The organism is Metabacillus indicus LMG 22858, from assembly GCF_000708755.2.
Classification (GTDB): Bacteria; Bacillota; Bacilli; order Bacillales; family Bacillaceae; genus Bacillus_P; species Bacillus_P indicus.
Window position 1 is genome coordinate 913,542 of record NZ_JGVU02000002.1, and the last position, 56,314, is coordinate 969,855.

A 56,314-nucleotide genomic window follows, 5' to 3' on the forward strand; every position below is an offset into this window, starting at 1 on the left:
CAACTTGATTAACAATTAAATAGATCTGTTTGCCTTTATGTATCATTTCGTGGACAAATGCCACATTTTCTTCGGATTGAACGTGATTGTAATCTGTCACATAAAACACTAAATCTGCTAGATGCAGAGCGGATTCGGTCGCCATGCGGTGAGCGGCATCCGTGGAATCAATTCCAGGCGTGTCCATGATCACAACGTTTTCCTGAAGAGACGAATACTCATCTTTTATCTCGATTTTTAAGACCTCATTGCCCTGCCTGCAATAGTCCTTCACTTGCTGAATGGAGTAGGAACCCTTCAGCTTGATCAGGTTTCCTTTCGTGTCATGCAGAATGACAGATTTTTCACCCTTTTGAAGCAGCACGACATTTGCACTTGTCGGAATCGGGCTTGTCGGCAGTACCTCTTCACCGATCAGCATGTTGATCATCGTTGATTTCCCTGCTGAGAAATGGCCTGTAAAAGCAATGTGCTTCGTATTTTTTTGAATTTTATAGAACAGCTCGATCAATTTATCGGCTGTTTCAGGTTCATCCTGTATTTTATTCCATACAGCAGCCGTTCTGGGAAGCAGATGCTGTTTTAACGTTTTCGTACTCATTCCCTAAACCCCTTTGTCTGGCGTATATTGCTATTTTACTTGATTTTTTGCCTTTTTCCCATCCTATTATGAGAATCTTTAAATAGTTACGCCGTAAAATGAAACTTTTTCCAGATAAAAACGTAAAAAAGACAAACTTTTATTAAAAATATGGTTGAAAAATTACAATAAATACGTAAAATAATCAATGATAACAGATGGCCGCACGGCCGGAAGGTGGGTATTTTCTTGTTACTTGGAAAAGTACTGTGCAAATTTGGAGTAGGATCTGCCAAAATTGATCTTGTCCTGAAAAAAGATACATACCGCATTGGCGATATGATTAAAGGTGAATACGTTATAAAAGGCGGATTTGCTGAACAGCGCCTGAAGAGGGTAGAGTCGGATCTCGTGCAGACGCATTCAGTGAATGACACGGAAAGGGTTATCAACACAAGAACCATTCTTTCTTCCGCTGTCATTTCAGCACAGGAAGAAAAAACGATGAATTTTTGTTTTGAGCTCCCTCCTTCCCTGCTGCCGACAGACAGCCACATTTCCTATAAATTTATTACCCGTCTAATCTTTACTGACGGCATCAGCAGCGTTGACCACGATGAAGTCATTATTCAGCCAAGCTGAACCTTTTAAAATCAGAAAATGCAGTCCGGATGCGGACTGCATTTTTTCAATGTCACGAAAATAGAATAACAAATTAATCCTCGTCCAGCTCCAGCGCCTAGATCCTCTGTCAGAACAAATCCGTCAAAAAAGGCGGGAACCGGACTTTTCCGCCGGATTCTTATCTGCCTATCGGATCTGAGCAAGGCGCTTCCGCTTTTGATCTTTAAAACTCCTTTGATGAGAACGGCAGAAAGAATTTAACTCCGCGCCTGTTAAAAGGAAGAATTTTCATATCTGCAATCAGATGACTCGCATACCCTGCAGTACCTGCGTAAAAAGCTCCCTGAAGCCCTGTTGCCTGTTCAAATTGTGAGGCTATAACTGCGAAAAACAAAAGCCCGGCAATACTGTGCGTATAGCTTCTGTGAGGGACAAAAGAAGCTATGATCATATAGATGCCAAGCAGAATGACCCATGTTTCCTGCAGGGAAAAACCTCCTGCGGCAATTCCCGCCCCTGTCATCGTCAGCATATGCCTCTGCCTGATAAAAGCAGACAACACAATGATCGCTGCTCCTGCTCCCATGCCAGTCCAGATTTCATTTCCCTTTCCTTGAAAAAAACTGTACATAATCATTAGAAATCCCGCGATCTGTGCGACACTGCGGATAAAATGATGTGAAAATGTCAGTCTGTTTCTCAGCTTGCCGTCAATATCAGCATCAGGCATTAAGGCTGTGAGTCCTCCGAGCGCAGATAAAATGAGCGTCGCTTCCAGATCCGCCCCGACTGCACTCGCTGCGCCGAAACCTGCTGCCGCTCCTATCGCCATATGTGATGTTCCATCCATGCTGTACTTTCTCTCCTTTAATGTTCATCCCTACATTCTAATACAAAAAAGCCCTGCTGAGAGGACTTATGGGGAAAATCATTCTTTTAGCTTACACAAACGCATATTTACAGGTTCTTTCTAACGGCTGCATACCGAATTTGCAGGGTAATAAACGTCATAGCTGCTGGAACAGTCAGAGCAAGTGATGCTGGAAAGATAAACCGCTGGAGGATGACCGACTCCTGCATTAAAAAGACAGACGCAATAGTGAGCAGTATGAGGAAACAGGCAATCGATCCAAACCAGTTTTTCATCACGGCATATTTTTCTGCTTTAGATTCATCCTCTGTATGAATAGGCGGAGTTCCCTCTTCTGCTGAAAAAACATGGACGCTTCCATTTGATGTAACAGGCTCCCAGCCCGCAGCCCTGAAAACGTCATAATACTCTTCAGCTCCATCCCCCTTTACATTCTGATAGTCAAGGCTGTAAATCAGATGTCGAGGATTGGATTTTTTAAGCGTATAGCCCATGAAGGAGAATTTTTCAAGCACCCAACCCTTTTGGGCCATTTTACTGAGTTTTTTCATTTCCCGTTCTTCTGCAAAAGCCAGACCTGCCGAAGGCATATATCTTCTTTTCGCCATTGATCAGACCTCCTTATTTTTCTTAAAAGCATCCATTCCATGTGCAGCCATCCTCTGTCTGCGGCCTATCTCGAGCTCCAGGAGTTTTCGGCCCTTTTCCGTTGCTTTGTAAACTTTCCGTCTGTCGTCCTGACTGGCAGAAAGGGAAATCATTTCAGCGTCAAGCAGTTTTTTGGTCAGTGTATAAAGTGTAGCAGGGCCTATTATAAACTCTCCGCCTGTCAGTTCTTCTATATGTTTCATAATGAGATACCCGTGCTTTTCTTCAAGCAAAGATAAAACAATGTAATAAGCGGGGTCTGTAAGCTGTTCCATTTCCATCATCGCATTTCTCGGCAATGTATCACCTCTTTATATCATGTATCAATATATCGTTTAATGATACATCTATTAATAATATAATAATGGCATATCCTGTTTGCTGTCAATCTTTTCTAATAAAAAAAAAAGAATCCCCGGCTGGAGATTCTTTTTATCATTAGAATGTATGAGCAAGGTCTTTCGCGCGTGCGATTCCGTCTTCTTTGATTTGCTGAGCTTTGTCAGGCATTGCTGCATGTCCTTCAATGAACAGGCCTTCGAATGAAGGAACACCGAAGAACTGCATCATGATGCCGAGGTAGCGGTGCCCCATTTCCATTTCAGCAGCAGGGCCTGTTGAGTAGATGCCTCCGCGCGCCTGAATGTGAAGAGCTTTTTTGTCTGTCAGCAATCCGACAGGTCCCTGCTCTGTATATTTAAACGTTTTGCCTGCAACAGCGACAGAGTCAAGATACGCTTTCATAACAGGAGGGAAAGAGAAGTTCCAAAGAGGTGTGACGAAAACATATTTGTCAGCTGAAATGAATTGTTCGCTCAGCTCAGACAGGCGTCCGACCTTTGCTTTTTCTTCCGCTGAAAGTTCTTCAAAGCCTTTTCCGGTCTGCAGTTTTCCCCAGCCGCTGAAAACATCTGCATCGATATGCGGGATGTTTTCTTTATAAAGATCAATGTGAACAACCTCATCGCCTGAATTTGCTTTTTTGTACTCATCTAGAAATGCTTTTCCTGCAGCCATACTGAAAGAGGCTGTATCGTCGTGCGGATGCGCAGTGATGTATAAAACTTTTGACATGGTAGTCACCTTTCCTTTTTTAAAAGTTTGATCCCGTTTTATTATTGATTAAATCCACGTGATTAAAACAATAATTTAAGAATCTTTAAATTGAATATCTTCAATTCGAGATAATAATATCGAATCCGGCGAATTTTGTCAAACAAAAAGCTTACAGAAATATTATCAGCCGCATTCTCTCATACTAAAGACAGAAAGGATGGAGAGAAGTGACAGAATTTCCGATTATCCATACAAATTTCTGGGATGCGGTCATTGCCGTTCCTGCCGTTATCATATTGACTCAAATCGCGAAGCTGCTCTTTAAGATTCCCCCGCATTTTGTCCCTACTGCCGCAGGATTTACCGGTTTGCTGATCGGCATTTTCATCAGCCATCCCAACCATTTTTCAACAGGGCTGTTTATGGGTTGTTTTTACGGAAGTGCTGCTGTCGGGGCATATTCCTCTCTTAAAACTTCGCTGAAAGCTTATCGCAGGTATGAAAAAAAGACATAAAAAAAACTGCCGAATCAGGCAGCATGAGGTTAAGAAGCAGTATTCACTTTTTTTAATATGTAGCCCATCAGTGTGCTGTAGGCCAAAACCGTTCCTAATACGAGTGTCATTTCCATCGTCTCACACAACCTTTTCACTGAGAATGATTATTACCTTCACTCTACCACGAATGAAAATCATTTTCAACAGGGATTTATGTGCATGGATTAAAATGATGGTGTTCATTCGTTCTATTTGCGGCATCTATGCTTAAATTATGCCCAATTGAACCTGTTATTCCTCCCCTTTTCGGGGGACAAATCTCTTTTTCCATGAAAACGTTTCGTCGTAATCGGCCGTATGTTCTGCAAGGGCTCTTTCTTCAGCTGGAATTCTGATCGACAGAATGACTGCATTAAGCAGGGTAAATGTCACAGCCGTAGCATATGCCTGAAAAAGGATCGGCAGAAACAGGATTTCAACGGCAACAACAAGGTAATTCGGATGCCTCATATATTTGTACGGTCCTTTTGCCACAACTTCGAGATTAGGGACAATGATAATTTTTGTATTCCAGTATGGCCCGAGACTGAACACAGCCCAATAACGGATGATCTGCGTGAAAACAATAATCGGCAAAATGACCATCCAAAGCGGGGAAAGCTGTTTATCAAAAAGCAGCACTTCCAGAAGAAATGAGAGCAAAAACAGGCTGTGGAGCGCTACAATCCACGGATAATGCCTTTTGCCGTGTTCTTGCCCGCCAAGGTTCAGCAACCGTTTTTCGTTTCGTTTTGCCAGCACAAGCTCACTCAGCCGCTGAAGGATAATAATCGTCAGAAAAAAGGCGAATATCATGAAACCCGCTCCCATTCCGCAAGAAGAAGTTCTGCGCAAAACCCCGGACCGAGTGCTGCAATTATGCCCAGATCTCCAGGGTTTGTGCGTCCGTTTGTCATGTACTCGTCAATCACATACATTACCGTTGCAGACGACATATTTCCGTGCTGTCTTAAAACATTCTTAGATACGGACAGCTGCTCCTCGGTGAACCCGAGACTTGCCTGATACGCATCAAGCACTTTCTTTCCTCCGGGATGGGCAAGGAAATGCTGAATGCTTCCGAGTGAAACCCCCTCATCAGCAAGGTAATCCTCCACCGTACCCTTCAGCCAGTTTCTGATAATAGCTGGTATGTCTCTTGAAAAAATAACATAGAATCCGTTGTTTTTAATTTCCCAGCCCATCACATCTTCCGAATCTCTCATAAACACCGAGCGTGTCGAACGTGTTTTAGGAAGGACAGAAAGAGCGGATAAATGAGCAAGATCAGCGTTTTCTCCGGCAAGAAGAGTACATGCAACCCCGTCTGCAAACAGGGAGGTGCCGATAAAATTGCTTTTGGAAAGGTCGTCATGCTGAAAGGTCAGGCTGCAGAGTTCGACACAGACAACAATGACTTTCGCGTCCGGATAAGCCTTGCAGTAGTCATGAGCCCTCGACAGGCCTGATGCGCCGCCTGCACACCCGAGTCCCCAGATGGGCATTCGTTTCACTGACTCTTTGAACGGGAGATTGTTGATGATTTTGGCATCAATGCTCGGAGTAGAAATCCCGGTGCTCGAGACAAAGAAAATCGCGTCAATTTCTTCGCATCCGATCTCTCTGTTTAAATAGACCCGGTTTTGCAGGCAGCTGATAATCGCCTCCGTTCCAAGGGCCACAGCCGCCTCAATGTATGTATTGTTTTTTTCCTCAAAGGTGTGCTGAGTCCTGTACCAGCTGATGTCTTTAACAAATTGCCGGGATTCTATGTCGCCATTTTTAAAAGCAGGCAGAAGCCGGTTAATATCTTTAAACGTTCCTTCAAAGAGTTCTTTTGCAAATTCTACAGTCGCGTCCTGCTGCATCCTGTTTTCCGGTATGCTCTTGCCGACTGATAAAAGATAGGCCATCCCATCCACCTCATTTTATTCTTATAACGGTTACTTTTTCCAAATAAAGGAGGTTTTATGTAATGACCGGCAAAAAAAAAGCTCTTCCCTGATCAGGGAAAAGCAACGTTTTAAAGGAGTTGTTGTTGTGCTCTTTTATTATATCGCGAAAAACGGGTTTGAACAGACATGTTTGAATGGAAATTTTTAAAAGAAGTACGCCATATGAATTTCATCGTCGTATTTCCCGTTCAGAATTGCCTGTTCACGCTGTACTCCCTCAATTGCAAAGCCGTATTTTTCATAAAGCTTTACCGCTACTTCATTGGAAGCAAAAACCGTCAGGCAAAGCTTATGGAGGTTGTTCTTTCTGCACCAGTCAAGTGTTGCACTCATGACCTCCTTGCCGATGCCGAGGCCCTGCGCAGAATCTGTAAGCCACGTCCGGAACAGGCCGGTATGTCTTTTCATTAGAAGCTCTCCCCGCAGAACTCTTGCGATGCCGACAACCTTCCCCTGCATTTCAACACCGAGATAAAAGTTATCTTTTTCTTTTAATTCTTTAATAAATGCTTTTTCTTCTTGGAGGGAACGCGGGCTTTCTTTTTGTATGTACGTCCCCGAATCAATGATGCTCTGTACAGATTCAATTATGTCTGCCGCATCCTCTTCCCTTACAGGCCTCAGCGTAATCTGTTCTCCATTTTTTGCAGTAAAAACCGTTTTGTCATCTTGAGTAATCATTGAAGTTCAGCTCCTTGACGTTAGTATATCTCTGCGCTCAAGAAGTAACACATTATACAGGCTGTTTCACGATTTTTCAAATGACAAGTACTCCCCGTCCGCGCAAATACGCTTCTACATCTACAAATGAGTCTGCTTCAATATAGGCAATTCCCTTTTTTTCAAGCAGACCGCACAGCGCGTCCTTTGCGAAGGTTACATCTGCAAAGGCTGCAGGATGGGAATCAGGTTCGCTGTCTCCGTAAAAGTAAACCGCATCATAGGTTTCTTTCAGTTTCTGAATGACTTTTGATTTATCAATTCCATATCGCTCTGAATAGCTCCAGTCATTTTTATCAATTTCCAGATGAATGTTTTTGCTTTTAAAATGGCCTTTATTTGAGATGATCTCGACGTTTTCTGCGCCAAGCGCGTCAAAAATGTGCTTAATATAATAATCTGTTCCTGCACTGAGGATATAAAAATCACCGCCGTTTTTTTGGACACGTTCAATAAAAGGGCCGATATAATTGTCCAGCGGCAATGTCAGAATGGTTTTAATCAGTTCTTCCTCTTCAAGGTGAATAGAGGTGAATATTCGGCTTAAAAAGTCAATATCCAGCATCTCCCCCCGCTTCCACTGCTTGAACAGCGCTTCTCCTTCAGGGAAAAGTTCCTCAATAACAAGGTGATAAAAATCTTTCTTGGAGATCGTCCCGTCAAAATCAGATACGAATGCCCATGGTTTCATTGTAAGTCCTCCATTGATTTAATTTTTTCATCTGGAAATATATAGGTTTCTCTCTTCATATCATGTAGTAATTGCTTTTAACTACTCACATCAAAGGAGAGACACATGAAGAAATTATTCGTTATTTTCACCGCCGCGCTATTTATCTTTTTCGGCGCAGGCATCAGCAAAACAGAGGCAGCAGGCAGTGACTTTATTATTATTAACAAGTCCAAAAATCAGCTGGCCTTTTATAAGAACAGCAAGCTCAGCAGCGTGTTTAAAGTGGCAACCGGCAAAAAGCCATCCTACACCCCTGAAGGAACCTTTAAAGTGGTCAGCAAAATTGTAAACAGACCATACTACAAGCTTGGCATTCCCGGCGGCGACTCGCGCAACCCTCTTGGAAACCGCTGGCTTGGCATCAACGCAAGAGGCACATGGGGCACAACTTATGCCATACACGGGAACAACAATCCAAGCTCCATCGGGCAGTACATCAGCAACGGATGCATCAGGATGTATGATAATGAAGTGGAATGGCTGTACAGCCAGGTTAAAATGAATACACCTGTTATCATAACATCTTCCGGCAGTTCGTTTGATGCCATTGCCTCCTCAAAAGGATATAAGGTGAGCGGCAGCAAAGCAGTATCTTCTAAACCATCCGGATTTACGGGACAAAATCTGAAAAAAGGCAGCCGGGGAAGCGAAGTCAAACATCTCCAGCAGCTTCTTACCTCCAAAGGGTTCGACACGCGCGGCATTGATGGAATCTTCGGAACCAATACCGATAAAGCAGTGAGATCTTTCCAAAAGAGCAAAAAGCTTTCAGCAGACGGCATAGTCGGTCCGGCTACAAGAAAAGCCCTCAGTATGTATTAAGAAAAGCCATACCCTGAAGATATTCGGGTATGGCTTTTCTATTGGATCTTATTTTACATCAGAAGAATTAAGATGCGTGTTTTTCGTTCAGACGTACAGCTTCGCTTTTTTCTTCTTTTCGAACAACGTTGAACACAATATTCAGCAGAATGGCTGTCAGGCTCCCCGCCACAATGCCGTTGTTGGTCAGGATTTTAACAGACTCGGGAAGAGCGGCGAACATATCAGGCACGGCAGTCACACCAAGTCCCATTCCTACAGAGCACGCGATAATAAGCAAATTTTCTTGTGAAGCAAACTCAACCCTGCTCAGCATCTTGATGCCGTATGCAATAACCATCCCAAACATGGCGATCATGGCTCCGCCGAGAACGGCTTCAGGAATAATGGTTGTGAAGGCTGCAATTTTAGGAACTAGTCCAAGCACCATGAGCATTCCTGCTGCTGTATAGATGACATTCCTTGATTTAACGCCAGAAAGAGAAATCAATCCTACATTTTGAGAATATGCCGTATATGGGAAAGCATTAAAGATTGCCCCAAGCAAGTAAGCAACTCCTTCTGCACGGTACCCTTTCGCAAGATCCTCTTTTGTGATGTTCTTTTTCGTAAGATCCCCAAGCGCATAGTAAACCCCGGTTGACTCTACCAAACTGACGATAGCGACGAGGATCATTGTCAAAATCGGAGCAATCTCAAACGTCGGCGTTCCAAAGTAAAACGGCTTGCCGATCTGAAACCATCCCGCTTCAGAGACAGGCTGCAGGTCCACCTTTCCCATAAGCGCAGCCGCAGCTGTTCCCGCAATCAGCCCAATCAGGATGGAAACGGCGCGGATGAAGCCGGTGAAAAATCTGTAAAGCAGAATAATAAACAGCAGAACACCAAAAGCAAGCGCAAGATTGGAAGGAGATCCAAAATCAGCGGCCCCCTGTCCGCCCGCCATATTATTCATGGCAACCGGAATCAGCGTGATTCCGATAATCGTCACGACAGATCCTGTTACAACAGGCGGGAAAAATACAGCCAGCTTCCCAAACACTGTTGAAATCAGAATGACGAAAATTCCTGAAGCTAAAATCGAACCATAGACAGAAGATATACCGTACTCCGTCCCAATGGCGATCATTGGACCAACTGCTGTAAACGTGCATCCGAGCACAACCGGAAGACCAATTCCGAAAAACTTGTTTTTCCACACCTGCAGAAGTGTAGCAAGACCGCACATGAAAATATCAATGGAAACAAGATAAGTCAGCTGTTCAGGCGTTAATCCAAGGGCTCCGCCTACAATCAGAGGCACGATAATCGCACCTGCATACATGGCAAGAACGTGCTGAATGCCGAGTGAGAACACTTTAAAGGAATTGTTATTCATCGGACTGCCTCCGTTTTGTCAAGAAATTGCACGGCGCCGTTTTCAAGAGACTCGATTCGTGCAAGAGATTCCACGCGAAAGCCTTTTTCACGAAGCAATTTCCCGCCGTCCTGAAACGATTTTTCAATAACGATGCCTATTCCCGCAATTTCTGCTCCGGACTGCTTCACAATCTCGGCAAGTCCAAGAGCTGCCTGTCCATTTGCCAGAAAATCGTCAATAATGAGCACACGGTCTGTTTCATTCAGATGTTCGCCTGATACAGCGATCGTGTTTTCTTCCTGCTTCGTAAATGAATAAACAGCTGCTGTGAGAAGCTTGCCCTTTAACGTAAGAGAGCTGCGCTTTCTTGCAAAAACGACCGGCGCGTTCAGCTCAAGCCCTGTCATCACCGACGGCGCAATCCCTGACGATTCCAGGGTAAGAATTTTCGTAATGCCTTCGTTTTTAAACCTTCCTGCAAACTCTTTTCCTACTTCTCTCATTAAAAATGGATCAATTTGATGATTTAAAAAGGAATCTACTTTCAGTACCTGATCAGAAAGCACCTTTCCTTCAAGTTTAATTTTTTCCTGCAGCATGATCATCCTATTTCCCTCCAGCTATAAAAAAACGGCATCGTCTCATAGAGTGAGACAATGCCGTTTAGAAGATAGCTTAAAAGAAGCAGGCTGCAAAACAAAGCACTGCTCACTCATAGTCAGATGATTAACGGTCATCCGGTAGAAACTTGCAGGCCATATCCCCGCGATTATATGAGTGTGCACGTTTTATTAGAATAGTAGCATTATAACAGGGTTTATTCGTTATGGGAAGAGTATTCTGCACAAAAAAGCGAATAATGGCATGTAATTTAATTCGAATTATTCGTTATTTCTGAAAAAACCAAAAGAGACCGCACGAGAACACGTGCGGCCTTTGCTTATTATTTTGCCGGCTGAAGCTGATAAAGTTTCGAGTACTTCGTCTCGAGATGATCGATTAAATACTTGGCATTCAGGCCTTCTCCAGTTACATCATGAAGGATCTCAAGCGGCTGCTTCATTTTTCCGTGCTGATGGATCTTTTCTGTCAGCCAGTTTTTAATCGTGCCGAACTCTCCGTTTTCAACAAGCTGATCAAAGTCAGGCAAGTCTTTCATCATCGCCTGTTTAAATTGCGCGGCGTACATATAGCCAAGTGCATAAGAAGGGAAATAGCCGAACATGCCACCGGACCAGTGAACGTCCTGAAGCACGCCTTCTGCGTCATTCGATGGCGTTACGCCAAGGTACTCTGTATATTTTTCATTCCAGATGCGCGGAAGATCCTCTACTTCGATCTCATCATTAAATAAGCCCTTCTCAATTTCATAGCGGATCATGATGTGAAGCGGATACGTCAGTTCATCTGCCTCGATGCGGATAAGAGACGGCTTGGATTCGTTGACTGCGCGGTAGAAATCCTGGAGCGCTACATCATCAAACTGCCCGTCTGCATAGTTCTTGAGCGAATCGTAGTAGCGGTTCCAGAATCCAGGATTTTTGCCGATGAATTTCTCATAGAAAAGAGACTGCGACTCATGAATTCCCATGGATGTTCCGTCGCACAGCAGGGTTCCTTCAAGCTTTTCTGAAATGTTCTGCTCATAAAGCGCGTGACCGCATTCGTGGATTGTGCCGAAAAGCGCTGTACGGAAGTCATTTTCAGCATATTTCGTAGTAACACGCACATCCCCGCGGTTAAGACTGATCGCAAATGGATGGACCGTTTCATCCAGGCGGCCTGCTTCAAAATCGTAGCCGAGCTCTTTCAGGAAGAACTCTGAGATCTGGCGCTGCTTGTCTTTTGAAATCGGCTCATACAAAAAGTGAGTTTCCGGCTGGTTCTGTGACTCTGTAATGCTTTTGACAAGAGGCACGATCCGGCTTCTCAGTTCGCCGAATACCCGGTCAAGCACTTCAACGGTTACACCCGGCTCATACTGGTCAAGGAACGTATCATATTTGTTTTCTTTGTAGCCCCAGTACTCAAGAAACTTTTTGTTGGTGTCAACGAGCTTCTTTAAGTACGGTGCAAACAGGCTGAAATCCGATTTTTCCTTCGCTTCTTCCCACACGGACTCTGCTTTTGACTGCAGAATGACATATTCTTTGTATTCTTCCTGCGGGATCACTTTGCTTAGTTTGTATTCTTTCTCACTTTCAAGTGCTGCTTTGAATGTGATTTCAGAAACCTCATCCTTCGCGCTCAGAATCTGATCAATATATGACTTCATTTCATCAGATGTCTGCATTTGGAACACTTCAGTAGATAAAATGCCAATTGCCTGCGAACGCTGTTCAATCGCTTTTTTCGGTGCTCCTGTGCGCAGATCCCAGAACATGAGCGAAATGGCTTCATTATAGCTTTTCATTTTTTGCAGGTACTCTAAAAATGACGTCTCAACGGATTGAATAGTCAATCTGATCACCCCTTCTTTAGGTATGTAAAATAGTAGTAATTTTCTAACATTTTTAGATTAAAGGAGAGAAAAGGTTTTTGTCAATGATTTTATAAACTGACGGGTCGGTTTTATTTTTGTTTGCGGATGTGTGATTCTGACAATTGCTTACCCTCCTACATCGTTTCTCGGTTTCCGAGGGTACGATTACAGCGCTTGCTTACCCTCCCAAATCGTTTCTCGGTTTCCGAGGGTACGATTCGCCCACTTGCTTACCCTCCCAAATCGTTTTTCAGTTTCCGAGGGCACGATTCGCGCTCTTGCTTACCCTCTCAAATCGTTTCTCGGTTTCCGAGGGTACGATTACGGCGCTTGCTTACCCTCCCAATTCGTTTCTCGGTTTCCGAGGGTACGATTCGCGCGCTTGCTTACCCTCTCAAATCGTTTCTCGGTTTTCGGGGGTACGATTCATTATGCCGAAAAAAAGAGCGAAGGGACCTCTCCCCTCGCTCTTACACTTACCGTTCTTCAGCTGTCACAGGCAATATGGATTTAACTTCTTCAAGCACGTTCAGATCCTGCTTTGTGGAGAGGTAAATGGAAATCTCCCCGCTGTCAGTGCTGGTTCTGATCAGGCGGCCAATGCCCTGTTTCAGTCTCAGCATCATATACGGCATATCCACATCAGCAAACGGATCGGCTGAGCTGCTCCGTTTTGATTCAAACACCGGGTCATTTGGAGGGAACGGCAGTGACCAGATGATCACGTTCGACAGGGATGCCCCAGGAATGTCAAGTCCTTCCCACAGATGCACGGCACATAATACGGATGTCTCGTTATTCTGGAACTCAGAAACAAGCTTGCTTATTTCCTGGTCTCCTTCAAATAAGAAGCGATAATCAGCTTTATGGGCTGATGCATAACGTTTAAACACGTCAAGTTCATCTTTTGTGTTAAACAGGATGAGCGCACGGCCTCCTGATTGTTCAATTCTTTTCAATGTTTCCGCACATTTCACTTCATTGAGGGAAACAGATGCTGATACGTCGAGCAGTGAAATCTTCATGTTTTCTTCATAATCAAACGGTGACTCAACGTTCAATGACAAATAGTCTTTGATTCCAAGACTGCCCGCGATAAAATCGAACGATCCATGATTGGACAGTGTCGCAGATGAGAAGATATACGGCTTTTTCTGAGAAAATACTTTCTCTCTCAGCACTTCTTCCACTGTTCTTGGCATGATGATCAGGGAGAAATCCTGCTCTCCGTTTTCAATCCAGTGGATCGCGCCTTTTTGTTTATTAAAAAGGGAAATGGAAAATTCCATGCTGTCCAAATATTCCTCGACAATCTTTAGCTCGTAGGAATCAATGGTATACATTTCCCCTTCAAATACTAGGGCCTCGCCAATTTCAGCCAGCATCCTGTGCAGCTCAATCCCCTGTTTCCGCAGCGTATCGTTCATCACTATCCGTGAGCGGTGTGAGCCTTTTACTTCTTCTGATGCTTCAAGCAGGCTGTCGAAAAATTCCTCGTTGATGACAAGCGTGTCTTCAACTAAATGAGCAAATTCTTCCCTGATGTCATTCTGAAGCAGTCTTTCAAGCAAGATGGCAAGCGTGCTGCTTTTCACTCTGTAGGTAAGGGCTTTTTGGGCTGCATATTCAAGAAGATGCCCTTCATCGAAGACGACTGAGCTGTGTTCAGGCAGCAATGGAAGCTGTCCTTCCCGCTTTCTTGAGTCGTATGTCCAGATATGCTCCATGTAGAAATCATGAGAACAGACGATCAGGTCGGTTGCTTTGCGGTAATGCTCGCGTGAAAGCGTGAGGCCGCAGCGGTGCCTTTGGTCACATGACAGACAGTCCTGGAACGAGTCATAATTCACATGACTCCACTCTTCATCTGTCAGGTTGGGATATTCTTTACGGTCTCCGTAATGATAGAAAGACTGCATACCTGCTTTTTCATGGACAAAGCCTGGAAGCGACTCAAATAAATCAAGATACAGATCATCACCCGTCCGCTGAATCGTCTGATCCAGTTTTTTCAGGCACAGATACTGATCCTGGGATTTTCCGAGTCTTACATCAATGGTTAAATCCAGATGCTTTCTCAGCTTTGCAATATCCCCTTCATTTTTAACAAGCTGTTCAATCAATGTTTCATCCGCACATGCAATAACAGCAGGTTTTCCGGTGTAGCGTGCATAGCTGATCGCATAAAGCAGATACACCAGTGTTTTTCCCGTTCCAACTCCAGCTTCTGCGAACATGACACTCTTTTCGCGGAATGCCCGTTCAAGCTGAAACGCCATAAAAATTTGTTCATCTCTAAGTTCAAAGCCTTTTTCAGGCAAAATATCGTAAAATACATCTCCGATCCAATTGTTCAGCCCTTCATAGAAGGTTTCATTTTTGGAAACAGCAAATGGCAGACGTGACGTCGGCATGTATTAGATCCCCCGCAATCATTTATACTCAAACAACTATTTTCTCATTTGTCGATCGGTTCGTCAACTGCTTCTGAGCTGAATATGACCCTGAATTCAGGAGCCATGAAAAAAGACAGGCTTTCATCATATGAAAGCCTATCTCAGCGGTCGTAAAGCGTATCAATCATTACCTTTTGGTCAATCGCAGAAGCATGTGCCACTGCTTTTAGAAAATCGGCTCTCGCACTGCCGAGCGATGCTTGAGCAGCTGCTTCATGGCCATTCTCAATGAGAGACAAATAAGTTGATGACAGCGCTTTGGATATTAGATTAAAATCATTGTTTTCGCCCAGAATCACTCACTCCTTGAAAAGAAATCAATACTGTTTCTAGTGTATTCAAGGAGAGATGCTTCTATACCTGTTTTCTGTCTCTTGGCGGGCGTTTACCCCAGTACTGATAATAATCCGTTTCAATAAATCCGTTAAAGAGCTTGCGTTTTTTTGTTGCCTGCCTGCCGTAAAAATCTTCAAATCCTTTATGGGAAGTCAGCATATAAACAGACCACGTCTCAAGAGGCAGCAGAGCGCGTCCCATTCCTTTGTACAGCTGCTCAACTTCTTCTTTTTCTCCAAGTCTTTCCCCGTATGGAGGGTTTCCAACGATTACGCCATACTCTTTTCGGGTTGTGAAATCGCTGACCTGCATTTGCTTGAATTGAATGATGCCGCCAAGGCCTGCTTCATCCGCATTTTCCTCCGCAATAGAGATCATGCGGTGGTCAATGTCATGTCCTGAAATATCAAGCTCGAGATCATAATTCGCCAGGTCTTCAGCTTCTGTGCGTGCTTGGTTCCAATGGTTTTTTCCGATAATATCCCATTGTTCGGAAACGAATTCCCGGTTAAACCCGGGGGCAATGTTCTGTCCGATTAGTGCCGCTTCAATTGGGATTGTACCCGATCCGCAGAAAGGATCTACAAATGGACGGTCAGGCGTCCAGTTTGTAAGCATGACTAGAGCAGCAGCCAGTGTTTCCTTAAGAGGCGCCCCTCCCTGGTCAAGCCTGAAGCCGCGCTTGTGAAGCCCTGCGCCGCTTGTATCAATCGTCAAGGTCGCTACATCTTTTAAGAGGGCAATTTCCACTTTATAAAGCGGACCTGATTCCTCGTACCACTCTGAAGTAATCTTATACTGCTGCTTCAGTTTTTCGGCAATTGCCTTTTTCACGATACGCTGACAGTCAGGTACACTGTAGAGCTTTGATTTTACCGATTTTCCCGTGACAGGAAATTCTGCCTGGCGTGGAATAATTGCTCCCCAGTCAAGGGCCTTTGTTTTTTCAAACAGATCGTCAAAAGAGTAGGCTTTAAATTCGCCCACTTTCAGCTTTACGCGGTCAGCTGTGCGAAGCCATAAATTCAGACGGGGAATGTCCTTTGGATCCGCCTCAAATGTCACTTTGCCGTTATCGGTCGTGCATTCATATCCAAGATCCCGCACTTCTTTGGCAACAAGCGCCTCAAGTCCCATGGCAGCTGTTGCGATTAATGTCACCTTACTCATTGCATCACCTTCTAAATCAGACTGCAGGACAGGCCTGCAGATCATTTTTAATTTCATTTTATTTTGCACATAGTGCACGCAGCTCAAACTTCCCGTGACGGTCTGCCGGCTGTGGTTTTTGCTATGTTCAGTTATATGAGCTGGGTAATTCCGCTTTTCTCATTGTCCAGCTGCGCCTCCTAGTCCTTCTGTCAGAACAAAATCCCCCAAAAAGTCAAAACCGGACTTTTCGGGTGATTTCTTTTCTGCCTGTCGGAGCTGAACGGGCGACTCCACTTTTCTTTATGTAAATGAAAAGCTCTCATCACATATGAAGAGAGCCTGTTTTAAACATGTTAAGTTTACCTGAAATAACGTTCTGTAAGCCATGTTTTGTCCCTTTGTACTGCAAACGGCCGGTATCACCTCGTACTCCGGTGGTAATCATCTATCTACGGAAGCTTAAAGCTTCCGGCCTTCTCCGTGTTCAGTTCCTAAGAGAAGGTGCCCCTACCTATATTTGGGTTTCTCGCTCGAGGGGTTTACCGCGTTCCACTCCTCAGGTTTCCCTGAGGACTACGTCACTGTGGCACTTTCAAGGTAGCAGAGCCATATCCGAAGACTTAGGCCCCTTCCCTGCCGTCAGCCGGATCACCCGGCTGCCCTAGCTTATGACTTCGCTAGGCACGAACACTACGGGCATCTCAGCACCGTGCGAGCATGGACTTTCCTCTACAGCCCTAAAGACTGCAGCGATTACCTGAACGTTATTATTTTTTAAGAGCAAATACTAGTATAGTTAATTACAGAAAAGATTGCAAGAGCAAATAGTGGAAATCAATCGTAAAGCTTGCTTCCGAAAACATGCTTTTCAAGGTTTGACAAACGTTTCAGAATATCAAAGTTCGTTGTGTTTGTCTGTACAGGCTGAACCTGCTTTCGGTTGAACGAGTCTTCAAGCTGTTTTGTCAGACGCAGGTTTTCCTGCTGAAGCTCTTCGATTTCCTGATGAAACGTTTCATAGTCCTTGATGATCAAATCAAGAAACTTATCCACGTCTTCCTGTTTGTAGCCGCGCATTCCCTGTTTAAATTCTTTTTCTAAGATTTCTTTCGCCGTTAATTTAATTTTATCGGAAAGCATCTCTTTCACCTCGTCACACTGAAATCATCTTTTCATATTTTTTCATAATCCTGATGCCGTTGTCAATTTTCTTCCGTTATTCGCCTGTCCAAAAATGATCCTTGCTTTGCTCTTCTTCCACAATGAGCTGCAGATCTGCAAAAGAAATTGTCATAATGGTATATTCGCCGGACTCAGCCTTTTTTCTGGCGGTCTCGAGCAAATATTTTGGAGACCCAGGGTTTTCTTCGTCATAAACCAGCAGGAGTCCTTCACTTTTTGAAACAAAAAATTCATTTTTCAGCCTGAACTGATTTGGATTATCATATTTTCTTTTTGTGATGCTGTCAACAAAGTCGGCTGATGACATAATGTATTCATAATATTCTTTATTGTCTTCATTCCATTTTTCTTCCTGCTCCAAAAATGGAGTCAGAATGCCGAGCTTTAGTTCATCATACTCTACCTGCAAATCAAAGACAACCTCTGCAGCCCAGAGCTCTATTCCGAGCTGGCCGCTGATGAGCACCCACTCGAGTCCTTCTTCTGCAAGCGGCCGCAGGGAATTTTCAATGGCTTTTTTTATATAGGCGACTCCCGGATCATCATTTTTAAAGATGCCGAGTTCAAAAGGTTTGTATCCGGATACGGTCAGGACCTTCATTATGTATGTCTCCCTTCAAAGAAGATAGGAGCTGACAATTGCATCAGCTCCTAAGGTGAGGTATTAACGGCCGTAAGGACTCATAGGAGGTCTTCCGCCGCCGCAGTTAAATTGTTGGTTTGATACAGAGTTTACCATAGAATTTGTTTGAGGGAAAAAATGCTTGTGCTGAATGTTCTGGTGGTTAACGACAGTTGTGTGAGTCGGGTGGATATGAGGAACAACTGTTGTAGAGAAAGTATGCTGCACGCAGCATTTTGTCGGATGAACAATCGGCGGACACATTTTGACAGGTCCCATCGGCATCATCGGCATTTGTGCACCTGCCACCATATTTGGAGCTGGCATGTTTGGTCCCATTTGTGCACCTGCCACCATATTTGGAGCTGGCATGTTCATTTGAGCTCCGCCTACCATATTCGGCATGTTCGGTCCCATCTGAGCGCCGCCCACCATATTAGGAGGCATGTTGTTATTTGGCATCATGTTTGTTTGTCTCCTTTCCTTCATTTCTTATCTGTCTTACAGTGATAGTCTATGAAGCAAGGAGTGTACATGTACTGATGCAATAACCTATTTTTTACAAGAATGCATAGAAACTGTCTTTGAAGTTTGAAAAGATGAAGACTGTTGCAAATAAAACGATGAAAAACAAGTAGAAGATGCCTTTGTACATGATCGTGCTCACCCCGGTTATTAATGTTTACAGTCCTTAATTTTACACGCATCTTCACCGTTCTACAATTACTTGAATGCCCATCTTATAAATTTCACAATATCGACAAATTTTACGCGAAAAAGAGCGGATTTTGCGGTTCCCCGGGGAATAATCACCCCATTTTATTCCCCAGCCTCTTCATTCTTTTTAAAAGCTCTGCTTTCTCTTTTTCTGAATCGGTTTTCAGTGCCTGATCCTTTTCCTTTACCGCAAGATAAGCGGATGTGGCAAATGAAAGGGCCTTTTTTGAATCTTTCTCCTTGTGTTCATAATACTTCGCCGCTTCCACTGATGCCTTTATCTTATATTTCAAGCTGCCCGCTTTTGCGCAAGAGAGGAAAATCGGCAGTGCTTCGTCCATCCTGTTGTTCTTTTTCAGCTGCATCGCCATCTCAAATTTCGCTTCATATTCCCTCTCTGAGCCTGATTCTGCTGCAGCTTTAAATGTGTCGAAGGCTGCCGCCTTTTCACCTGCTGAAAGCAGCCAGCGTGCGACTTCATATTGCTCGATGCCGGTTGCTTCGACAGAGGGAAACAAAATTCTGTGTGTGAGATGCGTGTAGAGAGTGATGAGTGAAAGGATATCAACTTCATTATGTGTCAGCACACCGCTGATGTGATCTGGATCCTGGGACTGTACATAGCTGAAATACAGCATGGGGGCAAGATAGCCCGGAACATCATGCTCCCTCACGATTCCAAGAATCTCCTTCTCCACATGACTCAATTTAACTGATTCAAGCCTTGTTTTCCAAAGCCTTCTGGCCGCATGGAAAAGATCGAAATGGCCGAAGGAAGGAAGCTTCGGCACCTGATCTTTAATCAGCGTATGCCGCGTTTTCACCTGAGGCCAGTCAAAGGCTTTACCGTTATAAGTGACAAGGGTTTTCGTATTGACCCGGCTCAGAAAACTTTGATAAAGCGCTACTTCATTTCCGGGTTTCGGCAGAAAATGCTGAACAACTTTCACTTTATCGTCAAATACCTGCGCATGACCAAGCAGAAAAATCGTATTTCCCGCTCCTCCCCCAAGACCTGTCGTTTCTGTGTCAAAGAAAAAGAGATCGTGCGATTGATGCTCTTTGGAAGAAAGCGGATGAAGGCTGTCTCTCTCATTCCACAGGGAAACCGCTCTATGAAATTCACCTAGCTGATAGAGGCCGTGCTGAAAAGAAAGATCATATGTCCTTTCCCTTACAAGACAGTACTCACCATCGAACCAGAATGGTTTGGCGTCAAGTTCTTCCCACTTTGAAAGGTGCGGAACATTTTCTTCCGGCTCCCTTTTGACAGTCTCTGTTTTCTCTTCCAGCGACATATGTGATTTTAATCGGTTTAGCTTTCCTTTTAACGACAAGAATCTTCGGCTCCTTTAAGACCGTTTATTAAGTAAAGGGTATCCTTCTTCTGATGGTCGGATCCTTCCAGGCCAGTGCACGACGGACAGCCTGTTTCACAGGGGCATCCGCTGATCATGGCATACGTTTCAGAGAGCACGATTTCCATTGTTTCAAAGACTTTCCCTGCAAGACCGACTCCGCCGGGATATTTATCATAGAGAAAAACGGTAGGCTGGTCGTTATGCGTCGCCTTCATTTGCGGAACAACGCTTATATCTGACGGGTCACACATGACGCTGATCGGAACAATATGCTTTAAGGCATGCGAAAGACCGAGAAGGGCTTCTTCGAGCCTGTCTTTCTTCAGCATTCCGGCAAGTCCATCCGAAAGGCTGATCCACGCAGCATTCGTGTGCAATTCTTCTTCAGGAAGGTGAATCGGGCCTGATCCGATATTCTCATGCGTGTCAAACTTGATCTTTTTAAAAATGGTCGCCATCGCCTGAACCGTTACATCCCCGTAGCCAAGATGGTGGCTATCTCCCGCTCTCGTTTTGTCTTCTTCAAGCACTTTCAGCTGCACGGCAAGATTTGCATCTGTAAAATAATCAACATCCACTTCTCTTACAAAGGCTTTTTTCTCTTCCCAGTCGAGCATCTCCACCTGATACTGAATGCCCTGATGAAGGTAGATCGCTTCATCATGAAGCAGGGTCATGGCGCTGAATCTGTCCATCTCCCCGATGACTTTGACATTTGCAATATCCGACTGGTCAATGATGATGACATTTTCCTGTGAAGCCGATCTCAGACTGATGTTATGGGCCGGGAAAGAATCGTTCATCCAGTGATATTTGTCTCTGTTAAAATATAGAACTTTCTCCTCTGCCAGGAATTCGAGAATTTCCTCGATATCCATTTGCCCGAATGATTCATCTTTTTTGAATGGCAGTTCAAACGCAGCACATTTGATATGATCCACAAGAACAATGAGATTGTCCGGATTAATGATGGCCGTTTCCGGATTCTGCCTGAAAAAATAATCCGGGTGCTGAATGATGTACTGATCAATTGGAGTCGATCCCGCCACCATCACAATCAGGGCTTCCCCGCTTCTTCTTCCGGCCCGGCCAGCCTGCTGCCAGGCACTCGCGATCGTTCCCGGATAGCCTGTCATAATGCACACCTGCAGCTGCCCGATATCAACTCCGAGTTCAAGGGCGTTTGTGCTGACAACGCCGAGAATCTCCCCGTTCCTCAGCCCTTTTTCAATTTCGCGCCTTTGTTTTGGCAGATAACCTCCCCTGTAGCCGCGTATCGTCTTCTTTCCAAGCTCCCCCTTGATCAGCTCCTGCAAGTACGTCAAGATAATTTCAACACGCACCCTGCTCCTTGCAAAAACGATTGTCTGAATTTTATTTTTCAGGAGCTCTGATGCTATCTTTCTGACTTCAAGTGTAGCGCTTTTCCGGATATTCAGCGGCTTGTTGACGATTGGGGGATTGTAAAAAAGAAAGTGTTTTTTCCCCGAGGGTGCCCCGTTATCATCAACGAGCACCACGTCTTCTCCAAGCAGCTCTTCAGCAAGCTCCTTAGGATTGGCAATCGTTGCTGATGTGCAGATAAAGACCGGATCGCTTCCGTAAAAACGGCATATGCGTTTTAGCCTGCGGATCACATTGGCAACATGGCTGCCGAATATTCCCCTGTAAATATGAAGTTCATCAATGATGATATACTTCAAGTTTTCAAAAAGGGAAACCCATTTTGTATGATGGGGCAAAATCGCCGAGTGAAGCATATCAGGATTTGTCATGACAATGTGACCCGCCTTGCGGATGACATTCCTGATTGTCGGAGCGGTGTCTCCATCATAGGTGTAGGAGTTGATTGGAACGCCAAGTTCTGTAATCAGCTCATTTAATTCGCTCTTCTGGTCCTGTGCGAGTGCTTTGGTAGGAAATAAATAAAGGGCCCTGCTGCTTTCATCTTGAACAATCTGCTGCAAAACCGGGAGATTGTAGCAGAGCGTTTTCCCTGAAGCAGTCGGTGTGACGGCAACAAAGCTTTTTCTGCTGCGTGCAAGCTTATAAGCCGTTGCCTGATGGGTATAAAGAGACTCTATGCCTCTTGCTGCAAGCGCCTCTCTTAACCTGCTGTCAACAGAAGACGGCATTTCGGCTGTTCTTGCTTCTTTTGGTTCTATCGTATGAGCATGGACAATCTGCTCTTTAAATTCTTCATCGCGTTTTAAAAAATCAATAATCTCTGACAGTGACTGCTTTCTTCGCACCCTGATCACCTCTTTCTCCATTTTAACAGAATAGATGTTCGTTTTTAAGCAAAACAGACGATAACATAAAAAAAGCAGGCGCGATGCCTGCTCCGTTCTGCACTTATTTAACCTTGATGTCAAACACTTTATCTTTTCCGCCGTTCACCTGTCCGACAGGAGCTTTCTGAACACTATCCACAATATCGCCATTTGTAATGATGATTGGAGTGATCGTGCTTGCTGCTTTTTCTTTGATCAGATCAAGATCAAACGAAATCAGTTTATCTCCCGGCTTGACGCTGTCTCCTTCTTTGACAAACGCTTCAAATCCTTCTCCGTTCATAGCCACCGTTTCAAGGCCGATGTGAAGAAGAATCTCCATGCCCGTCTGGCTTCTGATGCCGATCGCATGCTTTGTGTGGAAGAGCTGAATGATCTCTCCCTCAACAGGTGACACCAGGATCCCTTCTGAAGGTTCAATCGCCATTCCATCGCCCATCATTTTCTGGGAGAAAACAGGATCAGGAACTTCTTCTAATTGCAAAAGCTTTCCTGTTAATGGTGCAAATACTGTTTCTTCTGTCTGTTTTTCCGTTTTTTTACTGCCGAATAGTTTTTTAAGCATGGCTCTGCTCCTTTTCTGCATTGAATTCTACTTTAGAAATACCCCTGTCTCCCTGAAATTAAACGCTTCTCACTTCACCCGTCCCTTTATAATTATCATCATTTAACCATAAAACGCCTGAATCAAGCAACCAATTTACAGCGCCATGCATATTTTAGCCTAAAAGATGCTTTATCCCCATTTAAAAGGAGACACGGCAGATGAGTGAAAAAAATCACAACCCGTTATATGAACTTGCGGAGCAGTTCTTCGGTGACAGCTCATTTAAACAGAACGTACTGGAGTTTGAGAAAGTATTTCAGGAGCAGATGAATACGGCTTATATGAAAGTATCCTCATGGGAAGAGGATAATCGCTATTTTGTAAAAGCAGAGCTTCCCGGATTGAAAAAAGAGCAGATCAAAATTGAATTTCATGACCTTTGCCTCTCCCTGACCGTCAGCCACAAGGAAGAATTAAATCTCAGCCATATAAATGGATCTGCTTACTCGCAGACGAGAAAACAAATGACAAAAACCATTCTATTGCCTAAGGCGCCGAAGATGGACGAAGTGGATGCCGCTTTTCAAAACGGCTGCCTGCTCATATCCTTTCCGCTCAGCTGACCAGATTTTAACACAATAAAATCCCCCCTGCTTATGAAAACTACTAGCAGGAGGTGCTTTTATGAAGGAACATGAAAAAAGGATCAGCGCAGAGCCGTCGGGGTCTCCGATGCTTGTTATAAAAACAAATCTGGATGAAGGTGCGGCCTCGGAAAATCCATACGCATCCGGCAGTGATCCGGGAAAAGTGAAAGAATTCTTTGAGGATCCGTCCTGATGGAACAGTCACTGTCATATTTAAGAGAAGCCCTTTCCAATTATCTGGAGGAGCATGAAACCAGCAGGCACATTTATTTCAAACTCTCCAGGGAATCCTTTACAGATGAAAAGCAATTCATCAGGATGCTTTCTGAAAAAGAGCAGATGTTCTTAAATAAAATGCTCCCGTATGAAATAAAGCATGCGATGGGCGAGCAGGACTATGTCAGGATGAATCAGCTGAATGACGTTTATGAGGAGCTGCTGTAATGAAAAAAGATGCGGGACTCCAACCCTTCAGCACGACAAATGCAGAGGAAGTTAAAAGATTGAATGCCGCTTCAGGCTTGTCCTATTCTGAAGTTAAAAAAAGGCTGGCGGAAAGATTAAATGAAAAGAAGTAAACACAGGCAAAGACGCATAAGGTTATGCGTCTTTGTTTTTGCCGTCCGCGTTTCGTTCGAAAACAGATTGTTTATACGCCTGATGAGTGGTGATGGCCGCTCCTGCCGCGATAAAACCGTTGGCAATGCTGCTGACTGAAAAACCCAGTGTGAAAATACTTGCGATAATGCCGGCTCCGAGGAGAATCCAAACAATCATCCAGTCCTGCACATTAGGAGTCCGCTTTAAAGCATACCCTAAGATCATGAGGGCCGGAACGACAATCACGAGCTGGGGGTGAACATTAATCTGATCAAACAGACTTGAGAGCGCTGCAGAAACCATGCTTATCCACCTCATTTATAGCTTAATACAGCTTATACTTTAAACATGGATGTGACCCCTTTTACAAGAGAACTCACCTGATTAACGGCTCCCATCATCTGCCCTGCCGTATCCATTACTTTGTTGAAATCCATCTGACCATCCGGCTTTTTAAACTGGGACATCACTGTAGAAATGCCTCCCTGCTGATTTTTCGCTGCAGGTACCGGTTTTGGGTATGGATTTGCATACATTGCTTGCGGCATCATATTCTGCTGGGGCTGCTGCATCATAAACCCCTGTGTCTGATAGCCGTATGGCGGCATCTGGGACTGCTGATAGAAGGCTTGATTTTGCTGCACTTGCTGATAGGTATGCTGATTTTGAGGCAAATATGCCGGATTTTCATATGGTGCATAGCCTTCATATGGATAGTAATAGCTGATTCTCTCTTCTTTCTTTTTTCTGCGGTTTTTAAATGAACTCATTTCTTGAGAATACATAACAGATCTCCTTTCAGCATAATGGGCTATTTCATACATATGCAAAAGAAAAGACTGCCGTGCGTGTCTAAAAGAAATTGTCAACTCTTGTCGGAAGTTTAAATTATTTGAAAAATCGAGATAAAAATTTCCCGTGATACCATTAAAGCAAGGGAATGGGAGGAGATACACGATGAATCTGCAGAGCATACAATCCGCTTTTTTAGAAACAAAGAAGTATGAACCGACCAGCATCAGCGAATTAATGAATTTTATCAAAACGCTTTATATCAAGGGTGAGATGACCATCAGCGAATACAGGACGGCTGTCATGTACCTTGAAGCCTCAGAACTTGAAAAGATAAGCAACTGATGACTGAGAGGGGATTCCCTCTCTTTTTTTTTGTTATTTTCCATACATAACAGCACGCAATCGGAAACATATTATGAAGGATTCACCATTTCATTTATGGAGGTCATTATGATGGGAAGAGGCAACCATTTCAACCATAAGAAAAAAGGACAGGATCTAACATTGTCAAAAAAGGGACAGCCTGCCGCTGCTAAACATTCAAAAGATGTTGAATATGCAATTGAACCTGTCGCAAGCGAAGGAGACCGCGCTGTCACATTCCAGGAAGCGCGTGAAATAGACGAATAAACGTCATGAAGGGTGTCCGATATACTTCGGACACCCTTTTCATTGAGGAAAATTCTTCACCTTGAGGTCTTTAAGCAAAATAAAAAGCCCCTCATTGTAAGGAGCTGTGTGCCTCCAGCCGGTCCATAACAGTTTCAATCGTATAGTCAATGGACTGTTTCATGTTCTTAAAACGTATCGCTTTGGAATCTTTGTAAAACGACTGAAGCACAAGCTGCTCAAAATTTTCTTCAGCTGAATCAATTTGAGCCGGAAACAAATATTTTGGTTTTGCTTCATCTCTCCATGCAAGAACGTCTCTTTTCCACTCGCTCATTACTTTCATCGCATCCTCAAATGCTGGCTTTACTTCGTGAAAAAAATCAACGTCTTCTTTCTTTTTGCTGTCGTTCTCAAAACGGCGGACACATTCGTCCGTTATATATAGAAGCTTTTCGGAATTTTCAAGAATTTTCGCTTTCATGCTGCAACCCCTCTCTGGGGTATCTTACCAAACATAAGCATGAAAAGCCAGATTCCTGCTAATAACTGAGCCGGTAGCTTGGTTTAACCCGTGATACGGAATCTTCCCTGTTTTCTTCTCCATTTGCCTGTAATACCGATTCTTCCGTCCTCTTTATGCTGCGCTGAAGGTCCTCTTCGCTCTGCAGAATGGTTTCCGATACTCTCTTTTGTATGGCAAGTTCTAATTTCGTCATCTCTTCATCGAGTTCCATTAAAAGTCTTTCCACAACCATTTTCGGCACGAGGTGTTCCATCCTAACTCCTCCTTTCAATCTACTCGTACTATTCGCGGGCCAAAACGCTCCTCCCTTCACGGATGACAAAACTAGTTCGCTTTCGGCAAAGAAAGAAGAAATGATTGGATATTACTGTTTTTTCGACATCTCCCCCCGACATGCTGCATGAAATCGATTCCCATGCAAACACTACACTCAGGAGGTGTCTAACATGGCAAAAGAAAACAAAAAGAACACACAAAAACAGCAGCAGCAAGCCCCGTCAAAAAATGACCTCGACAAAAAGCTGGGTGGGCCGAATCGCCCTTCTACGTAAAAGAAAACACACAGAGGCTAGGACGTAACTAATTTAACCATAAAAAACCGGACTAGTTTATAGCAGCTAGTTCGGTTTTTTATGTTAATGGACTAAAATTGATTGTCAATTGTAGGAGTCATTCCCCTTAGTGACGCCACTTTTTCCAGTGATGGATCCTCATTTGTGGTGTCATTCGGCTTAGTGACGCCACTTTTTCCGGTGATGGTGCTCATTTGTGGCGTCATTCAACTTAGTGACGCCACTTTTTCCGGTGATGGTGCTCATTTGTGGCGTCACTCGCCGTAGTCCCTGCCACTTTTAAAAGAAATGGATCCTCGATTATATCATCATTCATAGGTGTAACTGCATTCTTCCAGATTTTTTATCGAACCTCTTTACACTATGATTTGTTCCAGCCTCCTCATATCTTTTTTCTCTTCGCCTGAACATACTCATTAGCAATGGCCAGAGCGTGCAGCTGATTTTCCTTTTTTATAAGCCAGTCTGTCAAATCGATTGTTTCTGGCACCGGTATCGGTCTGTACCACCTGTCAAGCGGCTGGCCATGAAACCATTTTCGTTTCTTTTCGTCTAATTGATGGGAAACAAAAGGAAAGGCCGTTCTTAAATACGGGGTCATACGAAGCCTGCTTGAAGGCTCATAATCTGCTCTTGAGCCGGTATGAACTGTCTTAGCCGCGAAGGTCAAAAACTCGCCGTAATAATCAGGATGAAAAAGAAGCCATGCAAGGGATCGTCCGAGCCTGATCCTGCTTTTCAGCTTTCTGAAATCATGTACGGAGAAACCGTAAAGTCTGCCGCCCTCTCCGGGAAAAATGACTGTGCTGAAGTGAAACAGATCCTGAAAAAGAAAAAACGGTGTGCCGAATACTTTTCGTTTAAAGACAGTTCCCTCTATAACGGGTTTCTGGATAAGATGCTGCTCATTAATAATGAGAGAGGTCATCAGCCGCTCCATGTCCCCTCTTTCCCAAAACAAAACCCATTCTTTTTTCATAAAGGCAGAAACGTGAAATGCATCAAGAAGGTGAAACAGGGGTTTCCCTGCTGTTTTTGACCATTCATAAAGCAAAAGCTGCGGATACGCATCCGAAAAAATCAGCCAGTTGGCATCCTCATATGTCAGAAAGAGGGCTTTCCTTGTTTTCTCGTCCAATAATTTTTGAAACCAAACGCCCTTTAAATCCGTCATACAGTAGCCTGCATTCCGCGAGACCATGCTTGCCATAAAAGACCATTTGATTTCGGGGTGACGGAGAAAAAAGTCCTGATAGCTTTGCGTGCGAGAAATATTGTCGTAATTATTTTTGCGCACCGTATTCTTTATAAGTGCTATAATATTCTTTTCATCTAAATGGCTGCCGCCTGTCATCAGCATTCGCCTCCCTGTTTTAAGCTTGCCCAGGGAACCCGGAACTACGCGCGGCGTCTGTTAACAAAATCGAAACTTTTTCACCATGTCTTTTTTCATTTTTTTGATATGATAGGTAGTAGTTTTACCTGAGGAGGGAAGAAATGATTTTTCGTTATCCTAACGGAAAAACGTACAATCCTGGTGCTGTTCCGGCTAAAAAGCGTGAGGCTAAGGAATCCTATAGTAATAGAGGGATGACTCTTGAAGAGGATTTGAATGAAACCAATCAGTTCTATCTAAACAGAGCGATTGCCGTCATTCATAAAAAGCCGACTCCTGTGCAGATTGTGAATGTTGATTTTCCGAAAAGGAGCGCAGCGGTTATTCGCGAGGCCTATTTTAAACAATCCTCTACAACAGACTATAACGGGGTCTATAAAGGAAAGTACATTGATTTTGAAGCGAAGGAAACGCAAAGCGATACTTCATTTCCGCTGAAAAATTTCCATGAGCATCAGATCAGCCACATGAAAATGGTCATTGATCATGGAGGCATTTCGTTTGTGATTCTGTCTGCCTTCGGAAGTGTGTATTTGATGGAGGCAGCCGTTTTATTTGAGTTTTGGGAAAGAAAAGAAAGCGGAGGCAGAAAGTCCATCTCGAAAAAAGAAATTGAAGCATCGTCCCACTTGATACCGCTTGGCTATCAGCCCAGAATTGATTATATTAAAGTATTAGAAAAGCTTTATTTCCATTAATTCGCCGCAGCGCGGATCTTGTAATGAAAGGTTGGAAAAACGCAATGTCAGATCAATACAAAAGCCGCGAGGAACGCCGCAGGGCACTTGCGCAAACAAGTAAAACAAGCAAGACTAAAACGAAAAAACCGAACAAACCCGGCGGGGGTGCCCTATGGAAACGCATCCTGTTTATCCTGATATCGATCGGACTGATCGGCATGATTGCAGGCGGCGTAACATTTGCGGTTATCGCAGCAGGAGCCCCGAAGCTTGATGAGAAGAAACTGAAGGATTCCTACTCCTCTACCATTTACGATAAAGAAGGCAATGAAATTACGGAAGTAGGCGCTCAAAAACGAACCTATATTTCCTACAATGACATTCCGAAAGTACTCGAAGAAGCTGTTCTTGCAACGGAGGATGCCCGCTTTTATGAACACAGCGGGGTAGATGTTATCCGCCTTGGCGGTGCAGTCGTTGCCAACGTTACACAAGGGTTCGGTTCCCAGGGCGGAAGCACGATCACCCAGCAGGTCATTAAAAACTCTTTCTTCACTCATGAAAAAACGATTACCCGTAAGGTTCAGGAGCTGTGGCTCGCTTTTCAGCTTGAGCAAAAATACTCAAAGCATGAAATTCTTGAGATGTACTTAAATAAAATTTACTATCATCCTCAATATTACGGAGTCGGGAAAGCAGCAGAAGGCTTTTACGGTAAAGAACTGAAGGACCTTGAGCTTCACGAGGCAGCAATGCTTGCCGGGATCCCTCAGAGCCCGACAAACTTTGACCCGAGAAAAAATCCCGAGTCAGCTGAAAAAAGACGAAACATCGTCCTGAATATGATGGTGAAACAAGGCTTTATTACAGAGCAGGAAGCAGAAGAAGCGAAAAAAGTTCCTGTTCAATCTACCGTTGTTCCTGAAAAAGAAAAATCAAATCCATACAGTGCGTATGTCGAGCAGGTCATTGAAGAAGTGAAAGATAAAACGGATATCGATGTAAGCTCAGCAGGTGCGAAAATCTATACGACAATCGATACAGATGCACAAAAATATGTAGAAGATCTTCTTAATGGAAATGATGTCGGCTTCCCTGATGACAACTTCCAGGCAGGCATCACGCTTATTGATACAGAGTCCGGCGAAATCCGCGCAATCGGCGGCGGACGCAACCAGAATGTCGGAGACTTCAACTATGCAATTGACACGAGAAGACAGCCGGGTTCGACGATTAAACCTGTCCTTGATTACGGTCCGGCCATTGAATATCTGAAGTGGTCCACATATGAACAAATTAAGGATGAACCATATACCTATTCAAACGGCGTCAAAATCAATAACTTTGACCGCGGCTACAAAGGACAGATGTCCATCCGCGACGCCCTGGCACAATCACGCAACATCCCTGCTCTGAAGGCTATGCAGGAAGTCGGAATTGACAAAGCCCGTGACTTTGCCGCAGGACTTGGCATTCCGCTTGAAGAGGAAATTCCGGAAGCATACTCTATTGGTGGATTTGACACGGGAGTATCCCCTCTTCATATGGCAGGAGCATTTGCAGCGTTCGGCAATAACGGCATTTACACAGAGCCACATGCCGTTACAAAAGTTGTCTTAAGCGACGGAACAGAATTTGATCTTTCTCCTGAGGCTGAAGCTGCAATGAGCGATTACACCGCTTATATGACAACAAGCATGATGATTTCTGTTGTTGAAGAAGGAACAGGTACAGCAGCAAGAGTTCCCGGGGTCACAGTTGCAGGCAAAACAGGAACGACAAACTTCTCTGAAGAGGATAAACAAAAATACAACGTTCCATCCGGCGGTGCGAAAGACAGCTGGTTTGTCGGCTACACTCCGGAATATGCGGCTGCAGTATGGACCGGTTATTCAAAAAATGATGAAAAAATGCATCTGAATAAATCAGATCAGCAAATTGCGAAGAAACTTTTTAAAGAAGTGATTTCAGAAGTATCAAGCGGAAACGGCAAAGATTTCAAAAAACCAAACTCAGTTGTTAAAGTTACAGTTGAAAACGGCTCTAACCCGCCGAAGCTTGCAAGTAAATTTACGCCTGACAGCAAGAAAATCAGCGAGTACTTTGTAAAAGGCACAGAGCCTACAAAGGTTTCTGAGCAGTATAAGCGTCTTGCTAAACCATCAGGATTTAAAGTGGAATATGATCAGACAGCCAATCAAATTGTACTCAACTGGGATTACAAAGAGGATCTGAAAGACTCTGTTACCTTTGAAATCAGCCAGTCTGTTGACGGAGGTCCTGCACAGGTGATCAATCAGACGAAAGACACCAGCATGGCCATCCCTAACCCGAATCCTGGATCAACGTATAAATTCCAGATTGCAGCCGTCAGCGATGACGACGGCTCTAACCGAAGCGACTCTGCCGCAGCAGCGATCCAAATTCCGGAAGCAGTCATAGAGGAACCTGCAGAACCGGAAGAGCCTGAAGAAGAGCCTGGTGAAGGCGAACAGCCTCCTGGCGAAGAATTCCCCGGCGGTGAACTTCCGGGTGAAGGTGAGCCTGGTGAAGGCGAGCAGCCTCCTGGCGAAGGAGAACAGCCTCCTGGTGAAGGCGGACCTGGAGATGGTGAAACACCTCCTGGCGAAGGCGAAACACCTCAAGAGCCTGCTGAACCTCTGATTCCGCTTCCTCCCGGCAACGGAAACGGAAACGGCAATAATGGAAACGGAAACGGCAATGGAAACAATGATGATGATTGATAAGAAAAGCACAAGCGCATGATAAAAGAGAGACCTGCACATGCAGGTCTCCCCAAAACAAAAACGCAGGGAAATCATTCCGATTTCCCTGCGTTTTTTTGTTTGTATTTTTTTAGGGCCATTTGTTTTGAAAACTGCTTTTCGCACTCCTGAAAGAGCTGATCAAGCTGAACAAAGGAATGATACTGTTCCGGCTTTATAAGGATATAGTTCAGTCTTTCATGTACATTCACAGGCTGTATGTCAAAAGCAGTCCAGTCTGTGTTTCTGAGATCTAAATGCCCGACCGGTTTGCCGCTGCTCCAGTAAAGACAGCAAACAAACAGGGATACCCCGTCAATCATGTCTTTCCTTGAGGCTTTTTTCTGACGGGAACGGAAGCCGGATGCAATTGTTGTCTTGAGTGCATCCCACCTTTTCATAATAGCGGAAACCGATTGATCTGCATGCTCCCAAGGTCTCCACAGCACCTGCTCGCCTGTTTTCAGACAGATGTCATAGTAAAAAGGATTAATGGCAAGCACCTGTTCCAAATCACTATGAAAAGCTTCTTGAAAAGGACCGAACGGCTCATGGAGAAAATCCCCGGGCACACTGCTGCTATACATTTCTGACCGTCCCTTTTTTGATGCGCTTCTGCCCTTCCCTGCACATATGTAAAAGCGGACATTTTGAGCATTTTGGCGCCTGGGCCCTGCAGTGATATCTGCCGAAAAAGATCAGTCTGTGATGGGTCAGAGACCACTCTTCCTCAGGCACTTTCCGCATCAGGGTTTTTTCAACTTCCAATACAGAATCTTTCCACCTGCAGATCGCAAGCCTCTTGCTCACCCTTTCAACATGAGTATCAACAGCGATGGCAGGTATGCCAAAAGCTACGGAAACGACTACATTTGCCGTCTTCCTCCCTACACCGGGAAGCTTGGTCAGTTCATCGCGGTCTTCAGGAACCTTTCCGTCATACTCACCTATAAGCAGCGTGCAAAGTTTTTGAATGTTTTTAGCTTTGTTTCTGTAAAGTCCGATCGACCGGATATCATTTTGCAGTTCTTCAATGGGAACAGCAAGATAATCTTCCGGTGTTTTATATTTTTCAAACAGGCTCTTCGTCACTTTGTTTACAAGCACATCTGTACACTGGGCAGAAAGAGCAACTGCTATGACAAGCTCAAATGGATTGCTGTGATTTAATTCGCAGTGGGCGTCCGGAAACATGTCCCCGATTGTATCCAGTGCTTCTCTGATTTGTTTCTTGTTCAGCATAACATCACCTGTTCATTTTCATTTAACTTTCCAGCCAGTTGTAAAAAGGCACTTTTCGTTTGTACTCTTCTTCAGACTCCGGCTGTTTTTGCGGCTGCACTTGATGCTGCCTGAACCGCTTCCCGTAGCTTCTTGCCTGTTCAATCGTTCTGATGCCGTTCTTTTTCCATTCAAAAAGTATCCTGTCAATGTATCTGAAGTTCAGCTTGCCCGAAATGACCGCTTCTTTAAGGGCTGCTTTAATAATAACCGGATCATGATAATCCTGATCCATCCAAATAGACAGCGTTTCAACTTCAAATGGGGACAGGGGCCTTCCGAATTCCCGTTCAAATACAGGATACAGGTTTACATTTTCCTGCTCCTGATTCTCATCAAATTGAACTTCCTCTTTTTTCAGCAAATCATCATACAATTTGCCCCAAAGCGGTTTTAGGGAATAACGTTCATATTTTATGGAAGCCTGCTCATATTCTTCAATATCAATAAACCCTCTCTGCAGCAGACTTCTTAAAAGAGATGTGCAGGCAGATGTCTGTATGGTCATGGAATTTGATAATTCGTCCGGTGTAGGAAACTGATTTCCGTTTTGAAGATGCAGATTTACCTGCAGAAGCAAAACCAGCTCCTCTTCTTTGAGGCCTAACCGGAAGTAATTGGATATAAGCGCCGAAGGCACAGTCAAATAGCCCTGTTCCTGCATGGCTGTAAATTGTTCTTTATTCATCACGGGTCACCTCACCTCACTTAGTATAACACGGACTGTCTGTAAAACGGCGATGGTCTTTTAAACCAATTTCCAGACAGGAATGAAAGGAAAGAGCAGCTGCAAAGCGCCGGATTAAATATTGACAGGAAAACAAAACATGAGCCTCTATAGAGACTCATGTTCGCCCGTTTTGCTGATTAAGGATAAAGTCTGTTTAACAGACGAGGGAACGGAATCGTTTCACGTACATGCTCAACTCCGCTGATCCACGCTACTGTTCGCTCAAGCCCAAGGCCGAAACCTGAGTGAGGCACTGACCCGAATTCACGGAGCTGCAGGTACCACTGATACGCTTCTGGTGAAAGGTCATGTTTTTCAATACGCTGTTTCAGCAGCTCATGATCATGGATGCGCTGTGATCCTCCGATGATCTCGCCGTATCCTTCAGGTGCAATCAGGTCTGCACAAAGGACAACGTCATCGCGGTCCGGAGCAGGCTGCATGTAGAACGGTTTAATGCCTGTCGGGTAGTGTGTAATGAATACCGGCTTATCAAAGCTTTCAGCAATGGCCGTTTCATGCGGCGCGCCGAAATCATCACCCCACTTGATATCGTCAAAACCTTTTTCGTTCAGGAATTTGATGGCATCGTCGTATGAAATGCGCGGGAACGGTGCTTTGATTTGCTGAAGCTTTTCTGTATCGCGGCCAAGAACCGTCAGTTCAAGACTGCAGTTTTCAAGGACACTTTGAACAACGTATGACACGTAATTTTCCTGAACCACAAGGTTGTCTTCAAAATCATAGAATGCCATTTCAGGCTCAATCATCCAGAATTCAATCAGATGGCGTCTTGTTTTTGATTTTTCGGCGCGGAATGTAGGTCCAAAAGAGAACACTTTTCCAAGAGCCATTGCAGCTGCTTCCATATACAGCTGACCGCTTTGTGAAAGGTAGGCATCTTCATCAAAGTATTTTGTTGCAAACAGCTCTGATGTACCCTCTGGCGCGCTGCCCGTAAGGATCGGAGGATCTACTTTTGTAAATCCTTCTTTGTTGAAAAATTCATAAGTTGCACGGATAATTTCGTTTCTGATTTTCATCACAGCATGCTGGCGTTTAGATCTCAGCCATAAATGGCGGTGGTCCATCAGGAACTCTGTCCCGTGTTCTTTAGGTGTGATAGGATAATTAACAGATTCATGAATGACTTCAATGCCTGTTACCCCAAGTTCATAACCGAACGGAGAACGCTCGTCCACCCGCACAACGCCTGTTACAAAAATGGATGATTCCTGTGTGATTGATTTAGCTGTCTGGAAAACAGCCTCGTCGACTTCTGCCTTTACGACAACGCCCTGAATAAAACCAGTGCCGTCACGCAGCTGCAGAAAAGCAATTTTACCGCTTGAACGCTTATTGGCGATCCATGCGCCAATTGTTACTTCTTTATCTACAAATTTGCTTACTTCTTTAATCGTTGTTTTCACGTTATGTCCCTCCAAAAAAACCGCAGATCAAAATATATGTACATGCATCTATTATACCTTATGGCATCTCCAAACAAAAGAGCGGACCGTCAATTGACGGCCCATCTTTTAGTGTGAACTGTTTTCTTTTACAAACCGTTCGATTCTCTCAAGTGCTGCTTCAATGACGTCAAGAGATGTCGCATATGAAAGTCTTACATTGTCCGGAGAGCCGAAGCCTGATCCTGGAACAATGGCAACTTTTTCTTTTTCAAGCAGCGCTTCTACGAATTCATCCACTGATGCAAAGCCTGTCATTTCAGCTGCCTGCTTTGCATTCGGGAATAGATAGAAAGCACCTTGAGGCTTCAGGCATGAAATACCCGGAATGGCAACGAGTTTATCATAGATAATGTTCAGTCTCTCTTCAAACGCCTTCCGCATCTCTTCAACAGGCTCCTGCGATCCCGCGTATGCAGCAATCGAGGCATATTGAGCAATGGAGGTCGGGTTAGAGGTGCTGTGGCTCGCAAGATTTGTCATCGCTTTGATGATTTGTTCATTGCCTGCTGCATACCCGATTCTCCATCCTGTCATGGAATGCGATTTGGAAACACCGTTGATGATGATTGTCTGATTTTTAAGCTCTTCTGACAATTCAGCGATTGAAACATACTTATGAGTTCCATAGATGAGTTTCTCATAAATTTCATCGGAAACAATCAGAACATCATGCTCCAGGCAAATTTGGCCTAGCGCTTCAAGTTCTTCCTTCGTATAGAGCATCCCCGTCGGATTGCTCGGAGAGTTAATGATGACAGCTTTTGTTTTCTCAGTAATTGCTTCTTTCAGCTGTTCAGGAGTTAATTTAAATTGATTCTCTTCAGATGCTTCTACATAAACCGGCACTCCGTCTGCAAGTTTAACCTGCTCAGGATAGCTTACCCAGTATGGTGCAGGGATGATGACTTCATCACCTTCATTTAAAAGAACCTGAAACAGGGTATACAGGGCATGCTTTGCGCCGCTGCACACAATCACTTCTCCCAGTTTATAGGCAATTCCCTGGTCACGTTCAAACTTGCTGATGATTTCTTTTTTCAGCTCAGCCAGGCCGCCTGCAGGTGTATACTTTGTCTGGCCGGCATTCATTGCGTTTACGGCAGCGTCCATAATGTGCTGCGGCGTATTAAAATCAGGCTCGCCTGCACCGAGGCCAATCACGTCATGTCCTGCAGCTTTAAGTTCTTTTGCTTTTGCAGTAATGGCCAATGTGGTTGATGGTGTTAATGCAGATACTCTGTCAGCTAGTTTCATGACTATAGTCCCCCTATTTCCTGATGGCAATATGTTTTCTGATTTCTCCGTCTGTAAATTGGACGAGATCATATGTATACCTGTTCTGATCATCAATATATTTCACTTCCCAGACAGGAACGCTGCCCTCCATGCCAAGCTGCACACTAATCAGCTTTTGCGGGTTTTGTTCCGATCTGACAGCTTCAAGTGCTTCCTTTTCTGAAATGCCGTCTGACACAAGCTTCAGTACAGGCTTTTTCTTTTTGTCTGAAGGAACAAATACATACACGGGCTTCCCGCTGTCATCAGATCCTGTAATGACGATGTATTGTTCCAGGCCGTTAAAGGTTTCAGCACTCTCTGCCTTTTTCAGCTCCGTTTCTTGTTCGGCTCTCTGAATGGCTTCCGTGTGGCCATCCTTCTTTTGAGCCATAGCCGTGTTGTAGACATTCATAAAAACAGCCGCGGCAATAAGCAGCAGAATTCCTGCAGAAATGGATGCAATCGTTATTTTTCTCCCCATTGTTTCAAATCCTTACGTTCTGTATATCGTGAAAACAGCTTTATTTTTGTCTTCCTGATCAAGAGCGAGCCCAAACATCAGATTTTCTCTTTTCAGCGTACGGTTCAGCCCGTCGACAATTTTATAGAGATCATCCGAATGCTCCACGGTCACAGTAGACAGAATTTCAATCTTACTTTCCATGGTCTATACCTCCAGTGCAAAAACAAAAATTGTAACTTATATCACAGCCGCAAACGGCCACAATAAAAGTACAGACAACGACATGTTGTTTTATGTACCCATTATAACAGCATCATGATGATTTAGTGAAAATAAATTTTCTCCTACCCACACCATTGCCTGTGCGCTCACACAGGCTTTTTTTACGTTCTGCTGCTTTTCCAGTCTGCGATTTTTTTGTGCAGACAGGCCATTGGTTCAACCGAGACTTCAATATCAGGGAGTGAATCAATGAAATGTCTTCCATACTTGGCTTCAATGATTCTTTTGTCAAAGACAAACAGGAGGCCTTTGTCGTTTTCTGTACGGATGAGGCGCCCAAATCCCTGTTTGAATTTCAGAACTGCTTCAGGAAGCGAATAATGGTAAAAGGCATTCTTTCCTTCTTTCGTCAGCTCTTCGCATTTGGCTGCTGTCCTGGGATCATCCGGCGGAGAAAACGGCAGCCTGACAATCACAAGCGTTGTCAGTTCATCGCCTGGAAAGTCCATTCCTTCCCAGAACGTGCTTGTTCCAAGAAGAATAGCTTTTTCAAACTGACGGAAGTTTTTAGTCAGCTTAGTGATGCTTCCGCCGCCCTGCCCCATGATGACAAAATCATCCAGGCTCTGATCATTTTTAAGCAGCTGCTGCGTTTTTTTAAGCATATCATAGGCATTGAATAAGATAAGGAGCTTTCCTGACGCCGCTTTGGCTATTTCAGAAACCCTGCCAGCGATTGCTTCCGTATACTCATCAAGCGTAACATGCTGGACAGACGGGAAATCTGATGGAATCATCAGCATTGCCTGCTTCTTATAATCAAAGGGTGAGTCAATTTCGTGGACCGACGGATAGAAATCGCTTAGCCCAAGCTCAGAAATCATATAATCAAAAGTCCCGTTTACAGTGAGAGTGGCCGATGTAAGAACAGCGCTCTTCATACTCGCGAAAAATCCGTCAGCCAGCTGATCAGAAACAGAAACAGGCTGTGAATACACACTTACCGCATTTCTCGCTCCCCTGGATTCTATCTCAATCCACTTCACTTCTCCCGGACTGTCTTTAAAGAATAGGGAATCAAGGCTGTCATATGCGGCCTTAAATCGGTCCATCACTTCCCAATATTCATAAAGATCGAACGATTCTTCTGCTTCTTCCAGTCTGCTGAAGACACCCTTCTGTTTATTCATGATGGAAATCATATCATGGAGCTGAAATTTCACTCTGGCTGCAAGCTCTAAAATGGCCAGCCATTTTCTGCTTTTTTTCTCATCATGACTGAAGCGGCAGGCAATCTTGTTAGATGAAGAGTCCTTTTGGTTCTGCAGCACATAGCTGTGAAGGGTTGTAAACAGGAGCTGATTGTCTTCAGCAAGCTGCTTTAGAATTGTATCGATTTGAAGAAATGGTTCACTCCATTTCTTTTTGCTGAAAAGCTGCTGCGTTTTGCGGAGCAGACCGTCTGTATACAGGTTGCCCAGCTGATTTGTCAGGGCTTGGAGCGTCAGGTAATGAATTCTTTTCCCTAAATGCTCACTTGCTGTCCGCTCAAAATGATGCGCCTCATCAATGACGACTTCCTCGATGCCTTCAAGCATGTCTGAGGAAGAAGATACGGCTGAGAGCAAAAGCGAATGATTCGTCATGATCACATCAGCCTGATTTGCCCGCTTATAGGCTCTCGTATAGAAACAGCGTTCCTTCCAAGGATTGGAGGGAGAACCCGACAGCTTCGGATCGTAGTGGAGCCTTTGCCACAGGAGTTTCCCGCCAGAAGGCAGATTGAGTTCATCCACATCTCCTGTTTCGGTCTCCGTCAGCCAGATAAGCAGCTGCGCTTTCGTCAAAAGATTATCATAATTCATATCTTCTTCATGGAGGTACTTTTCAAATTTCCTTAAGCAAAGGTAATGAGATTTCCCTTTAAGAACAGCCATTGAAAACGGCAGCCCTGCTGCCTGTTTTAGAAGCGGATATTCTTTTTCCATCACCTGCTGCTGAAGGGCTGTCGTATATGTGCTGATGAGCACCCTCTTCTTTTCAGTCATAGCATAATAGACAGCGGGAACAAGATACCCCAGTGTTTTCCCCGTCCCTGTCCCTGCTTCGATCAGACTGTGCTGATGGCTTGAAAAAGACTGATAAACCGATTTCATCATGTTTACCTGTTCACTGCGCTTTTCGTATTGCACAAAGTGGGCTGCGACAGAACCATTTTCATTCATCAGTTTCTCTGCAAAGGCATTGAAAGGAAGTTTTTCAGTTCCGGACTGATCCGGATTCTCATTGGTATCGTCTGTTTTTCTGACAGCAACCGACCGGTACACCTCGATATCCTTAGTCTCTTTCAGCCTCAGCTCACTCATTGTTTCAAGCTCCTCAAGCATTTCCTCGGCATCGCTGATAAACGAAGCTGATAATCTTTTGAGGGAATGAAGAGTAACAGCCGGCAAGCTTGAAAGCCTTGAGAGAATATGAATAAGCAGTTCTCCCGTCACTTCCGCATCGCTGTCCGCCCTGTGCGGATTCTTGTGCTGGATTCCAAGGTCTCTGCACAGCTCGGAAAGCTTGTAGCTGTCAGCACTCGGATAAACAATCCGGGAAAGCTCAACTGTATCTAAAATCGGCCCTGTAAACATTTGAATTCCGCACCGGTTCAATTCCTCCTGAATGAAAGAAAGGTCAAAATGAACATTATGGGCAACAAAATAAGCATCGTTCAAAAGCGATGACACTTTATCTGCAATCTCTTTAAATGCAGGAGCATGTTCCACCATTTCTGTCGTAATGCCTGTCAGCTGTTCAATAAAAGAGGGAATCTTTTTCTTCGGATTCACAAAGCTTGAGAAGCGGTCAATGATCTTTCCTTCTTCAATGACAACAGCCGCAAGCTGTATAATCCGGTCTCCCTTTTTCGGAGAATTACCTGTTGTTTCCACGTCAACTACAACAAATCTTTGTTTCATCTTTGCTACACCTCAATTAACCAGGGCTTATAAAAGCCCCATCCAAAAAACCAATATCGTTATTTTACCACTTATAATGCAAAATCCCCCAAGATTTTGGGGGATTTTTTTGAAATCGGTGCTATTTATCCATTACATAATGGTTGAGGCCGGCTCCTGGCCCAGCATCTCCACGATTTCATTGTTTTCATTCATGATGGCAACCTTCGGCTTATGTGCGCGGACTTCTTCTTCTGACATCATGGCATACGTTAAAATAATGACAACATCACCTTCTTGAACAAGTCTCGCTGCAGCGCCGTTCAGGCAAACTGTGCCTGAACCTCTTTCCCCGGGTATAATGTAAGTTTCAAAGCGGGCTCCATTATTGTTATTCACAATCTGGACTTTCTCATTTGGAAGCATATCCACTGCATCAAGTATATCTTCATCGATCGTAATGCTGCCTACATAGTTCAAATTAGCTTCTGTCACCCTTGCACGGTGTATTTTACCCTTCATCATGGTGCGGAACATCCCTATCTCCTCCTGTATCTTTCTCTATAGCTGTAACGTAATATTATCGATTAATCTTGCCTTGCTGAATTTGACCGCTGCTGCAAGAATGATGGTTCCTTTAGCTTCCTTCAAAGGCTGCAGGTCCGGATAGGTGTAAACCTCGACATAGTCAATTTCGCCGTCTGTTCTGTCTTCAATCCTCTTTTTCACAAAATCAGCAGCTTGTTCCGGAGAATGGCCTGAAGCAAGCAGCCCGGCACCTTCATTCAAGGCTTTATACAGTTCAGGCGCCTGTTCTCTTTCTTCTTCAAGCAAATAGACATTTCGGGAACTCTTGGCTAGTCCGTCAAGTTCTCTGACCGTTTCAACCGGTACAAGCTCAACAGGGAAATGAAAATCTTCAATCAGTCCGCTGATCACCGCAACCTGCTGAGCATCCTTCATTCCAAAATAGGCCCTGTCCGGCTGAACAAGATGAAAAAGCTTCGTCAGGACAGCTGCTACACCGTCAAAATGCCCGGGTCTGGATTTTCCGCATAAAACATTCGTGCGCTTCACTGCTTTCATGGAAATGGACGGTTCATGAGGGTACATTTCGTCTGTAGAGGGAGCAAACAAATAGTCTGCGCCCTCTTCCTTTGTCAATATTGCATCCCGCTCCAAGTTGCGGGGATACGAATCAAAATCCTCATTTTCACCAAACTGGAGAGGATTGACAAAAATGCTGACAACAAGCAGATCGTTTTCTTCCCTTGCTTTTTTCATCAGACTTAAGTGGCCCTCGTGAAGATAGCCCATCGTTGGAACGAAGCCAATGGTACGGTTTTCTTTTTTATGATTTTTGATAATCTGCTTTAGTTCCTTTATGGTTGTGACAGTTTTCATTTTGCAGCAGTACCCCCGTACAACGCCTGTAGTTCTTCGTCTTTCATCGTGAATGTATGTTTTTCTTCAGGAAATTCTCTCTTTTTCACTTCCTGCACATAAGCAGTCAGAGCGGACTTCATCCCGCTGCCGGCATTTGTGTACTGTTTGACAAACTTTGGCACACGGTCAACGCCGTAGCCAAGAACATCGTGGTAGACAAGCACCTGTCCGTCTGTTGAGGCTCCTGCCCCAATTCCAATGACAGGTATGGATAATGTATTTGAAATTTCTGATGCAAGCTGGCGCGGAACACATTCCAGCACAAGCGCAATTGCGCCCGCTTCCTCGCACTGCTTTGCATCATGCATTAATTTTTTCGCGCTTTCTGCATCTTTTGCCTGAACTTTATATCCCCCAAGCACTCCTACTGACTGCGGTGTAAGGCCAAGATGGGCCACAACAGGCACCCCCGCACATGTAAGCGCTTCAATATGTTGGAGCACTCCATCCGCCCCTTCAAGCTTTAGAGCATGTGCCCCGCTTTGCTGCATAATCTCTGCTGCAAATGTTAGAGTCTGTTCTTTTGAGACATGATAGGACATAAACGGCATGTCGGTCACGATAAACGTGGAAGGCGCCCCTCTTTTAACAGCTTTCGTGTGATGAATCATATCCGCGACTGTAACAGGCACAGTTGAATCGTATCCAAGCACGACCATGCCGAGTGAGTCACCGACTAAAATCATGTCTACACCTGATTCTTCTGCAAGCCTGGCTGAAGGATAATCGTAAGCTGTGAGCATGACAATCGGTTCATTTTCCTGCTTCATTTTAACAAAATCAAGTCTCGTTTTCATTTTTTTCCCTCCCATGTGATGCAGAGGAATTTCGTAACCAGCAAATGGCTGACCGCAAAAAAACCTTCTCCAATAGGAAGAAGGATTGATGGTGTCATCATATCTGGCTGGATATCCCTCTGTCCCAGTCCGAATTCCGGATCAAGGCAGAACTATTAAAATCTGGTTTTCAATTCCCGCAGGTGCAATTCCTGAAAAAGGATACTGCCCGCCTTGAATTATACCAGAAAGTAAAAGGGGATACCAAGTATTTATGACTGGATTTCGATATCGGCGGAATAGATTTTTTCAAGCTTTCCTTCATCTGTTTCCAGAAGAAGAACGCCTTCATCATCAATTCCTGCAGCCCTGCCGCGGAGGGTTCCCTGCAAGGTTCTTGCGATCAGCTTTTTGTTCAGGCTGATGGCGTAGCTTTCCCAAAGAAGCTTGACAGGTTTAAATCCGTGCGAGAGATAGCTCTTATACAGCTTTTCAAAGCGGATCATGACAGACTGTATCAGCTTTGCCCTGTCAATCTGCTGCCCCGTCTCCTCAGCTAAAGATGTAGCGATGTGCTGAAGTTCTTCAGGAAATTGCTCCTTCGTATGATTCACATTGATGCCGACCCCGATAATGACAGAATGGACCCTGTCAGCTTCAGCCTGCAGCTCTGTCAAAATTCCGACGGCTTTTCTGCCATTAATAAGGATATCATTCGGCCACTTAATTTCAGGTGTCAGTCCCGTGACATCTTCAATGGCCTGAATCAGTGCAACCGCCGTCAGCAGTGTCAGCTGCGGGGTTTTATTGATCGGAATTTCAGGCTTCAGAATCATGCTCATCCAAACGCCGGTCTGTTTCGGGGAATACCACGCTCTTGCAAGCCGTCCTCTGCCTTCTGTCTGCTGGTCGGCTACTACAAGAGTCCCTTCTAGTGCACCGTCGCCCGCCAGAGTATGGGCAATCTTTTGTGTAGATGCCACAACTTCCTCGAAGTGGATATGACGCGCCATAAATTCTGTTTTCAGCCCGAGCTGTATTTCATTGCCGCTGATCTTATCCGGCTTGCGGGTAATTCTGTAGCCGCGTTTTCGGACCGCTTCAAGCTGATAGCCCTCACTTCTCAAGTCCTCAATATGCTTCCAGACAGCTGTCCTTGAGCACCCGAGTGTTTCACTCAGTTTCTGTCCGGATAAAAATTCTCCATCGGCTTCTGAAAAAGCCTGAAGCAATCGCGTTCTTAATTCAGATTGCACGATTTCAACATCTCCTTAATCGCTTCCTTGCTGTTTTCTACTTGACCATTCACTACGGCAAGTTCTATTTTTTCCATATACTCACTCAGCCACGGTCCGGGTTTACGGCCTTCAAAAACCATTAAATCATTCCCGTTCACAGCAAGCTCCCTCTTTGAATGAACAGGAAGGGAATGATATCGCGCTTTGATCTCCCGGATCTTAGATTCACTGAACGGAAGACCGCTAAGCAGACAAAATACAGCTTCAGTCTGCAGCGCACACTGCAGGCCTGTCCTGTACAGGTTAACCTTTGTCCAGTCAGACTGCCTTCGCTCCTCCAAAAACAGAAGATTCTGCCTGATGGACCCAATTTGTTTGTTGGAAAGCTTCCATTTTTTCAGAAAAGCTTCAATGCCGCTTATTCCAATAACGTCGAGGAAAGCGGTCCAGCGCTCTTCATTTGAATTCAGTCGGTAAAAAGGAAGTTCCGCTGCTTGAAGGATCTGCTGCTTTTTCTCTTTTAAACCAGGAAGGTATTCAATCATGCCTGTCTCTGCAATCAGCCGCATGCCTTCGCTGCATCCGGAGCCTGCCATCGTTTTTTCAAATTCGGCTGTTTTGCGTTCTGCCGATATATGCTGCAGCAGGGATATGTGACTGACAATGGCATCATGTGTGCTTTCGCTTAGAGAAAAGCCGAGCTGACTGACAAAACGGACAGCTCTCATCATCCTCAGCGCGTCTTCTGAAAATCGTTCGGCAGGACTTCCCACTGTGGATATCCGTTTTTTTTCAGCGTCTTCCCTGCCGTTAAAATAATCGATGATGCTGCCGTTCTCATCCATCGCCATGGCATTGATCGTAAAATCACGGCGTTTTAAATCTTCTTTTAACGAGGAAACAAACGTCACTCCGCTTGGCCTGCGGTTATCCTCATACGCTGATTCTGTCCGGAACGTTGTGATTTCGTAATGAGTCCCGTTTTCAATCACAATCACCGTGCCGTGCTCTGAGCCGATATCAACGGTTTTCTGAAAGAGCTGCTGTACTTGATCCGGTGTCGCAGAGGAGGCGATATCGACATCTTTAATCGGTTTGCCTAGGAGCTGATCGCGGACAGAACCGCCGACAAAATAAGCCTCAAAGCCGTGTTTTTTCAGCTTTGAAAGAACAGGAAGCGCCTCCTGAAATTCTCTATTCACCCTTCTCACCTGATTCCGTCAGTTGATAGTAAAGAGTTTCATACTGTTTGACAATATGGGCAGAATGAAAGGTTTCCTGTGCAATTTTGACGGATTCTTTTGACATTCGCTCATGAAGTTCATGATCTGTTAACAGCGAAATCGTTTTATCTGCTATAGCTGAAATGTCCCCTACATCGCATAAGTATCCGGAAACGCCATCCTGAACGACTTCAGGAATTCCGCCAATATTGGCTGCCACACAGGGAACCCCGCATGCCATCGCTTCAAGAAGGACAAGTCCAAAGCTTTCTTTCTGTGAAAGGAGCAGCTTCACATCACTTAAGGAATACAGTTCTTCAAGATGATTCTGCTTTCCTAGAAACAGAACGTTTTCGCTGATGCCCAGTTCCTTCACGAGTTTGCAGACAGACGTCATCTCCGGCCCGTCCCCGACAAGAAGAAGCTTTGACTTTACTTCTTTGGTAACGCGTGCGAATACCCTGACCACATCCTGCACCCTTTTTACCTGTCTGAAGTTTGAAACGTGAATCAGGACTTTTTCATCTTCATCTATGCCATATTCCGCTTTTAGATGATTGACATTTTTCTTTTTGTAAATGCGTTCATCAATAAAGTTGTAGACGGTCTGTATGTCTTTTTCGGGATGAAGAAGCTCATACGTCTGATCGGCAAGTGCCTTTGACACAGCAGTCACTGCATCTGAGGCTTCTATGCCGAATTTGATCATATTGGACAGGGACAGATCATGACCGAGGACCGTAATGTCGGTTCCGTGCAGAGTGGTAACGATTTTCAGATGGTCACCTGTCATCTGTTTTGCAAGATGGGCGCAAATCGCATGGGGCACCGCATAATGAACATGAAACAAGTCAAGCTCTTCCCTTTTCGCCACTTCGGCCATCTTGCTTGCGAGCGCAAGATCATAAGGAGGATGCTTGAAGACAGAGTATTGATTCACTTCCACCTCATGAAAAAAGATATTGGGATACATTTTATCAAGCCTGAAGGGTCTGCTTGTTGTGACAAAATGAATACTGTGTCCTTTTTCCGCCAGTTTTTTGCCAAGTTCCGTTGCCACTACCCCCGAACCGCCGACAGACGGATAGCAGGTAATGCCGATTTTTAACTTTTTCATAGTTGCTCACCGAGCAGGTCCTTATCAAGCAATAGAGGTGACTTTGAGAAAAATCCCTCTGCATAAGTGACTCCCGCTTCTTTCCCAAACAGCCGCTCCCGGCTTTCAACACTTTCTATGTATCCGTTCGTAAGGGGTGTATCAACGGATGATTCACCCTTGATGAACTGGCTTTCGTACGCTTTCAGACTCAATCGCTTTTTCTCCATCGTACCGGTTACATCAACGACAAAATCCGGTTTGTGAAAACCGTTGATCATATAAAAATAGACGCGGTTCACTCTGTGAGGTGCCTGTGATTTTGAATCACGGACATTTTTGACAGCTGCAGAAAAGCTTGCTTCCTCTACAAGCTTTGCACAATTCCCGTGATCAGGATGACGGTCCTGAAACCATGGTGCAAATACGAGCTTAGGTTTATACTGCCTGATAACCGTTATGATCTTATCTATGTATTGTTCGTTCATATAAAGTCCTCTGTCAGGGAGGTCAAGGAAAATCCGTTCCTGCAGACCGAGTATGTCTGAAGCAAGCTGCGCCTCTTTTTTCCTGACGGCGACCGTTCCGTTTGAAGACAGTTCTGCCTCTGTTAAATCGCAGATTCCCACTCTGTATCCCTGCTCCGCATATTTAGCGAGAGTTCCTCCCATCCCGATTTCGGCATCATCGGGATGGGCTCCGAATGCAAGGATATCAAGGTTATTCTTTTCCATAGTCATCATCAATTTCTTTGTCATTTACAATTGCTCTCCATTTCAAATCACCGCGCTCTAGTCCATGTATCAGAATTTCTGCTGTTCCCATATTCGTCGCAAGCGGAACCGCATAAACATCGCACAGCCGGATTAAAGCGGACACATCAGGTTCATGAGGCTGGGCAGTCAGTGGATCACGGAAGAAAATGACCATGTCCATTGCATTGTTTGCGATGCATGCGCCAATTTCCTGATCACCGCCAAGCGGCCCTGACTGGAATCTGTGTATTTCAAGGCCTGTCGCCTCTGTTACTTTGAAGCCTGTTGTTCCGGTCGCATAAAGTTTATGTTTTCCAAGGATGCCTTTGTAGGCCAGTGCAAACTGAATAAGATCATTTTTTTTCTTATCATGAGCTATGAGTGCTATATTCATCAGACATTCCCCTTTAGTCGATTAAATTTTCAAGGCCGTACACAAGAAGATCCAGCTTCATCACCTGTTCGACGCACAGTTTAACACCCGACATAAACGATGCCCGGTTAAATGAATCGTGGCGGATGGAAAGAGTCTGCCCATCTCCCCCGAACAGAACTTCCTGATGGGCAACAAGCCCCGGAAGCCGGATGCTGTGAACGTGAATTCCTTTATAGTTGGCACCGCGGGCTCCTTCTAATGTCTCTTTCTCATCCGGATGTCCCTGTTCTTTCTCTTCTCTGACAGCAGAAATCATTTCCGCCGTTTTAAAACCAGTCCCGGAAGGTGCATCCAGCTTCTGATCGTGGTGCATCTCAAGAATTTCTACATCCGTAAAATACTTGGCGGCCATTTGTGAAAATTTCATCATTAAGATGGCACCAACTGCAAAGTTAGGGGCAATAATGGCGCCAATGCCTTTTTCTTCTGTCAGCTCCTCGAGTTCTTTCAGGTCAGCATCCGAAAAACCGGTTGTGCCTACTACAGGCCTTACACCATATTCAAGAGCTTTCTTCGTATGAATCTTCCCGATTTCAGGTGTCGTTAAATCAATAAGCACATCAGGCTTTGTTTCCTGGAAGCATGCTTCTATATCCGTATAAATCGGTGCTTCGCTTTTGAAATCACCGGCTTCTTTCAGCGTTTGGCCTCCGAATTTATGATCGACCGCCCCTACGAGAGTAAAGTGCGGCGTTTCTTCTGCAAGCTTAACCGCCTCTCTTCCCATTCTTCCTCTTGGCCCTGCAATAACAACTTTAATCTGTTCCATAGCGGTTTCTCCTTACGACTCTTTTTTTGTCCAGCGGTCTTTATCTCTTGTTGTGAATTTCTTCATGACAAGATTATGCGCTTCTTCTAGATCGATTTGCAGAGAATTGGCAAGGCAGATCAGCACAAACAGAATATCTCCTGCTTCCTCTTCGATCTTCTTTTCTTTTTCTGTATCCTTTTTTGGCTTTTCGCCGTATGTATGGTTTATTTCCCTTGCAAGCTCTCCCATTTCTTCGGTCAGCCTTGCCATCATCGCGAGCGGGCTGAAATATCCCTCTTTAAACTGGCCGATGTACTCATCTACTTCTCTTTGAAGGTCTTTCATTGTCTTTTGGCTCATAAGATCACCTCTTTATTCTTCTTCATGTTAGCGGGTTCAGGACATTTTGACAAATTTTCCGGCTTGCAAAAAAGGCGTGATTGCACCTTTTGTTTCCATCATCTATACTATTATCGCAAAGAACATAGAAAAGAGGATGATCGACATCATGTTTCTTCAATTGAAAATACGGAATATTTTCTTTATTTTACTCGGTTCAGCGATTTTTGCATTCGGACTAGTTCATTTTAACATGCAGAACAATCTCGCTGAAGGCGGATTTACCGGAATAACCCTTCTTTTATACTTTCTTTTTAACATTGACCCCTCAATATCCAACCTGGTGCTGAACATCCCGATCTTTTTCATCGGATGGAAATTGCTCGGCAGGACGACCTTTCTCTATACAATTATCGGTACGGTTGCACTGTCTGTCTTCCTTTGGCTTTTCCAGCGGTTTCAGATCTTCATGCCGCTTAAAGATGACTTGACCCTTGCAGCATTATTTGCAGGTGTTTTTATCGGAGTCGGCCTTGGGATCATTTTCAGATACGGCGGCACAACCGGCGGTGTTGATATTATTGCAAGACTGGTACATAAATACAAAGGCATCAGCATGGGGAAAACGATGTTCATCTTTGACTTTGTCGTCATTACGCTTTCCCTCATTACCTACTTATCCTATAAAGAAGCAATGTATACCCTTGTTGCAGTCTTTATTGGCGCAAGAGTGATCGACTTTATGCAGGAAGGTGCCTATGCAGCAAAAGGAGCGACAATCATCTCCGAGAAAAACGAAGAAATCGCAGAAAAGATTATGCAGGAGATGGACCGCGGCGTCACGACTCTAAAAGGCATGGGATCCTATACAAAAATGGACCGGAACATTCTTTACTGCGTTGTTGCAAAAAATGAAATCGTCCGCCTCAAAGCCGTCATCACATCCGTCGACCCCCACGCATTCGTGGCAGTCAGCGACGTCCATGACGTCTTAGGAGAAGGATTTACGCTCGATGCGGATAAGAATCCTATTCAACGCTAGAAAAGCGGAATCGACCGTTTAGCTCCGGGAGTCAGATAAGGAATCGGCGGTGAAGGCGCTTTTTGCCTTTGCCGACGGTTCCGTTCTGGCAGAGGAGTTGGGCGATGGAGCTGGACACCGCGAAAAGCGGAGCCGACCGTTTAGCCCTGACAGGCAGAAAAGAAATCACCCGAAAAGTCCGGGTTTGACTTTTTGGGGGATTTTGTTCTGACGGAAGGGCTGGGAGGCGGAGCTGGACACAAGAAAAGCGGAATCGCCCCGCCAACTTCAAATAAAACAAGTAAGTGGCCTCGTTCACGAGGCCACTTACTTGTTAAAGTCGCGTTCTCTATTCATCTTGTCTTTCTCGCCTTTATACTTTCTCCACCCTGTATAGGATAGCGCCATAAAGATAATGCTTCCGGTAGAAATCATGACCCACCATAAAGACGGATCCGCTTCATCTTCTTTTACCCGCTCAAATAAGTTCTGCAAGTCTTCCTCCATTAATGTCAGCTGATTGACTTGTGATTCTACAGGAATTTCTGCAAAAAATGAATCTTCCACCACAGACTTGTGAGCTTCAATTCTCTTAAGCTGCTCAGAATCAAGATCCATCAGCATGCTGGGATAAACCGTTTCATAAAGAGAGACAAATTCCTCCCAGTTCTGTTCAAAAGCCTGATTATTTCCGTCTTTCACACCATCTTTCACTTGTGTGAAGGCACTCATAACAGGCGCTTCCATTGAACTCCACAGCGGCTGATGCTCTGAAGCAGCTGCATCAACAACGAGCCTGAGGCGGATCAGGGCTCTTACTTTTTGATCAGGCGAGGCCGCTGTTTCCTGCAGCTTGTCGACAGCCGTCTGCTGAGAAGCTGAAATTGTACGGATTTCTGCAGCTGAAACGTCGTTATTTCCCTTTATGGATTTCTCGAATTCCCTGCCAAAATAATTGACGAGCTGAAGCGATTCTTCAAACCGGTTCTGTTTTGTCAGCTGAAGTGCTGTATCCGTCAGTTTATTTAGATCATCCCAGCTGCTGTCCATGTGCCCTGCACGATGATCAGCCAGTGAATAAAACGGCAGAGCAAGCGCCATGATCATAAAAACTGCCATTGCGGCTATTCGTTTTTTCATCCTTGTCCCTCCCACAGCTTCTACTTAAAACTATGAAAAAGTGGACAAGGATAGACCTTCTTTTTCAGATAAAAGAAAATCTATTTCAAGAGGTCCAGCTTATACGAATCTTTTCTGACCACAAAATAATAAGCAAGATAAATAGATAAAAGACTAAGCCAGAAAGTAAAATACCCGATCTCAGGCAAATAGTTCATCAATACACTGTACTTCGGCATTTGCCCAAACACATAATCAATGATTTCATTATGCAGTGTCCAAACAGCAGCTGCCGCAAGATGCCAGGCTTTGAACCTGTAAAACGGTGCATAAAGCAGCCCCTGAACGGCCATGCCAAGATGAGACAATATCAGCATATAGCCGACAGGGTCCAATACCCCTGTTTCATTCAAAACGAGCAAATTCATGACAACTGCCCATATGCCATATTTAAACAGCGTAATTATGGCAAGAGCTTCAATTAAAGGGAAATTCCTTTTAAAAAGAAAGCCGAGCATGACAATCGTAAAAAAAAGACTTGCCGTCGGGCTGTCAGGTACAAAAGGCAGGAAAATGGCCGGCGTTTCGTACAGCTGATATCTGTACCAGTAATACCCGTAGATGGTCCCAAATAAGTTGACCGTAAACATCAAAAAAAGAAAAGGCTGTCTTACAAGCAGATAGTGCATCCATCTCATAATGGTTTCAACTTCCTTTATATGTAGTTCACAACGCAGAAAAAAGCTGACATTTTGTCAGCTTTTTCTGATTATTTTGCAGTAACACTGGAGACAAACTCAGAAAGCACTTTCAATTCTTCATCTGTTCCCTTGAAGATGCCAGCAGGCATGCCGCCCTGGCCTTCAACTGCGATTTTGGCAACCTCTTCAGGACTTAAACCAGTATCAACCAGTGAAGGACCGGCTGCGCCGCCGGCTAAATTGTCGCCGTGACAGGAAACACATGTTTGTTCAGTGAAGATTTTGTAGCCTTCTGATTCTTTGTCAATTTCAGCTTCTGCTTTAATTTTCCCTTGTTCAGCAGCTGCTTCCCAGTCATGAGTTGCAACAGATTCCCACGTCAGGAAAATCGTTGCCGCTACGCCAAGAAGCATCATTCCTACTGCAACAGGGCGTTTTGAAGGCTTGCGCTCAGGCCCGCGGTCAATAAACGGCGCAAGAAGCAGTGCACCAAATGCAAGACCCGGCATGATAAATGCGCCAATTACTGTGTATGGTCCTGCAGCATATGTGTATTTGAGCAATTGGTATAAGAATAAGAAATACCAGTCAGGCAATGGAATATATCCAGTGTCCGTCGGATCTGCAACACGTTCAAGCGGCGACGGATGCGCCACAGTCAAACACAGGAACCCAATCAGGAACACAGCTCCAACCAGCCATTCTTTTAATAAGAAGTTCGGCCAGAACGCTTCCGTTTTACCCGGGAATTCTGAATAGTCTTTTGGAATATTCGGTTTTCTTTCAGCTGGAACACGAGAGTCTCCAACAAATTTCATCCCTTTTCCGCGATGCATGATTTCCCCTCCTTCTTTGGCAGTTCCGCATATAGATGCGGCTGATCATCATTTGAATTTTACAGAGGTCCGGATATACCCTGTTTGCGGATCATGATAAAGTGAGCCCCCATTAAACCAAACAGCGCTGCTGGAAGGAAGAACACATGAATCGCAAAGAAACGGGTCAGTGTCTGTGCACCGACGATTTCCGGATGGCCGGCAAGCAATGTTTTAACTTGAGTACCAATCAGCGGCGTTGCCTCAGCGATTTGAAGACCAACTTTTGTCGCAAATAGCGCTTTCATATCCCAAGGCAATAAATAGCCCGTAAATCCAAGACCAAGCATTACGAAGAAAATCAGTACGCCGACAACCCAGTTAAGTTCTCGCGGTTTCTTATACGCACCCTGGAAGAATACGCGGAGAGTATGTAGGAACATCATGACGATTACAAGACTTGCTCCCCAGTGATGCATGCCGCGGACGATTTGGCCGAAAGCGACTTCATTTTGAAGATAATAAACAGATTCCCATGCATTTTTAATGTCGGGAACATAATACATTGTCAGGAACATGCCTGATAATACCTGAATAACGGTTACAAAGAACGTCAGTCCGCCAAAGCAGTATACGAAAGCTGAAAAATGGTGTGCCGGATTTACATGCTCTGGCACTTCATGGTCAGCGATGTCTCTCCACATAGGCGTAATATCGAGCCGTTCATCAACCCAGTCATAAATTTTGTTTAACACTTATTACGCCTCCTTTCGCGGTTTAGCCGAACCAAGATACAGGAATCCATCCTTCACTTCACTTTTGTATACATCAAGCGGAGCAAGCGGCGGCGTACCAGGAACATTCGTGCCGTCTTTTTCATACAGTCCGTAGTGGCATGGACAGAAGAATTTGTTTGGATTCGATGGATCACTGTTCCAGTTAACTGTACATCCCAAGTGCTTGCAGACAGGAGAAAGCGCTATAATATCCCCATTGTCGTTTTTGTAGACCCATGCAGCCCTAGGCTCTTCCGATTTGTGCCAAGCATCAACCTGTTTAATTTTAAAGTTAAAACGGGTTGGTTCATTTGTAATTTCATCTACACTGACAACCTGGACAAGATCCTGTTCTTCGACCTTTCCGAGTACTGGATCTAGCGCAAAACGGACCATAGGCATAAGCATACCCGCAGCCATGAAACCGCCTACACCAGTAAGTGTATAGTTGAGAAATTGCCGTCTTGATACCCGATGTTTTTTCTCGCTCATCATTTTCCCCCCTCTATCTTAAGCTGAAGTCCGTCAGGACATACGATAAAACCATATAAAACTAGGACAATCTCATGATATATCAATCTTCCAGTAAGGTCAATATTATCCTTTTTTGGAACTTAATAAATATGTAAGGGTTTTTATTTCCCTCTCCAAAATTGTAAGAAAATGTTCATAATTTGGCTGACCTGATCCTCAACCATCTTTCTTTTCAGCGATTCATCCATATGCTCCAAAGGGACCGACGGGAGGTAAATGACTTTTCCATTTGCAAAATTCTCTTTTGTTTTCCAATAAGGATCACTTGTCATAAAAAAGATATGGCTGAAGCTCTTTTCAAGCTCACTGTACCATTGCTGCACCGTGTTTTCTGCATCTTCAGCTGCCTCTTTCAAATAAGAGACAGGAGGCATGAGGAAAACTCTTCCTTTAAGCTGCCTTTCAAGGTCTTCAGAAATCAGAAAAGCATATTCACCCTCTGCAGCAGCATGCTTCAGGCCTGTCCCGAAATCGGCCTGGATGAGGGGCACGACTGCCGTATCAACGTAATCTGCCGACTCCAGATAGGAAGTTGCGTCTCCGGCTGTCCATTTCATTCATTTCAGCTCCTTCAAGTTGTGATGCTTTTCATTATATAGGTTTTGCAGGAATCGGAAAAGAAGAATTGGCATCAATACGTATCTTAGTGACCTTTAATCTTCGGTCATGCTGCAAATAAATGAAGGATGCACGCTGTCAGTTAGGAGGCAGCTGGTTATTTTCTAGTAATCACACGTTTCTTGCAAGTAACAGATCTGCTTTTTCAAGTAAAAGAGGTATTTTTGCAAGTATTACCCCACGTGTGGCAAGTAAGGTACTCGGTGACGCCCACAATCCCCTTTTTATAGCGTTGAATGCTCAAAACCTCTTCAGCACATCAAAAAAAGCGCCCCTGCATAAAATCAGGGACACCTTTCATTCGTTTCACTACTCTATTGAACAGCGCGCTTAACAAAACGCCTTTTCAGCATCCATCCGCTGAAGCCGGCTGCAAGCAGCAAGATTCCGATCAGCATGATGCTGTAGGACGCTGTAGCTGTTGCAGGAAGTCCTTTTCCTGCACCGGGAGCTGAAGTGCTGTCTGGTGAGCCGCTTCCGCCGGCAGCATCTCCTCCTTTAGCTGGGGGCGTGCCCTGTTCATCCTTATCATCAGGCTGAACGGCGCCGTCAGGGTTTTCGTTCTTTCCAGGAGGTTTTGGCTGACTGTTTTTTTCAGCCAGAATAAAGGTGCCTCCAGCTTCCCGTTCAGGAAGGTCTGCTGTCACTTTTCCGCCTGCAGAAACTTTGTATTCTATTCCGCTGTAAAGATCAATCACTTTCGTGTTCTTTTTAAACGGAACAGATATTGTCACTTTTTGGGCTGTTTCTGTTGTATTCAGTCCAACGGCAACAGATTGTTTGCCGTATGCTCTGGCAAATACGAGGTAGCCCTCATCGTTGCTGCCGCCGATTTTTACGCGGGTTCCTTTTGAGAAGACCTTTGAGTAGTCTTTACGGATGTTCAGCAGCTTCTGATAGTGTGTTAACAGGTCATTATTCTCCGTTTTGTCCCAGGCAAAATCGTACCGGTTTTCATTAAATTCGCCTTTGTCCATATCCCCGGCATGCTTTCCTGTCTGTCCAATTTCCTCCCCGTAATAAATGACCGGCTGTCCTTTTGCCGTAATCTGAAGGGAAGCAGCAATTTTCTGCTTGCTGATGTCACCGCCTGCATGAGTCAGGAGGAATCCATCCTCATCATGGCTGCTCAGGAATTGTCCCATAGTGGCAGAGCTTGTCATGTTTGCATTGCGTTCTTCGAGTCTTGCTTCTACTGCTTCTACATCACCGTTGATGAAATCTCTCGCATCGTATTTAAAGTTAAAATCAAGCAGAGAATCCATCTGGCCGCTGTCAAGATAACCACCGGTGTTGCCGATGCTGCCTCCGTAATATTCACCGATCAGTTTAAAATCAGGATTGATTTTCGTAAGTTCATTTTTAAACATTTTCCACGTTGTATCCTCGACATGTTTGACTGTATCTACACGGAAGTAGTCAATAGCGTTGCCTTTTTCCGTCCGGTGAGCAGCCCAGGCTGTCTGCCAGTCAATCATCTGTTTGCGGACAGCAGCGTCTTCCGTTATCAGATCCGGCAGGCCGGCAAGCTCGCCTTTAATGACGTCCGTTCCGCCGCTGCGGAGCATGCCGCCAAAACGGCTTCTGTCCTCATCTGTCGGATAATTAGAGATGCCCGTATTTCCTGCATCCGTCTCTTTTAAACCGTATCCTGTATGGTTAAGAACGACATCAACCATAATCTTGATGTTTTTTTCATGAGCTTTGTCCAGAAGTTCATTCAGATCATCCATAGAGCCCAGATGTTCATCAAGCTTTGAGAAATCCTTTGCCCAGTATCCATGATAGCCGTACTGATGCCCGTTCTTGTCATGGCGCAGGTCCCAGTCAATGTTGTCAACGACAGGAGTAATCCAGATCGTGTTGATGCCAAGGTCTTCAAGGTAATCAAGCTTTTGAGTGATACCTTTAAAATCACCGCCGTGATACGTTTCAAGATGGCTCGCGTCGTAGCCTTCCCCGTTTGGATCGTTGTTTGTTTTGTCTCCGTCATTAAAGCGATCTGTCAGCATAAAATAAATTCTTGCCTCATCCCAGTCAAAATCGCCTTTTCCTTTTGAAACACGCGGTTTAACTGTGATGGATGCAGTCTTAGTATGTTTATTCCCGTATTGGTCAACAGCTGTCACAGGAATTTGTTTTTCACCTGCCGTCACGGTATCTGCAACTGAGAGAGATGTTTCCATTAGCTGCGGATCGATTTTCAGCGCCTTTGGTCCGCCGAGTGCGGAAACGTCAGCTGACAGCTCGGTAAATTCAACCTCCTGATCTGTTTCAACATCAAGGCTCAGCACCGCATTTTGATTAGAGGTTACTGCCTTCGGAGAAACAGACAGTTTCATGGATACATCCGGCACGATGTAGTCTACAGATGATTTTTCATAGTACGGATCTCTTACTTCTGTTTCTGTCCCATTGACAGTGACCAAGTAACTGTAGTCATACGTTCCTTCACCAGGCAGGGCAACTGTATGGGAAAAGTACTCGTTTTTCTCATCATAGGCCATTTCGTATTCCTTGCCTGCAACTTTAAGGCTCACTTTCTCAACCGTGTCCATTGCATTATCCGCAAACAGCTCGGGATCTCTGTAAAAGAAGGTTGCTTTTCCTTCTGACAATACAGGACCTTTTACGG

64 protein-coding genes, 1 other RNA gene and 1 riboswitch (2 of these 66 only partly in view) are annotated in these 56,314 nt (G+C 44.6%); of the genes, 13 read left to right on the forward strand and 52 right to left on the reverse strand.

The window, feature by feature from the left end; genetic code table 11:
- On the reverse strand, positions 1-601 hold the 5' end (the start) of the coding sequence (locus AZ46_RS07835) for a dynamin family protein (protein ID WP_029280391.1). 2,975 nt of this gene lie to the left of the window's left edge; only the first 601 of its 3,576 coding nucleotides appear in the window; it begins with the start codon at positions 599-601; its stop codon lies beyond the left edge, outside the window.
- Positions 602-829: 228 nt separating this feature from the next.
- On the opposite strand from AZ46_RS07835, the gene AZ46_RS07840 reads away from it, so the two are divergent.
- Complete coding sequence (locus AZ46_RS07840) at positions 830-1,222, forward strand: sporulation protein (RefSeq protein ID WP_029280390.1); 393 nt, start codon at positions 830-832, stop codon at positions 1,220-1,222.
- Positions 1,223-1,427: 205 nt separating this feature from the next.
- Here the strand turns inward: AZ46_RS07840 and AZ46_RS07845 are convergent, their stop codons facing one another.
- From AZ46_RS07845 to AZ46_RS07860, 4 genes are all read right to left on the reverse strand, one after another.
- Positions 1,428-2,054, reverse strand: coding sequence for a metal-dependent hydrolase (locus tag AZ46_RS07845; protein WP_029280388.1), 627 nt, complete (start codon positions 2,052-2,054; stop codon positions 1,428-1,430).
- Positions 2,055-2,161: 107 nt separating this feature from the next.
- A complete protein-coding gene (locus AZ46_RS07850; protein WP_051865365.1) occupies positions 2,162-2,683 on the reverse strand; it encodes a DUF2812 domain-containing protein in 522 nt (173 codons plus the stop codon).
- 3 nt (positions 2,684-2,686) lie between these two features.
- The gene (locus AZ46_RS07855) at positions 2,687-3,022 is read right to left on the reverse strand and encodes a PadR family transcriptional regulator (protein ID WP_029280384.1); all 336 of its coding nucleotides are present in this window, start codon (positions 3,020-3,022) and stop codon (positions 2,687-2,689) included.
- A 139-nt stretch (positions 3,023-3,161) separates the two neighbouring features.
- On the reverse strand, positions 3,162-3,797 hold the full coding sequence (locus AZ46_RS07860) for an FMN-dependent NADH-azoreductase (RefSeq protein ID WP_029280383.1): 636 nt from the start codon (positions 3,795-3,797) through the stop codon (positions 3,162-3,164).
- Between the two features lie 209 nt (positions 3,798-4,006).
- On the opposite strand from AZ46_RS07860, the gene AZ46_RS07865 reads away from it, so the two are divergent.
- Positions 4,007-4,294, forward strand: a complete 288-nt coding sequence (locus tag AZ46_RS07865) for a hypothetical protein (protein ID WP_029280381.1) — start codon at positions 4,007-4,009, stop codon at positions 4,292-4,294.
- A 273-nt stretch (positions 4,295-4,567) separates the two neighbouring features.
- Here the strand turns inward: AZ46_RS07865 and AZ46_RS07870 are convergent, their stop codons facing one another.
- From AZ46_RS07870 to AZ46_RS07885, 4 genes are all read right to left on the reverse strand, one after another.
- The gene (locus tag AZ46_RS07870; protein WP_029280379.1) at positions 4,568-5,131 is read right to left on the reverse strand and encodes an isoprenylcysteine carboxyl methyltransferase family protein; all 564 of its coding nucleotides are present in this window, start codon (positions 5,129-5,131) and stop codon (positions 4,568-4,570) included.
- The gene (locus tag AZ46_RS07875; protein WP_029280377.1) at positions 5,128-6,228 is read right to left on the reverse strand and encodes a type III polyketide synthase; all 1,101 of its coding nucleotides are present in this window, start codon (positions 6,226-6,228) and stop codon (positions 5,128-5,130) included. Before AZ46_RS07875 ends, AZ46_RS07870 begins: the two co-directional genes overlap by 4 nt.
- A 186-nt stretch (positions 6,229-6,414) precedes the next feature.
- Positions 6,415-6,951 carry a GNAT family N-acetyltransferase gene (locus AZ46_RS07880; RefSeq protein ID WP_029280375.1) on the reverse strand — a complete coding sequence of 179 codons (537 nt, stop codon included), beginning with the start codon at positions 6,949-6,951 and terminating at the stop codon, positions 6,415-6,417.
- A 76-nt stretch (positions 6,952-7,027) separates the two neighbouring features.
- Positions 7,028-7,681 (reverse strand): MtnX-like HAD-IB family phosphatase, encoded by a 654-nt coding sequence (locus AZ46_RS07885; protein ID WP_029280373.1) that lies wholly within the window; start codon positions 7,679-7,681, stop codon positions 7,028-7,030.
- Between the two features lie 105 nt (positions 7,682-7,786).
- Between AZ46_RS07885 and AZ46_RS07890 the strand changes: the two genes are divergently transcribed.
- A complete protein-coding gene (locus tag AZ46_RS07890; RefSeq protein ID WP_029280370.1) occupies positions 7,787-8,545 on the forward strand; it encodes a L,D-transpeptidase family protein in 759 nt (252 codons plus the stop codon).
- A gap of 67 nt (positions 8,546-8,612) precedes the next feature.
- Here the strand turns inward: AZ46_RS07890 and AZ46_RS07895 are convergent, their stop codons facing one another.
- From AZ46_RS07895 to AZ46_RS07950, 13 genes are all read right to left on the reverse strand, one after another.
- The gene (locus AZ46_RS07895) at positions 8,613-9,923 is read right to left on the reverse strand and encodes a nucleobase:cation symporter-2 family protein (RefSeq protein WP_029280368.1); all 1,311 of its coding nucleotides are present in this window, start codon (positions 9,921-9,923) and stop codon (positions 8,613-8,615) included.
- A complete protein-coding gene (locus AZ46_RS07900; protein ID WP_029280367.1) occupies positions 9,920-10,510 on the reverse strand; it encodes a xanthine phosphoribosyltransferase in 591 nt (196 codons plus the stop codon). Before AZ46_RS07900 ends, AZ46_RS07895 begins: the two co-directional genes overlap by 4 nt.
- Before the next feature lie 90 nt (positions 10,511-10,600).
- Positions 10,601-10,702: riboswitch (purine riboswitch) on the reverse strand.
- A 146-nt stretch (positions 10,703-10,848) separates the two neighbouring features.
- On the reverse strand, positions 10,849-12,372 hold the full coding sequence (locus AZ46_RS07905; protein WP_029280366.1) for a carboxypeptidase M32: 1,524 nt from the start codon (positions 12,370-12,372) through the stop codon (positions 10,849-10,851).
- 491 nt (positions 12,373-12,863) lie between these two features.
- Positions 12,864-14,801: an ATP-dependent DNA helicase gene (locus tag AZ46_RS07910; protein WP_029280363.1), complete on the reverse strand. Its 1,938-nt coding sequence runs from the start codon at positions 14,799-14,801 to the stop codon at positions 12,864-12,866.
- A 143-nt stretch (positions 14,802-14,944) separates the two neighbouring features.
- The gene (locus tag AZ46_RS07915; RefSeq protein WP_029280361.1) at positions 14,945-15,142 is read right to left on the reverse strand and encodes a hypothetical protein; all 198 of its coding nucleotides are present in this window, start codon (positions 15,140-15,142) and stop codon (positions 14,945-14,947) included.
- A 55-nt stretch (positions 15,143-15,197) separates the two neighbouring features.
- A complete protein-coding gene (locus tag AZ46_RS07920; RefSeq protein ID WP_029280360.1) occupies positions 15,198-16,349 on the reverse strand; it encodes a THUMP domain-containing class I SAM-dependent RNA methyltransferase in 1,152 nt (383 codons plus the stop codon).
- Positions 16,350-16,705: 356 nt separating this feature from the next.
- Positions 16,706-17,096: RNase P RNA component class B (rnpB, locus tag AZ46_RS21450), an RNA gene on the reverse strand.
- 69 nt (positions 17,097-17,165) lie between these two features.
- The gene (gene gpsB / locus AZ46_RS07925) at positions 17,166-17,471 is read right to left on the reverse strand and encodes a cell division regulator GpsB (protein WP_029280358.1); all 306 of its coding nucleotides are present in this window, start codon (positions 17,469-17,471) and stop codon (positions 17,166-17,168) included.
- 76 nt (positions 17,472-17,547) lie between these two features.
- On the reverse strand, positions 17,548-18,114 hold the full coding sequence (locus tag AZ46_RS07930) for an SLOG family protein (protein ID WP_029280356.1): 567 nt from the start codon (positions 18,112-18,114) through the stop codon (positions 17,548-17,550).
- A 63-nt stretch (positions 18,115-18,177) separates the two neighbouring features.
- Positions 18,178-18,600 (reverse strand): spore coat protein, encoded by a 423-nt coding sequence (locus tag AZ46_RS22500; RefSeq protein ID WP_320155872.1) that lies wholly within the window; start codon positions 18,598-18,600, stop codon positions 18,178-18,180.
- A 344-nt stretch (positions 18,601-18,944) separates the two neighbouring features.
- Entirely contained in the window at positions 18,945-20,189 is a 1,245-nt protein-coding gene (locus tag AZ46_RS07940; protein WP_029280352.1) for a ribonuclease H-like domain-containing protein, read from the reverse strand.
- Positions 20,180-22,465, reverse strand: a complete 2,286-nt coding sequence (locus tag AZ46_RS07945) for a DEAD/DEAH box helicase (RefSeq protein WP_029280350.1) — start codon at positions 22,463-22,465, stop codon at positions 20,180-20,182. Before AZ46_RS07945 ends, AZ46_RS07940 begins: the two co-directional genes overlap by 10 nt.
- 103 nt (positions 22,466-22,568) lie before the next feature.
- The gene (locus tag AZ46_RS07950) at positions 22,569-23,072 is read right to left on the reverse strand and encodes a PTS sugar transporter subunit IIA (RefSeq protein WP_029280348.1); all 504 of its coding nucleotides are present in this window, start codon (positions 23,070-23,072) and stop codon (positions 22,569-22,571) included.
- A 200-nt stretch (positions 23,073-23,272) separates the two neighbouring features.
- Here AZ46_RS07950 and AZ46_RS07955 point away from each other — a divergent pair, with 200 nt between their 5' ends.
- From AZ46_RS07955 to AZ46_RS22440, 4 genes are all read left to right on the forward strand, one after another.
- On the forward strand, positions 23,273-23,677 hold the full coding sequence (locus AZ46_RS07955; protein ID WP_029280347.1) for an Hsp20/alpha crystallin family protein: 405 nt from the start codon (positions 23,273-23,275) through the stop codon (positions 23,675-23,677).
- A gap of 61 nt (positions 23,678-23,738) precedes the next feature.
- On the forward strand, positions 23,739-23,894 hold the full coding sequence (locus AZ46_RS22175) for a hypothetical protein (protein ID WP_168713767.1): 156 nt from the start codon (positions 23,739-23,741) through the stop codon (positions 23,892-23,894).
- Positions 23,894-24,145, forward strand: coding sequence for a hypothetical protein (locus tag AZ46_RS07960; RefSeq protein ID WP_029280346.1), 252 nt, complete (start codon positions 23,894-23,896; stop codon positions 24,143-24,145). Before AZ46_RS22175 ends, AZ46_RS07960 begins: the two co-directional genes overlap by 1 nt.
- Positions 24,145-24,279, forward strand: coding sequence for a hypothetical protein (locus AZ46_RS22440; protein WP_087946328.1), 135 nt, complete (start codon positions 24,145-24,147; stop codon positions 24,277-24,279). The genes AZ46_RS07960 and AZ46_RS22440 overlap by 1 nt, the downstream gene beginning before the upstream one ends.
- 22 nt (positions 24,280-24,301) lie before the next feature.
- Here the strand turns inward: AZ46_RS22440 and AZ46_RS07965 are convergent, their stop codons facing one another.
- Complete coding sequence (locus AZ46_RS07965) at positions 24,302-24,604, reverse strand: phage holin family protein (RefSeq protein ID WP_029280344.1); 303 nt, start codon at positions 24,602-24,604, stop codon at positions 24,302-24,304.
- A 32-nt stretch (positions 24,605-24,636) separates the two neighbouring features.
- Positions 24,637-25,086, reverse strand: a complete 450-nt coding sequence (locus tag AZ46_RS07970) for a YppG family protein (protein WP_051827262.1) — start codon at positions 25,084-25,086, stop codon at positions 24,637-24,639.
- Positions 25,087-25,258: 172 nt separating this feature from the next.
- Here AZ46_RS07970 and yppF point away from each other — a divergent pair, with 172 nt between their 5' ends.
- Together yppF and AZ46_RS22180 are read left to right on the forward strand one after the other, a co-directional pair.
- Entirely contained in the window at positions 25,259-25,438 is a 180-nt protein-coding gene (gene yppF / locus AZ46_RS07975) for a YppF family protein (RefSeq protein WP_029280340.1), read from the forward strand.
- A 111-nt stretch (positions 25,439-25,549) separates the two neighbouring features.
- A complete protein-coding gene (locus AZ46_RS22180; RefSeq protein WP_168713768.1) occupies positions 25,550-25,726 on the forward strand; it encodes a hypothetical protein in 177 nt (58 codons plus the stop codon).
- A gap of 91 nt (positions 25,727-25,817) precedes the next feature.
- Here the strand turns inward: AZ46_RS22180 and AZ46_RS07980 are convergent, their stop codons facing one another.
- Both AZ46_RS07980 and AZ46_RS07985 read right to left on the reverse strand, forming a co-directional pair.
- Complete coding sequence (locus AZ46_RS07980; RefSeq protein WP_029280338.1) at positions 25,818-26,189, reverse strand: DUF1798 family protein; 372 nt, start codon at positions 26,187-26,189, stop codon at positions 25,818-25,820.
- Between the two features lie 58 nt (positions 26,190-26,247).
- A complete protein-coding gene (locus AZ46_RS07985; protein WP_029280337.1) occupies positions 26,248-26,484 on the reverse strand; it encodes a hypothetical protein in 237 nt (78 codons plus the stop codon).
- A 193-nt stretch (positions 26,485-26,677) separates the two neighbouring features.
- On the opposite strand from AZ46_RS07985, the gene AZ46_RS21455 reads away from it, so the two are divergent.
- Positions 26,678-26,782: a spore protein gene (locus tag AZ46_RS21455; protein ID WP_081414142.1), complete on the forward strand. Its 105-nt coding sequence runs from the start codon at positions 26,678-26,680 to the stop codon at positions 26,780-26,782.
- A gap of 403 nt (positions 26,783-27,185) precedes the next feature.
- On the opposite strand, the gene AZ46_RS07990 is transcribed toward AZ46_RS21455, so the two are convergent.
- Positions 27,186-28,157 carry a DUF2515 domain-containing protein gene (locus AZ46_RS07990; protein ID WP_029280334.1) on the reverse strand — a complete coding sequence of 324 codons (972 nt, stop codon included), beginning with the start codon at positions 28,155-28,157 and terminating at the stop codon, positions 27,186-27,188.
- 146 nt (positions 28,158-28,303) lie between these two features.
- On the opposite strand from AZ46_RS07990, the gene recU reads away from it, so the two are divergent.
- A complete protein-coding gene (gene recU / locus AZ46_RS07995; RefSeq protein WP_029280332.1) occupies positions 28,304-28,897 on the forward strand; it encodes a Holliday junction resolvase RecU in 594 nt (197 codons plus the stop codon).
- A gap of 44 nt (positions 28,898-28,941) precedes the next feature.
- A complete protein-coding gene (locus AZ46_RS08000) occupies positions 28,942-31,623 on the forward strand; it encodes a PBP1A family penicillin-binding protein (RefSeq protein ID WP_029280331.1) in 2,682 nt (893 codons plus the stop codon).
- 74 nt (positions 31,624-31,697) lie between these two features.
- Here the strand turns inward: AZ46_RS08000 and AZ46_RS08005 are convergent, their stop codons facing one another.
- From AZ46_RS08005 to AZ46_RS08085, 18 genes are all read right to left on the reverse strand, one after another.
- On the reverse strand, positions 31,698-32,231 hold the full coding sequence (locus tag AZ46_RS08005) for a YpoC family protein (protein ID WP_029280330.1): 534 nt from the start codon (positions 32,229-32,231) through the stop codon (positions 31,698-31,700).
- Positions 32,224-32,886 (reverse strand): endonuclease III, encoded by a 663-nt coding sequence (nth, locus tag AZ46_RS08010; RefSeq protein WP_029280328.1) that lies wholly within the window; start codon positions 32,884-32,886, stop codon positions 32,224-32,226. Before nth ends, AZ46_RS08005 begins: the two co-directional genes overlap by 8 nt.
- Before the next feature lie 22 nt (positions 32,887-32,908).
- A complete protein-coding gene (locus AZ46_RS08015; RefSeq protein WP_029280326.1) occupies positions 32,909-33,613 on the reverse strand; it encodes a DnaD domain-containing protein in 705 nt (234 codons plus the stop codon).
- Positions 33,614-33,792: 179 nt separating this feature from the next.
- Positions 33,793-35,085: an asparagine--tRNA ligase gene (gene asnS / locus AZ46_RS08020; RefSeq protein ID WP_029280324.1), complete on the reverse strand. Its 1,293-nt coding sequence runs from the start codon at positions 35,083-35,085 to the stop codon at positions 33,793-33,795.
- Between the two features lie 108 nt (positions 35,086-35,193).
- Positions 35,194-36,381: a pyridoxal phosphate-dependent aminotransferase gene (locus AZ46_RS08025; RefSeq protein ID WP_029280322.1), complete on the reverse strand. Its 1,188-nt coding sequence runs from the start codon at positions 36,379-36,381 to the stop codon at positions 35,194-35,196.
- Between the two features lie 13 nt (positions 36,382-36,394).
- Positions 36,395-36,886, reverse strand: coding sequence for a cell wall elongation regulator TseB-like domain-containing protein (locus AZ46_RS08030; RefSeq protein ID WP_029280319.1), 492 nt, complete (start codon positions 36,884-36,886; stop codon positions 36,395-36,397).
- A gap of 12 nt (positions 36,887-36,898) precedes the next feature.
- The gene (locus AZ46_RS21460; RefSeq protein ID WP_081414144.1) at positions 36,899-37,069 is read right to left on the reverse strand and encodes a YpmA family protein; all 171 of its coding nucleotides are present in this window, start codon (positions 37,067-37,069) and stop codon (positions 36,899-36,901) included.
- Between the two features lie 182 nt (positions 37,070-37,251).
- Positions 37,252-40,056, reverse strand: coding sequence for an ATP-dependent DNA helicase DinG (gene dinG, locus AZ46_RS08035; RefSeq protein WP_029280317.1), 2,805 nt, complete (start codon positions 40,054-40,056; stop codon positions 37,252-37,254).
- A 132-nt stretch (positions 40,057-40,188) separates the two neighbouring features.
- On the reverse strand, positions 40,189-40,572 hold the full coding sequence (gene panD, locus AZ46_RS08040; RefSeq protein WP_029280316.1) for an aspartate 1-decarboxylase: 384 nt from the start codon (positions 40,570-40,572) through the stop codon (positions 40,189-40,191).
- A 24-nt stretch (positions 40,573-40,596) separates the two neighbouring features.
- Positions 40,597-41,439, reverse strand: a complete 843-nt coding sequence (panC, locus tag AZ46_RS08045) for a pantoate--beta-alanine ligase (protein WP_029280315.1) — start codon at positions 41,437-41,439, stop codon at positions 40,597-40,599.
- Positions 41,436-42,278 carry a 3-methyl-2-oxobutanoate hydroxymethyltransferase gene (gene panB, locus AZ46_RS08050; protein ID WP_029280313.1) on the reverse strand — a complete coding sequence of 281 codons (843 nt, stop codon included), beginning with the start codon at positions 42,276-42,278 and terminating at the stop codon, positions 41,436-41,438. Before panB ends, panC begins: the two co-directional genes overlap by 4 nt.
- Positions 42,279-42,529: 251 nt before the next feature.
- On the reverse strand, positions 42,530-43,513 hold the full coding sequence (locus AZ46_RS08055) for a bifunctional biotin--[acetyl-CoA-carboxylase] synthetase/biotin operon repressor (protein WP_029280311.1): 984 nt from the start codon (positions 43,511-43,513) through the stop codon (positions 42,530-42,532).
- Positions 43,498-44,697, reverse strand: a complete 1,200-nt coding sequence (locus tag AZ46_RS08060; RefSeq protein WP_035319159.1) for a CCA tRNA nucleotidyltransferase — start codon at positions 44,695-44,697, stop codon at positions 43,498-43,500. The genes AZ46_RS08055 and AZ46_RS08060 overlap by 16 nt, the downstream gene beginning before the upstream one ends.
- Positions 44,690-45,835 (reverse strand): N-acetyl-alpha-D-glucosaminyl L-malate synthase BshA, encoded by a 1,146-nt coding sequence (bshA, locus tag AZ46_RS08065; protein ID WP_029280307.1) that lies wholly within the window; start codon positions 45,833-45,835, stop codon positions 44,690-44,692. Before bshA ends, AZ46_RS08060 begins: the two co-directional genes overlap by 8 nt.
- A complete protein-coding gene (gene bshB1 / locus AZ46_RS08070; protein ID WP_235728211.1) occupies positions 45,832-46,572 on the reverse strand; it encodes a bacillithiol biosynthesis deacetylase BshB1 in 741 nt (246 codons plus the stop codon). The genes bshA and bshB1 overlap by 4 nt, the downstream gene beginning before the upstream one ends.
- On the reverse strand, positions 46,535-46,963 hold the full coding sequence (mgsA, locus tag AZ46_RS08075) for a methylglyoxal synthase (RefSeq protein WP_029280303.1): 429 nt from the start codon (positions 46,961-46,963) through the stop codon (positions 46,535-46,537). The genes bshB1 and mgsA overlap by 38 nt, the downstream gene beginning before the upstream one ends.
- A gap of 13 nt (positions 46,964-46,976) precedes the next feature.
- Positions 46,977-47,774, reverse strand: a complete 798-nt coding sequence (dapB, locus tag AZ46_RS08080) for a 4-hydroxy-tetrahydrodipicolinate reductase (RefSeq protein ID WP_029280301.1) — start codon at positions 47,772-47,774, stop codon at positions 46,977-46,979.
- Positions 47,775-47,786: 12 nt separating this feature from the next.
- Entirely contained in the window at positions 47,787-48,116 is a 330-nt protein-coding gene (locus tag AZ46_RS08085; protein ID WP_029280299.1) for a nucleotide pyrophosphohydrolase, read from the reverse strand.
- 148 nt (positions 48,117-48,264) lie between these two features.
- Here AZ46_RS08085 and AZ46_RS08090 point away from each other — a divergent pair, with 148 nt between their 5' ends.
- A complete protein-coding gene (locus tag AZ46_RS08090) occupies positions 48,265-49,137 on the forward strand; it encodes a YitT family protein (protein ID WP_029280298.1) in 873 nt (290 codons plus the stop codon).
- 306 nt (positions 49,138-49,443) lie between these two features.
- On the opposite strand, the gene ypjB is transcribed toward AZ46_RS08090, so the two are convergent.
- The 7 genes from ypjB to AZ46_RS08125 all read right to left on the reverse strand — a co-directional run.
- Positions 49,444-50,256, reverse strand: coding sequence for a sporulation protein YpjB (gene ypjB / locus AZ46_RS08095; RefSeq protein ID WP_029280296.1), 813 nt, complete (start codon positions 50,254-50,256; stop codon positions 49,444-49,446).
- An 80-nt stretch (positions 50,257-50,336) separates the two neighbouring features.
- Positions 50,337-50,933 carry a lipoprotein heptaprenylglyceryl N-acetyltransferase LhaT gene (gene lhaT, locus AZ46_RS08100; protein WP_029280294.1) on the reverse strand — a complete coding sequence of 199 codons (597 nt, stop codon included), beginning with the start codon at positions 50,931-50,933 and terminating at the stop codon, positions 50,337-50,339.
- A gap of 71 nt (positions 50,934-51,004) precedes the next feature.
- Positions 51,005-51,772 (reverse strand): menaquinol-cytochrome c reductase cytochrome b/c subunit, encoded by a 768-nt coding sequence (locus AZ46_RS08105; RefSeq protein WP_029280292.1) that lies wholly within the window; start codon positions 51,770-51,772, stop codon positions 51,005-51,007.
- A 59-nt stretch (positions 51,773-51,831) separates the two neighbouring features.
- Entirely contained in the window at positions 51,832-52,506 is a 675-nt protein-coding gene (qcrB, locus tag AZ46_RS08110; protein WP_029280290.1) for a menaquinol-cytochrome c reductase cytochrome b subunit, read from the reverse strand.
- Between the two features lie 3 nt (positions 52,507-52,509).
- The gene (locus AZ46_RS08115) at positions 52,510-53,019 is read right to left on the reverse strand and encodes a QcrA and Rieske domain-containing protein (RefSeq protein WP_029280287.1); all 510 of its coding nucleotides are present in this window, start codon (positions 53,017-53,019) and stop codon (positions 52,510-52,512) included.
- A gap of 143 nt (positions 53,020-53,162) precedes the next feature.
- Entirely contained in the window at positions 53,163-53,618 is a 456-nt protein-coding gene (locus tag AZ46_RS08120; RefSeq protein ID WP_029280286.1) for a YpiF family protein, read from the reverse strand.
- 375 nt (positions 53,619-53,993) lie between these two features.
- Positions 53,994-56,314, reverse strand: the 3' portion of a protein-coding gene (locus tag AZ46_RS08125) for an alpha-amylase family glycosyl hydrolase (protein WP_081870160.1). It continues 1,375 nt past the right edge of the window; 2,321 of the gene's 3,696 nt are visible here — the last part of the coding sequence; its start codon lies off the right edge, out of view — the gene reads right to left on this strand; the stop codon is at positions 53,994-53,996.

Bases quoted from the DNA above. Each gene is read 5' to 3' on its own strand.
- AZ46_RS07845 (WP_029280388.1), bottom strand. From the start codon at position 2,054: ATGGATGGAACATCACATATGGCGATAGGAGCGGCAGCAGGTTTCGGC.
- AZ46_RS07850 (WP_051865365.1), bottom strand. From the start codon at position 2,683: ATGGCGAAAAGAAGATATATGCCTTCGGCAGGTCTGGCTTTTGCAGAA.
- AZ46_RS07860 (WP_029280383.1), bottom strand. From the start codon at position 3,797: ATGTCAAAAGTTTTATACATCACTGCGCATCCGCACGACGATACAGCC.
- AZ46_RS07870 (WP_029280379.1), bottom strand. From the start codon at position 5,131: ATGATATTCGCCTTTTTTCTGACGATTATTATCCTTCAGCGGCTGAGT.
- AZ46_RS07875 (WP_029280377.1), bottom strand. From the start codon at position 6,228: ATGGCCTATCTTTTATCAGTCGGCAAGAGCATACCGGAAAACAGGATG.
- AZ46_RS07880 (WP_029280375.1), bottom strand. From the start codon at position 6,951: ATGATTACTCAAGATGACAAAACGGTTTTTACTGCAAAAAATGGAGAA.
- AZ46_RS07885 (WP_029280373.1), bottom strand. From the start codon at position 7,681: ATGAAACCATGGGCATTCGTATCTGATTTTGACGGGACGATCTCCAAG.
- AZ46_RS07890 (WP_029280370.1), top strand. From the start codon at position 7,787: ATGAAGAAATTATTCGTTATTTTCACCGCCGCGCTATTTATCTTTTTC.
- AZ46_RS07895 (WP_029280368.1), bottom strand. From the start codon at position 9,923: ATGAATAACAATTCCTTTAAAGTGTTCTCACTCGGCATTCAGCACGTT.
- AZ46_RS07900 (WP_029280367.1), bottom strand. From the start codon at position 10,510: ATGATCATGCTGCAGGAAAAAATTAAACTTGAAGGAAAGGTGCTTTCT.
- AZ46_RS07910 (WP_029280363.1), bottom strand. From the start codon at position 14,801: ATGCCGACGTCACGTCTGCCATTTGCTGTTTCCAAAAATGAAACCTTC.
- AZ46_RS07920 (WP_029280360.1), bottom strand. From the start codon at position 16,349: ATGAGTAAGGTGACATTAATCGCAACAGCTGCCATGGGACTTGAGGCG.
- gpsB (WP_029280358.1), bottom strand. From the start codon at position 17,471: ATGCTTTCCGATAAAATTAAATTAACGGCGAAAGAAATCTTAGAAAAA.
- AZ46_RS07930 (WP_029280356.1), bottom strand. From the start codon at position 18,114: ATGAAGGTCCTGACCGTATCCGGATACAAACCTTTTGAACTCGGCATC.
- AZ46_RS22500 (WP_320155872.1), bottom strand. From the start codon at position 18,600: ATGATGCCAAATAACAACATGCCTCCTAATATGGTGGGCGGCGCTCAG.
- AZ46_RS07950 (WP_029280348.1), bottom strand. From the start codon at position 23,072: ATGCTTAAAAAACTATTCGGCAGTAAAAAAACGGAAAAACAGACAGAA.
- AZ46_RS07955 (WP_029280347.1), top strand. From the start codon at position 23,273: ATGAGTGAAAAAAATCACAACCCGTTATATGAACTTGCGGAGCAGTTC.
- AZ46_RS22175 (WP_168713767.1), top strand. From the start codon at position 23,739: ATGAAGGAACATGAAAAAAGGATCAGCGCAGAGCCGTCGGGGTCTCCG.
- AZ46_RS07960 (WP_029280346.1), top strand. From the start codon at position 23,894: ATGGAACAGTCACTGTCATATTTAAGAGAAGCCCTTTCCAATTATCTG.
- AZ46_RS22440 (WP_087946328.1), top strand. From the start codon at position 24,145: ATGAAAAAAGATGCGGGACTCCAACCCTTCAGCACGACAAATGCAGAG.
- AZ46_RS07965 (WP_029280344.1), bottom strand. From the start codon at position 24,604: ATGGTTTCTGCAGCGCTCTCAAGTCTGTTTGATCAGATTAATGTTCAC.
- AZ46_RS07970 (WP_051827262.1), bottom strand. From the start codon at position 25,086: ATGTATTCTCAAGAAATGAGTTCATTTAAAAACCGCAGAAAAAAGAAA.
- yppF (WP_029280340.1), top strand. From the start codon at position 25,259: ATGAATCTGCAGAGCATACAATCCGCTTTTTTAGAAACAAAGAAGTAT.
- AZ46_RS22180 (WP_168713768.1), top strand. From the start codon at position 25,550: ATGGGAAGAGGCAACCATTTCAACCATAAGAAAAAAGGACAGGATCTA.
- AZ46_RS07980 (WP_029280338.1), bottom strand. From the start codon at position 26,189: ATGAAAGCGAAAATTCTTGAAAATTCCGAAAAGCTTCTATATATAACG.
- AZ46_RS07985 (WP_029280337.1), bottom strand. From the start codon at position 26,484: ATGGAACACCTCGTGCCGAAAATGGTTGTGGAAAGACTTTTAATGGAA.
- AZ46_RS21455 (WP_081414142.1), top strand. From the start codon at position 26,678: ATGGCAAAAGAAAACAAAAAGAACACACAAAAACAGCAGCAGCAAGCC.
- AZ46_RS07990 (WP_029280334.1), bottom strand. From the start codon at position 28,157: ATGACAGGCGGCAGCCATTTAGATGAAAAGAATATTATAGCACTTATA.
- AZ46_RS08000 (WP_029280331.1), top strand. From the start codon at position 28,942: ATGTCAGATCAATACAAAAGCCGCGAGGAACGCCGCAGGGCACTTGCG.
- AZ46_RS08005 (WP_029280330.1), bottom strand. From the start codon at position 32,231: ATGTATAGCAGCAGTGTGCCCGGGGATTTTCTCCATGAGCCGTTCGGT.
- nth (WP_029280328.1), bottom strand. From the start codon at position 32,886: ATGCTGAACAAGAAACAAATCAGAGAAGCACTGGATACAATCGGGGAC.
- AZ46_RS08015 (WP_029280326.1), bottom strand. From the start codon at position 33,613: ATGAATAAAGAACAATTTACAGCCATGCAGGAACAGGGCTATTTGACT.
- AZ46_RS08025 (WP_029280322.1), bottom strand. From the start codon at position 36,381: ATGAAACTAGCTGACAGAGTATCTGCATTAACACCATCAACCACATTG.
- AZ46_RS08030 (WP_029280319.1), bottom strand. From the start codon at position 36,886: ATGGGGAGAAAAATAACGATTGCATCCATTTCTGCAGGAATTCTGCTG.
- AZ46_RS21460 (WP_081414144.1), bottom strand. From the start codon at position 37,069: ATGGAAAGTAAGATTGAAATTCTGTCTACTGTGACCGTGGAGCATTCG.
- dinG (WP_029280317.1), bottom strand. From the start codon at position 40,056: ATGAAACAAAGATTTGTTGTAGTTGACGTGGAAACAACAGGTAATTCT.
- panD (WP_029280316.1), bottom strand. From the start codon at position 40,572: ATGTTCCGCACCATGATGAAGGGTAAAATACACCGTGCAAGGGTGACA.
- panC (WP_029280315.1), bottom strand. From the start codon at position 41,439: ATGAAAACTGTCACAACCATAAAGGAACTAAAGCAGATTATCAAAAAT.
- panB (WP_029280313.1), bottom strand. From the start codon at position 42,278: ATGAAAACGAGACTTGATTTTGTTAAAATGAAGCAGGAAAATGAACCG.
- bshA (WP_029280307.1), bottom strand. From the start codon at position 45,835: ATGAAAAAGTTAAAAATCGGCATTACCTGCTATCCGTCTGTCGGCGGT.
- bshB1 (WP_235728211.1), bottom strand. From the start codon at position 46,572: ATGACAAAGAAATTGATGATGACTATGGAAAAGAATAACCTTGATATC.
- mgsA (WP_029280303.1), bottom strand. From the start codon at position 46,963: ATGAATATAGCACTCATAGCTCATGATAAGAAAAAAAATGATCTTATT.
- dapB (WP_029280301.1), bottom strand. From the start codon at position 47,774: ATGGAACAGATTAAAGTTGTTATTGCAGGGCCAAGAGGAAGAATGGGA.
- AZ46_RS08085 (WP_029280299.1), bottom strand. From the start codon at position 48,116: ATGAGCCAAAAGACAATGAAAGACCTTCAAAGAGAAGTAGATGAGTAC.
- AZ46_RS08090 (WP_029280298.1), top strand. From the start codon at position 48,265: ATGTTTCTTCAATTGAAAATACGGAATATTTTCTTTATTTTACTCGGT.
- ypjB (WP_029280296.1), bottom strand. From the start codon at position 50,256: ATGAAAAAACGAATAGCCGCAATGGCAGTTTTTATGATCATGGCGCTT.
- lhaT (WP_029280294.1), bottom strand. From the start codon at position 50,933: ATGAGATGGATGCACTATCTGCTTGTAAGACAGCCTTTTCTTTTTTTG.
- AZ46_RS08105 (WP_029280292.1), bottom strand. From the start codon at position 51,772: ATGCATCGCGGAAAAGGGATGAAATTTGTTGGAGACTCTCGTGTTCCA.
- AZ46_RS08115 (WP_029280287.1), bottom strand. From the start codon at position 53,019: ATGAGCGAGAAAAAACATCGGGTATCAAGACGGCAATTTCTCAACTAT.
- AZ46_RS08120 (WP_029280286.1), bottom strand. From the start codon at position 53,618: ATGAAATGGACAGCCGGAGACGCAACTTCCTATCTGGAGTCGGCAGAT.